The sequence below is a fragment of the Paraburkholderia sp. WC7.3g genome, from assembly GCF_050436345.1.
Lineage (GTDB): Bacteria > Pseudomonadota > Gammaproteobacteria > Burkholderiales > Burkholderiaceae > Paraburkholderia > Paraburkholderia podalyriae.
In genome coordinates this window covers 691,065-748,054 of sequence record NZ_JBNDMA010000004.1, presented here as the reverse complement: position 1 = coordinate 748,054, position 56,990 = coordinate 691,065, and the positions used below count along the sequence as shown (strand labels likewise).

The window sequence follows — 56,990 nt, the reverse complement described above, 5'->3', positions numbered from 1 at the left end:
ACCTGCGTCGCGAGTGCGAAGCAGTGACTGCACGCGGCAGGCGCTTCTGTACAGCCCCGAACTCTGGACGCCGAAGTGCCAGCAAACTATCTTGAAGGCGTCTTGGGTGGCTTGCTGCACCGGGAACATTGGTTTTTTCCCGAAGGATGAACTGCGTCAAGCTGTTTCTGTGCGGGGACGTGATGTTGGGACGCGGTATCGATCAGATACTGCCGCATCCGAACCGGCCCCATCTCTTCGAACCCTATATGCGTTCGGCGAGAGGCTATGTGCGCCTCGCTGAAGCGAAAACCGGCCCGTTACCGGAGTGTGTCCCGTTCGGCTACGTGTGGGGCGATGCGCTGCTCGAACTGGAGCGCATGAGTCCTGCCACGCGCATCATCAACCTCGAGACGGCCGTCACATCCAGCGAGGACGCATGGCCCAGAAAGGGCATCCACTACCGCATGCATCCCGCCAACGCGCCCGTCTTGAGCGCCGCGAAAATCGACTGCTGCGCGCTCGCGAATAATCATGTGCTCGACTGGGGCTATCGCGGGTTGAAGGAAACTCTGAATGCCTTGCGTTCAGCCGGCATTCATACGGCTGGCGCGGGGCAGGACGACGTCGAGGCGGCCGCGCCTGCCTTGATCGAACTGGCGGGCGGCGGCAGAGTGATGATCTTCGCCTTTGCCACGGAATGCAGCGGCGTGGGCGCGGACTGGGCCGCCGATCGGGGCCGCCCCGGCGTGAACCGGCTCTCTGATCTTTCGGCTGACACCGTATGCACGATCGCAGCGCAGGTGCGAGCGGTCAGGCAGGCAGCCGACATCGTCATCGTCTCGATCCATTGGGGCGAGAACTTCGATTTCGACATACCTGCTTCGCAGCGATACTTCGCGCACGAACTCATCGATTCGGCGGGCGTGAATCTCGTACACGGCCATTCATCGCACCACGTGAAGGGCATCGAGCTGTATCGAGGCAAACTCGTCCTGTACGGTGCCGGGGACTTCATCAACGACTATGAAGGTATCGGCGGTCAGGAAGCGTTTCGCAGCGACCTTGCGCTGATGTATTTTCCCACGCTCGACCTTGAAACGGGCACGCTGGCCGAACTGTCGATGACGCCGACGCAGACACGCCACTTCCAAATCAACCGGGCGCCTGAAGAAGGCATTCGATGGTTACACGAAACGCTGAATCGGGAGAGTCAGCCATTGGGCGCCACTATGGAGCGCCGCGCTAACGACACGCTCGTGCTGCGTGCGGGCGCTTAGGCGCCGAGATAACGCTCGAACCACTGCACCGCGTACCGCGCAACGGCTTCCAGTGTGCCGGGCTCTTCGAACAGGTGGGTCGCGCCGGGGACGATCACAAGATCCTTCGGACATTCGAGCAGAGCGAAAGCCTCCCGGTTGACTTCGATGACATTGGCGTCGAGCCCGCCTACCACGAGCGACGTAGGCGCCTGCGCCGCGGCGAGGACGTCGCGTCCGGCGAGATCGGGCCTGCCGCCTCGCGAAACAATCGCCTCAATCGGAAACGACGACACGTGCGCCGCGCGGATCGCCGCAGCCGCGCCCGTGCTCGCGCCGAAGTAGCCGAACGAGAGGCGTGTCGTCTGCTTCGCCGCGATCCAGGCCGTTGCTTGCGCGAGACGCACTGCCAGCAGTTCGATGTCGAAGCGGGCAGCGCGACCGGTGTCTTCCTGCTCGGAGAGCAAGTCCATCAGCAGCGTTCCGATGCTGGCCCGATTGAGTTCGGTGGCCACGTACTGGTTTCGAGGGCTGAACCGTGAACTGCCGCTGCCGTGCGCGAGCAGAACCAGTCATTGAGCGTCCTGTGGCAGCGCGAGCGTGCCCATCAGGGAGGCGTCCTCCACCGGAATGGTGACTTCCTGCATTTGGAGCCGAGGTTCCATGACATCCTCAAGCCGGGTACGACAGTATTCCGACCCGATACGCGACGCGCTCGCCGTCGTCCTCGCGGGCGCGCTGACGCTGAGCAAGACACTAGATTGCCCGGCAGGCTTCCGCGCATCTCCGGCACGCATCGCTGCATGTGCCGCAGTGCTCGGGGGCGTGCCGCGCACATTCATCGGCGCACTCGTCGCAGATCCGTGCGCAGAGTTCGCAAAACTCGGGTGCGAAATGGCTTTGTCGAGCCAAGGCCGCAGATGTGAGGCGGCATAGCGAAGAGCAATCGGCGTTGAGGCGAATACATTTGGCCATGTTCACCCTGCCCGGTTCATCGAGGCAGGCGGATGCGCAGCGATCGCAGGCAGCGGCACAAGCATCGCAGGCTTCAATAGACGGCTGATAGATTTCGGGGTTCATCGACGAAGCTCCAGACTTGAATAGAGTTGTTCGGCGTCCGCCGCGTGCTCTCCTCCAAGGCAAGGCGCAAGGTGTTGCGATAACTTCAGGGCCGACCAGCGCGGCTCTCATAGCAGCGTAGTCGCTCGTGTCGGTGCCGTAAAGCGAAGCTGCGAGCCGGATTCCTCGCGAATAGCTTCGTTAAACGTTTCGAGTTTGATTCGCTGTACCGGTTCGCCGCGGTTCCGGAAGATATTCTTCGAGACAAGGCGACAACAGAGGCACTAGTCTCGAAGGTTGACGCTATCCGCGATGGCCGCTCGGAGATCGACATCCGTCTCAACCGAAGCGTCCCAGTGCGGCCAACCTTGGCCTTGGACCAACGGCGATAGCAAATGAGTGCAACGACCGCAACGTTGCCGCCTGCTCCAGTGGAGCGGCGGCCGTTCTATCCTTGAAAGCTGCCGCTCAGTCTGCGCCTGCTCGAGGGGCGGCTCAGGGTCGCAAAAAGACCTTCAGTGGCCCTGCAAAGAGTCATTCACGCGCGTCCCGCGACGGCGCAAATCTATTCTTTACCCGCCCCCTCATCCAGATCACTCTTAAACTCTACCTTCCGATGCGACCCGTCGCAAAACGGCTTGTTATTCGAGTGCCCGCAACGGCAGAGCCAGACCTCATCTTTCTCGACTTGAATCTGCCTGCCCCCTTGCGTCGTGATCGTGAAATCACCTTTGATGTGATACGGACCGTTATTTCTCGGGGTGATGATTGCCGTTGCCATATCCACCTCCTACGAATCGACTGACCGTCGCAAGCCAATCAGAGCCTAACCCTTCACGCAAACCACCTGACGCAGCGTATGAACCACCACGACCAAGCTCCGCTGCGCGGCCATCACGGCGTCGATGTCCTTGTAGGCCATCGGAATTTCATCGACGACCCCCGCATCCTTTCGGCATTCGACGTGCGCCGTCGCCCTGATTTGATCTTGGACCGTGAAGCGCCGTTTGGCGTCCTTCCGGCTCATCGCGCGCCCGGCGCCGTGACTGCATGAGCAGAAGCTCTCTTCATTGCCGAGACCGCGCACGATGAAGCTCTTCGCGCCCATCGAACCCGGAATGATGCCGAGCTCGCCCACTCGTGCCGACACCGCCCCTTTACGCGTGACGAACACGTCGGCGCCGAAGTGCCGCCCCTTCTGCACGTAATTGTGGTGGCAGTTCACCGCGTGCTCGTCGATGGTGAAGGGTTTGCCAATAGTCATGCGCACCGCACCGATCACGGCACTCATCATGACCTCACGGTTGCGGCGCGCGTACTCCTGCGCCCAGCCGACCGCCTCAACATAGTCGTCGAAGTGCCGGCTACCTTCCTTGAAGTACGCGAGGTCTTTGTCCGGAAGATTCGCAAGGTGTTGACGCATGTCGGCCCGAGCCAGCTCGATGAACAGGCTCCCGATCGCATTGCCCACACCGCGCGATCCGCTGTGCAGCATGAACCAGACGTCGTCCTCCTCGTCGAGGCATACCTCGATGAAGTGATTGCCGGTGTCGAGCGTGCCGACGTGCGTGTGGTTGTTCGTGCGCGCGAGGGAAGGATACTTGCCGACGATGCGCTGAAAACCGGGCGCCAGCAGTTTCCAGGCCTCGTCGACGGCCGGCGGCGGACGCGACCATGCGCCCGGGTCGCGTCGCCCTTGCGCGCTGCCGTGCGGCACGGCGCGCTCGATCGCGCCGCGTACGCCCGAAAGCGAATGGGGCAGCTCCGCGGCCGTCAGCGTCGTGCGAACCGCCATCATTCCGCAGCCGATATCCGCGCCCACCGCCGCCGGGATGATCGCTCCTTGTGTCGGAATCACGCTGCCGATCGTCGACCCCTTGCCCACGTGCACGTCCGGCATTACGGCAAGGTGCCTAAACACGAACGGCATGCGGGCCGTGTTTCTCAGTTGCCGGCGAGCCGCCTCCTCAATCGCGACGCCCTGCGCCCACATCTTCACGGCCTTGCCGCTTGCCACTTCCATCAGTTGATAATCGACAAGGCTCATGTCTCTGTCCCTTCGTCAGCTTCGCTCATCGGCACGGGTGTCAGTGCGCGGCGTATGACCTTAGCGTGAGCCGGTTTTTCCGTTTCGACAACCGGCCCATCACGGGCGTCTTTATCAAGCCGGGTCAATTATTCACCTCCAGCGACCTGTGCCATCGGATCCGAACGAGTTGTCTTGCCGGCCGAAAAGGCCAGTTCATGTCGCTCAGCGCGGGATGTCGGATGACCGCTGTTCCCGAGTAAGCTGCCGTTGCGGTGACGGACCTTCGAACGACGGCCGTGGGTCGCGTGCTGCCGATCGCAGCCTCGCGAGGTTCAAGCAACATATGTCAATTGCATGAGGCGGCGCGCGGCCATCTACGGCCGTTCGTTCGTGCCCTCAGACTGGCACTCAAACGTCGGCTGCGCGCAATTATCGGACCTTCGCCCGCCAATCACACTCGTCGCGTCATCGGCGGCCGTAGTGGACCCGTGCGAATCCGACCATTACGTGCTTCATAGCGGCCGCTCACTGGCATCTCTGGCTCCTCAGCGCGCCAGGGGCGTGTTCACCTGTTCGCGACAGGCACCGCCTGACGCGGTGCGTCAAGCCCTCTGCAGGATGTCCATCGCCTGATTGGCATCCTCCAGCGAGTCGACCGCGAGATAGGCAATGAACTGGGAGCCGAGTACAGCAGCCGACACACCGCGGAGGTTGATTTCCCCGTCTGCCAGCTTCTGGGTCAATTCCGCGACGATCCCCAGCTGGTCCAGCCCCATCACACGGACGGAGTGAAGGCTCGGGGTGACGTTGAACCCCACCTGTGCGGCGGCACGGATCTCGCTGTCCCCCTGCAGCGGTGCGACAAACACGACCCCCTTGCCCGGTGCTTCCGGCGTGCGTCGCGCAACGACGAACTGCAAGTCCGCCCCAGCATCCCGCAGGGCGCTTAATACTGTCGCGAGCCCGCCCGGTTTGTCCTCGATGGTGGCTGCCCAGACATCAACCCGTTCCACAATCAGTTCCATGGCAGTTCCTCCCGCCTGTTACGTCTCAATCAAGAAAATCTACTTCACGAGCGACCGGCGGGCAAGGCCAGCGTGATCGACACGTGGATATTGCGTCCCGTCGATTAACCTGATTAACCGAACCTGCACGTAAAAAGCGGGCCGCGCGTAATCGGGTATGTTGACTCCGCGGACGGCGGAATACGCTGATGGTCGACGCAGGGTATGTTGATGCCGGTCCGCCGCGGAAGTCGATCGCTCACCCGCCTGACTTGGTAACACAGCCGGCCTGGACTTAAATGGGTTCATGCAGTACGTCATCTCAGCGGTTGCCCTGAATGGCAACAGAAAAACATGCTGTCGCGCCGTTTGGCAGTGTCGAGCCCGGAAGGGCCCCGGAATCAAGGAGGAGCTGTCATGTCGCGTAACAAGTCACCGCGCCACGCTACCACCGAGCAACAGACGGTCGACGTCTCCGAGGCGCAGATCGCCGTGCACTGGCCGGAGGAAGACTATTTCCCGCCGCCGACTCCATTCGTTGCCCAGGCCAATCTGGCAGATCCACGTGTGTTCGAACGCTTTTCCCTCGACAACTTCCCCGGGTACTTCAAGGAGTTCGCGGACCTTCTGGACTGGTACAAATACTGGGAGACGACGTTCGACGCCAGCCATCCCCCGTTCTGGCGCTGGTTCGTCGGCGGCAGGATCAACGCGTGTTACAACTGTGTGGATCGCCACCTCCCCAGCTACAGGAACAAGACGGCGATCCATTTCGTGCCCGAGCCGGAGAGTGAAGCGATACAGCACCTCACCTACCAGGAGCTTTTCGTACGCGTCAACGAGTTTGCGGCCCTGCTACGCGATTTCGGTGGCCTGAAGACGGGCGACCGGGTGACCCTGCATATGCCGATGGTCGCGGAGCTCCCCATCACCATGCTCGCCTGCGCCCGGCTCGGTGTGATTCACTCGCAGGTCTTCAGCGGATTCAGTGGAAAGGCGTGCGGCGATCGCGTCGCGGATTCCGGGAGCCGCCTGTTGATCACGATGGACGCCTATTACCGCGCCGGCGAGCTCCTTGATCACAAGGAGAAGGCTGATGCTGCAGTCACGGAGGCCGCCAGCACCGGTCATCCGGTCGACAAGGTTCTGATCTGGCAGCGCTACCCGGGCAGATACTCAAGTCCCACGAAGCTCGTGGATGGACGCGACGTCATCATCAACGAAGTCCTCGGGAAATTCCGTGGCAAACGGGTCGAGCCCGTGCAGATGCCGGCCGAGGCGCCGCTTTTCCTCATGTACACAAGCGGCACCACAGGGCGGCCCAAAGGCTGCCAGCACTCCACCGGTGGCTACCTTGCCTACGTCACGTGGACGTCAAAGTACATCCAGGACATCCATCCCGAAGACGTTTACTGGTGCATGGCCGACATCGGCTGGATCACCGGCCACTCCTACATCGTCTACGGTCCGCTCGCGCTCGCCGCTTCCTCGGTCATGTACGAAGGTGTGCCCGCGTATCCGGACGCGGGACGACCGTGGCGTATCGCTGAAAACCTTGGCGTCAACATCTTCCACACTTCGCCCACGGCAATCCGCGCGCTACGACGCAGCGGACCTGACGAACCCGCGAAATACAACTACCGTTTCAAACACATGACGACCGTTGGTGAACCTATCGAGCCTGAAGTGTGGAAGTGGTACCACGCTGTGGTCGGCAAGGGCGAGGCGGTCATCGTGGACACCTGGTGGCAGACCGAAAACGGCGGATTCCTTTGCAGCACGGTGCCGGCAATCCACAAGATGAAACCCGGCAGCACGGGCCCCGCTATTCCAGGCATTCATCCGGTGATCTACGACGACGAGGGAAAGGAGCTGCCAGGCGGTTCGGGGAAGGCCGGCAACATCTGCATCCGCAACCCCTGGCCCGGATCCTTCCAGACTATCTGGAAGGACCCGGATCGCTACGTCAGCCAGTACTACGCGCGCTATTGCAAGGATCCCGGGAGTAAGGACTGGCGCGACTGGCCGTATATGGCTGGTGATGGCGCGGTGCAGGCACTGGACGGTTACTATCGGATCCTCGGCCGCATTGACGACGTGATCAATGTCGCCGGCCATCGCCTCGGTACCAAGGAAATCGAGTCGGCAGCTCTTCTCGTGTCCGAGGTTGTCGAGGCAGCAGTGGTGCCGGTCGCCGACCCGATAAAAGGCAAGGTGCCTGACCTCTATGTTTCATTGAAACCGGGACTCGCGCCCTCCGTGAAGCTTGCGGATAAAGTCACGGCATCGGTGGTTTCCCAGATCGGCGCCATCGCGCGGCCGCGCCGTGTCGTCATCGTGCCCGATATGCCCAAGACGCGCTCGGGAAAAATCATGCGCCGTGTGCTCGCGGCGATTTCCAGTCATCAGGATCCCGGCGACGTGTCCACCCTCGCCAATCCGGAGATTGTTGAACAGATCAAGGAGCTCGCCAGGTAGCGCAAAGGCGCGCATCGAATGCGCGCCCCAATATATCAATCTGTCATCGGCGGCCCCGGCAAGGAGACGTTAATACCAGCCCGAATATGCCTCCAGCGGGCCAGCTCTTCTAGAGGGTGTTAGGCACTTTTTGTCGGACCTGGTATCCTGGCAGGATGAAAAAACGCAGGCCATACCCAACGGATGTGTCGGACGAAGAATGGTACTTCGCCGCTCCGTACCTGACCTTGATGAACAAGGACGCACCGCAACGCCGTTACGAACTGCGCGAGATGTTCAACGCGCTACGCTGGATCGTACGCGCGGGTGCACCATGGCGTTTGTTGCCAAATGACTTTCCGCCCTGGGAACTGGTCTACCAGCAGACGCAACGCTGGATTCAGGCCGGCTGTTTCGAGGCTATGGTCAATGACCTGCGTTCGATCATCCGGATCGCGCAGCAGCGTCGTGGCCAACCCAGCGCGGTCATTCTCGACGGACGGACGCTGCAGTCGACCTGCGAAAGTGGACCTCGCGCCGGTTATGACGGTTACAAGCGCAAACGCGGCAGCAAGGTCCACATGGCGGTTGATACTTTGGGGCAACTGCTTGCTGTGCATGTTACGCCGGCCAACGAACAGGAACGCGCGCAGGTCGGAGAACTGGCCCGTCAGGTTCAGCAGGCCACCGGCCAGACGGTCAAGGTGGCGTTCGCGGACCAGGGATACACCGGCGAAGAGCCTGCGCAGGCAGCACTCGACGAAGGAATAGAGCTTCAGGTAATCAAGCTGTCGGAGGCGAAAAAGGGCTTCGTGCTGTTGCCGCGCCGTTGGGTGGTCGAGCGCAGCTTCGGCTGGCTCAACCGCTTCCGCCGACTGGCCAGAGACTATGAGCGATTGCCTGAAACCTTGGCCGGTTTGCACTTCGTCGTATTCTCCGTGCTTATGCTTGTTCACTTTGCAGCCCTTAACAAAAGTGCCTAACACCCTCTAGCACACTGGCGCGCGCCCGCCCGGGTGTCACCGTCAGCCCGACCTGCCGCCATTCTCGCGCAGCGTCCCAGAACTGTTCTGCGCAATGAACCTCAACAATTGGAGTGATCGGCACCCGGTAGGTATTGTGCAGGAGCAGCAGGAACGTGAGACCGTAACCTCGTCGCCGGACCGGCTCTGGTACCACAAGCCGATAGATGTACAGATGATCTCGGAGTGGCGACAGACCGTAAGTCGCTTCCCCCACCTTTTCACCTGCGACGGGTTTCCCAAACCGGACTGGGCAACGTTGGCGATCCGGCGTCGTTCGTCGTGGTCCTGACGCTGATCGTGGGCAGATCGCGAATTTTTCGTCGCAAGGACAAAGTGCGCAGAAAGTCGATCATTTTCACGTGATGTCTGTGACGCACCGAGGGTAACAATTCGTGTTGCTGAATTTCAACCGAACACGATAGGTCCAAAGCCATCCAGCCATACGACTAGTATCGCAGGACACATTGCGTAAAAAAATCAGTACCGGATAAATCGTCGATAGGACAGGGATGACAACGTGTAGGGGATTTCCTACGGGAGGACTATTCAGAACGCGCTCCCACTGCCGAACTGGAGGTGCCAGGATCACGACGGATCCTGCTCGTGCGCTTCCGCGTCCATTGCGTTTTTGTTGTCTGGAGGCCGATTCAGCGTCCGAAGCTACCTTACTGCCCGTCCCCATCCGTCTGTCTGACCGTGCAAATCAGACCGGCCTCTGCCGCGACCACGCCATCCACTTCGGCGCGAGCCTTGAACTTCCAGATACCGCGCATATGCCGCTCGAACGTCGCGTTCAGGATCAGTTGGTCGCCGGGTTCCACCACGCGCCTGAAGCGCGCGTTGTCGATGCCGACGAACAGGTACAGCGTGCTGGCCGGATCATGCGGCTCTTCCGAGAACGTCAACAGCGCAGCCGTTTGCGCGAGCGCTTCCAGAATCAGCACGCCCGGCATCACAGGACAACTTTGGAAGTGGCCCATGAAGTACGGTTCGTTGATCGATACATTCTTCAGCGCCCTGATGCGCTTGTGCGGCTCGAGTTCGAGCACCCGATCGACCAGCAGGATCGGATAGCGATGCGGCAGCAGCGTGAGAATCCTGTGAATATCGAGATTGATTTTTTCAGTGCTCATGGTATTTCTGTTCACGCATTGACTGCGCGATGATGACTTCGGATGCCGGTGCGGGAGTTGGTAACGCGCGCTGCCGTCGCTTTTTGTGATCCGGAGGCTGACGCCACCCGGTTGCAGCTGACCGACGCCTCTTGCCTGATATTCGCCCGAACCTTGTCCGGTGCCTACGCCTTGTCGTCCGAGGCATCGGCAGCCGCCACGTCGAATGCCTTGATACGGTCGCGCAATCTGTCGAGATTTCACGTCAACGCAGCGCTCCGTTTCTCATCCGGTGTACCCGGCCCCGCAGCACCGCGTATCACCACAGGTTTCTACTGCTCGCCCAGGAACGACTTCAATCGCTCGGACCGGGCCGGATGCCTCAGCTTGCGCAGTGCCTTCGCTTCAATCTGGCGGATTCGCTCACGCGTTACCTCAAACTGCAGTCCGAGTTCCTCAAGTGTATGGTCCCTGCTGCTCTCGATACCGAAACGCAGGCGCAGAATCTTCGCCTCGCGTGGCGTCAACGTCGTGAGCGCCTCGCTGACGGCATCCCGCATGCTGGCCTGAAGCGCTGCATCGTCGGGCAAAATCGCCGCAGGGTCCTCGATCAGGTCGCCTACCGACGTATCGTCGTTTTCCCCGACGGACGCATCCAGGGAAACCGGCTCCCTGACGATCCGCAGCATTGCCCGAACCTTGTTTTCCTGCATCCCCATCCGCTCCGCCAGCGCGGCGGCGTCGGGTTCCCGTCCGGTTTCCTGCAGGATCTGGCGCGACATCCGTTTCAGTTTGTTGATCGACTCGATCATGTGGACAGGGACCCGGATGGTGCGCGCCTGATCGGCAACCGACCGGCTGATGGCCTGCCGGATCCACCAGGTCGCGTAGGTGGAGAACTTGTACCCACGACGGTATTCAAACTTGTCAACGGCGCGCATCAGACCGATATTGCCTTCCTGTATCAGATCGAGAAACAGCAGGCCGCGATTCACGTACCGCTTCGCGATCGAGATCACCAGCCGCAGATTCGCTTCGATCATTTCACCTTTCGCGCCCAGCATTTTCGCTTCACTGGCGGCCATCGCGCGGCAGACATCCCTGAAATCGTCGAGCGGCAGCACGACCCGCTTTTGCAGGGCGAGCAACTTTTCCTGCTCCAGCCAGATCGCGGGGAGGTTTCGCTCCAGCACGCCGCTGAACGGGCGCCCTGCCGCGATGAGTTGCTGTAGCCACGCCGGGCTGGTCTCGTTGCCCCGGAAATGCGCGATAAACGTGTCGCGAGGCACATCACACCGGTCAACGGCGATCCGGGCAATTTCGCGCTCGATGGTTCGTACCTCATTGGCGGATACCCGCAACGCGCCGCACAAACGGTCGATCGTGCGGGCCGTGAAGCGGATCGTCATCAGTTCGGCCTCGATCGCCGCCTGTGCCGTGCGATAACAGTCGGATCCGTAACCCTCCGTCTCGTATGCGTCGCGTAATTTCCCAAACCACCCGGCTACCGTCGCGAACCTCTCCAGCGCCTCACGCTTCAGAGTCTCGCTGTGCAGATTGGCCGACGCGGCTTCGGCACCATCATCATCTTCGTCGCCCTGATCCTCGCCGAGAACCTGATCGCCGTCGACGCTTTCCTCCGCGACGGCAACCATGTCATCCGTCTGCACCGCAGCCGGATCGATCATCCCATCGACAAACTCTTCGATCGGGGTTGCGCCGCTGGCAACAGCGTCAGCTATCGCCAGCAGGTCCGCGATCGTTGTCGGGCACGAAGATATGGCCCGGATCATGTCGTTGCGGCCCTCTTCGATGCGTCTCGCAAGTGCAATCTCACCCTGGCGGGTGAGGAGTTCAGTGGTACGCATCTCCCGCATGTACATGCGCACGGGATCGGTGGTGCGGCCGAACTCGGCGTCCACGCTTGAGATGGCTGCCACGGCCTCTTCCTCGACCTGCTCATCGGACGAACCCGCGACCGCATGATCGTGCATCACCATGGACTCGACGTCCGGTGCCTGCTCGACTACGGCGATGCCCATGTCGCTGAAAGCCTTGATCACGCTTTCGATCGCATCAGGTTGCGCCAGACGCTCAGGCAGGCAGTCGCTGATTTCCCCACGAATGACAAAACCGCGCTCATTTCCCAGCTTGATCAGCGCCCTCAGGTCCGCGCGGCTACTTTCATTTTCTCCGGTGGAGTCATCCGGTAGCGCTGCAGTGGCGTCATTGACACGTGCATTTGCTTTCGTCCGGCGTGGAGCGGTCCCCGGTGGAACTGCTCCAACCGCGGACCCGGTGTCCCGCGCGCCGTCCCGCGTCGAGGAGTCCATTGGTCGCGGTGTCACCGCGACCGCCGCGCGTGCGCGATCCGTAGCGCCTCTGCCAGCGTGTCCATTCTTCACGTTGAGGTCACCCGGCACCACGTCCAGTGTCTGCCTCTTCACAGCCTTTTTCGTCACGCGGTCGTTCCTTTGAATATGACGTCAGGGTTAGCGCGCTGCACGTGCGGCAGCCTTCGCGAGGTGAATAGCCATTTCAGAGGCGCGCACCATGCGCCCGGATCAGTTGGACCAGTTCAGATACCGAAATCTCATACCGGACCTCCTGTTCGGGACCCGTCGCGTGATGATCGCTGTATCGCTCCTCGATCTCGATGAGCACGACGGTTCTGCCGTCGGGTGATGCCTGCAGCATGACGTCGCGATGCGCCTGCACCTGATGCCCTTCGGGGCTGACCGGATCGTGATGCAGGCGCAGACGTCCAAGGTCGTTGCTGCGTGGAGCTGAATTCATCTGAGCTTTCCCCTAATCCATTTCTGCTGACGGTCTTGCCTTGCCGGGCCTCGACAGGCGCGCGCATGGTGCCGCGAAGTCTGGCGTCACAGCGCCTCTGTGCATGCCGTTGACGTGATAATATCATTATCATTGGCTGCAAATATTGATAACCAGGGGACATCATGCCTACCACAGTCCAAGGCAAACTCCGCGAAGCCGCCCTCGATTATCACGAGTTCCCGACGCCGGGCAAGATCGCGATCGCACCGACCAAGCAGATGATCAACCAGCGCGACCTCGCGCTGGCGTACTCGCCGGGCGTTGCGTTCGCGTGTGAGGAAATCGTCGAGAACCCGCTGAACGCCGCGCGTTTCACCGCGCGCAGCAACCTGGTCGGCGTCGTCACGAACGGCACCGCGGTGCTGGGTCTGGGCAACATCGGCCCGCTCGCGTCGAAGCCGGTCATGGAAGGCAAGGCCGTGCTCTTCAAGAAGTTCGCCGGCATCGACGTGTTCGATATCGAGCTGAACGAGTCCGATCCGCACAAGCTGGTCGACGTGATCGCCGCGCTCGAGCCGACCTTCGGCGGCATCAACCTCGAAGACATCAAGGCGCCGGACTGCTTCATTGTCGAACGCGAGTGCCGCAAGCGCATGAAGATTCCGGTCTTCCACGACGACCAGCACGGCACGGCGATCGTCGTCGCGGCAGCCATCACCAACGGTCTGAAGGTGGTCGGCAAGGACATCAGGAAGGTCAAGCTGGTGTCGTCCGGCGCGGGCGCGGCGGCGCTGGCCTGTCTGGACCTGTTGGTCGACATCGGCCTGCCTCTCGAGAACATCACCGTCACCGACCTGGCCGGCGTGGTCTACAAGGGCCGCACCGAACTGATGGACCCGGACACAAGGAGTGCTTCGCACGCGAAACCGACGCCCGCACGCTGGCTGATGCGATCGGCGGTGCAGACATTTTCCTCGGCCTGTCGGCCGGCGGCGTCCTCAAGGCTGACATGGTGGCGCAAATGGCGACGGCACCTCTGATCTTCGCACTTGCCAATCCGACGCCCGAAATCCTGCCAGAACTCGCGCTCGAAGTGCGTCCGGACGCGGTGATCGCCACCGGCCGCACGGATTATCCGAACCAGGTGAACAACGTGCTGGTGTTCCCGTTCCTGTTCCGCGGCGCGCTGGACGCGGGCGCGACGACAGTGACACGTGAAATGGAAATCGCGGCGGTCAATGCGATCGCGGAACTGGCGCGCCAGGAGCAGAGCGACATCGTCGCGACGGCGTACGGCATCCAGGACCTGTCGTTTGGTCCTGCCTACCTGATTCCGAAGCCTTTCGATCCGCGCCTGATCGTCAAGATCGCACCGGCGGTAGCGAAGGCCGCGATGGATTCGGGCGTCGCGACCCGTCCCATCAAAGACATGGACTCCTACGAGCAGCACCTGCAGCAATTCGTCTACCACAGCGGCACGACGATGAAGCCCATTTTCCAGCTGGCGCGCAGCGTCGAGGCGGAGAAGAAACGCATCGTATTCGCAGAGGGCGAAGAAGAGCGCGTGCTGCGCGCGATCCAGATCGTGGTCGACGAAAAGCTCGCGACGCCGATTCTGATCGGCCGGCCGGAGGTCATCAAGCACCGGATCGAGCGCTATGGCCTGCGTCTTACGCCGGGTGTCGACTTCACGATCGTCAACACCGACCACGACGAACGTTATCGCGACTTCTGGCAGGAGTATCACCGGCTGATGGCTCGCAAGGGCATCGATGAGCAGATGGCCAAGCTCGAAATGCGCCGCCGCACGACGCTGATCGGCGCGATGCTGGTGAAGAAGGGCGAGGCAGATGGCATGATCTGCGGCACGGTCAGCACGACACATCGGCACCTGCACTTCATCGATCAGGTGGTCGGCAAGAAGGAAGGCCGCAACGTCTATGCGGCGATGAATGGGCTGGTGCTGCCGAATCGCCAGATTTTCCTGGTCGATACGCACGTGAATGTGGATCCGACGCCCGAGCAGCTGGCCGAGATCACGATCATGGCAGCTGAAGAAGTGTGCCGTTTCGGTATCGAGCCGAAAGTCGCGCTGCTGTCGCACTCGAACTTCGGCACCAGCAACGCGCCGTCCGCGCAGAAGATGCGCGACACGCTGGAGATCCTGCGCGAGCGCGCGCCGGACCTGCAGGTGGACGGCGAAATGCACGGCGACGTCGCGCTCGACGCGAATCTGCGGCGCGAAGTGCTGTCCGACTCGACGCTCGAAGGCGACGCGAACCTGCTGATCCTGCCGAATATTGATGCGGCGAACATCGCGTACAGCCTGCTCAAGACGGCCGCAGGCAACAACATCACGATCGGTCCGATGCTGCTGGGTGCCGCGAAGCCGGTGCATGTGCTGACCGCGTCCGCCACGGTGCGTGCCATCGTCAACATGACTGCACTGGTCGTCGCCGATGCAGGTGCCGCATCCCCATCGTCCCGGGTGTGACGTTTCAACTGTCGGGGGCGAGCGCGGCCGGACAGCGCCTTTTCCGCGTTGACTTCGCCTTGCAAGTCCGGTGTTTTCTACGACATTCCGTGGAAGAGCGCCGCATGTCGCTATCGGCGGGATTCCTTTGCGTTTCGCCGCCGGTTACTGCATGAGATATTTTTCCTGGAGTATCAGACGATTGAGCGAGTGATGCTGGACGGGTCTGGGCGCGGCGCTCGTGCGCAACATCAGCGAGGCTGGCTAACAGAAAAAAAACATCAACCGGCTCGCCAAACAGTTTACGAATCGCCCGACGCGAATCTCTGACAGCGCGTCATCTTGCTGCAAGCTCCGCTACAGGTTTCGACAGGTAGCTGACGCGCGCTCCAGCCGTGAGCAAGTCACCGGATCGCGCTATACTTTTGCGCTTTTTTTTGCCTTCGTTAGGCACCAAGGATTACACATGAGCACGTTACCCTCCTGTCCGAAATGCAATTCCGAGTTCACCTATGAAGATGCGGGCGTCTACATTTGCCCGGAGTGCGCACATGAATGGTCGGCCCAGGCAGCCATGCCAACCGAAACGGTTGACAGGGTTTATCGCGATTCAACTGGAAACGTCTTGCAGGATGGAGATACCGTCACAGTCATTAAAGACTTGAAATTGAAAGGTTCGGCTGGCGTGATCAAGATGGGCACCAAGGTAAAGAATATCCGACTGGTGGACAGTGACCACGATATCGATTGCAAGATCGATGGTTTTGGCGCCATGAGCCTGAAATCGGAATTCGTCAGGAAGGTGTGACCAGCTGCGTGGCCGCACAGAGCCGCCGCTGGACGCGGCAGCGGCAAGAGGCCTGCCCGATCGGACGGGCCAAGGAGAATCCACGGGAAGCCCCCCGACCCGGCTTTGGCCGGCGACGCTTTCATTTGTGCGTCGTCCTTAGCCTTGCCCGGCGGGGCTCACGGAATTCGCGGACGCCACCTGGGCGCGAGTTGACACAATTACTTTCGCACCGTTGACAGATTTATTTTCCTCTACCCCTGCGTGCCGCGTTAACGTTGGAAGGGAAACCCGGACCAGCACGGAATGCATTCGTTTCGGAACAATGCCACTGGCTGGCCTGATACTCACAAGCGGCACCGCTAGGCCTGCATTGCCAGGGCACCCCAGGTTACGCCAGCACCGACCGCATGCATCAACACCTTGTCACCGCGACGGATACGACCGTCCCGATAGGCCTGATCCAGAGCGAGGGGGATGGAAGCGGCCGATGTGTTGCCATGCTCACGGACAGTGGCAATCAGGCGATCGACCGGGACGCCCAGTTTGCGCGCCGTGGCTTCCATGATGCGGATGTTCGCCTGATGAGGCACGACCCAGGCGAAGTCTGACATCGCCAGGCCACGCTGTGCCGCGACTTCCTCGCTTACCGCCTGGAGCGCACCGACCGCCAGCTTGAACACTGCGGGCCCGTCCATGCGCACAAACGGATCTCCCAGCACAGATCCACCGGCAATGCTGCCCGACACTTTGAGGATTTCCGAGTGGTGTCCGTCGGCATGCAAGGCTGCGCCAAGTATCCCTAGCTCACCGGATGATCTCAGAACCACAGCGCCTGCGCCGTCGCCAAACAGGACACAGGTACTGCGATCCTCGAAATCAAGGAGTCGCGAGAATGTCTCCGCCCCGATGACGAGTGCCGTCTTCACTGAAGTAGCCCGTATCAGCGCGTCTGCGACCGTGAGTGCATAGATGAACCCACCGCACACCGCCTGAATGTCGAACGCCGCACCACCGTTTCGTATTCCGAGTTTCCGCTGGACAATACAGGCTGTGCTCGGGAAGATTGCATCGGGTGTGGTGGTGGCAACTACGATCAGATCGATGGCATCCGCTTCGATTGCCGCCGCAGACAGGGCCTGAGACGCGGCCGCTACGGCAAGATCGCTCGTTTGCGACTGACGGTCGACGAACCGTCGGGACTGGATGCCGCTGCGTGAATAGATCCAGTCGTCGCTCGTTTCGATGCCCCTGCTGGCAAGCGGCGACACCAGGTCCGCGTTGGAAATGACGTTCGAAGGCAGGAAACTGCCTGTTCCGACAATCCGTGCAAATAACATGAATAACACCGGTCAGAATGTGGAAGGAATCTCGCCGCCGTCAGGATGGACGTCCCTGAGTGAGTCTCATATCAGCCCTGGCCACCGGCGATGAACAGCAGGTACACAGCCGCCACGTGCGCCGCCGGCATATCGCATGCTTTTCCTCCGATTGCCGCACCATCGCCCGCGGGCTTCCGGATTGGTCCCGCATCCGTCCCGGCATCACCTTCCTGCATGCCCGTGTCCGACTGCGAACGAGCCAGGCACCCGCATAACGGCATTAACGTGGATGCGTCTCGAAGGTCGCCTTGGTCGCTGGATCGATCAGCATCGTAACCCGGCCGAATCTGGATATCAGACAAACGAGGAGCGCATGCCATGATAATATCATTATCATTATCCACCGGCTGCCTGTGAGACAGGTTATTGCTCTCAGGGGCGAGTCGTCCCGTCTCGGGTAAATGGTCCCGGCGGCAAGGCGTTCATGTCTGCCCTGACTGGAACCGGAGGGCAGATGCGGGCCGCCATCCAGCCCGACGACGCAGCGGTCATCGTATGCGGTGGGCGGACCGAAGAATAGAACAGTAACCTCGTTTAGACCGCAGCATGGATCACTCTCACGCGTCGTTCGACGCCTATATGAAGTTTCTTGCCGGGCCATCCGCAGACGGTGTGCCCGTGGTGCTGGAAACTGAGCACGCGCTTTCGCTGCATTTCGATCTGCTGGCCACGCAGAGCTTCATGTCGCGGCGTGACCCCCACAAGCTGGTGCTCGGTTACACCCGGACCATGATGGGATTCCTGCTGCTGCAGCCAGCGCCCACCAGAATTTCCATGATCGGTTTGGGCGGAGGATCGCTGGCCAAGTACTGCTACCGGCATCTGCCGGATACAAGGATAGTGGCCATCGAAATCGATCCCAGGGTGATCGCGTTGCGCGACACATTTCATATTCCACCCGATGACGAGCGACTCGAAGTCATCTGCGCGGACGGGGCGGAGTACGTCAAGAGCCACGATGCGCGCCCGGACGTGATTCTGGTGGACGGCTTTCTGGCACACGGCATGCCCGCACAGCTGGGCAACGCCGCCTTCTACTCGGCCTGCCATGCGCGGCTTGCGGACGATGGGGTGCTGGTCGCCAATTTCGTCGACGACGATCCCCATATTCCATACTACCTGGAAGAGGTGCGTTCAGTGTTCGGTGAGTCACTTTCCATTTTCATGGCCGAGGACAGTTGTAACTACACGCTGTTTGCCTGGAAGGGCGCGCCGGGACTGCCCTCCCGGGATAAGCTCCTCGCGCGTGCACGCGCCCTGGCCGCGACACATCCCCTGAACCTGCGCAGGGCCGCACGCCGTTTGAAGCAGGGTGTGGGGCTCGCTTCCGACTGGACATTCGGGCAGAAGCTGACCGGCTGACGAAAAGGCTGACAAACGCCCGATCTGCGCGGCCGGATCGGAAGCGCCGCGCGATGTGCCCACTAACATGCAGGCATGCGCGACGATCGATACAGGCACCTCATGCGAGGGTCCCGGGAAGACATGACAGCCAGGGTGCTGGGACCCGGGATGGGTCCGGCAGCATCGGTGGAGCAGTGAATGCCATGACTATGCCGCACCGCCGCTAATGTCCCTGCTCAGGGTAGCCACACATCGGGCGTAGACGACGATCACCCGCGGTGATGCGAAGTTGATCTGCATGTCCCGGGTGAAGAACCAGGATGCGTCCGGCTGGCGACGCACGATGTCGCCGGCCTTCACGAGTTGCCGCGCGAGATCCGCGGCCATTCGACTCAATTCAACCCGCAGGCGCCAGTCGGCATGGTGATCGCGGCGACGCAGCCAGATCCTCGTGCTCTCAACCAGATGATCGGGCGGCAGCCACGCTCCGGTGGTGCGGAAGGCGAATATCCCGGATAACGTGAGAATGCGCAGCAACTCTGCGTTCGTCTCAAGTCGGTGCATCCTGCGACCTGTCCTATCGTTGCGGCCCGCGACGGCCGGACATCGTCACGTTACTCTCATCGTGCGATCTTTCCGATGTGCACGGAAGCAGGCTGCCGAAGAGGCCTGCGTTGCCGTGAAACCAAGGCCCAGCGTGATGCCTGCGTGGGATCACGTCGCTCACCTGGGGCAGGCGTACCTCAGGCCGTTTTTCGGCGTGGACGCGCGCCGATTGCGCTTTTGGTCCGGTAGCTGACGCCATGCTGATCGAGGTAGTCGCGGATCAGTTGCCGTACCACCTGTGAGGAAGTCAGGTCCTGCGCCGCGCAAAGTTTTTCGAACGCCTTCCTTCTTCACAGGATCGATCAGAATCGTGAGTCGAGCGCTTTTCGTTTCCATGACGGGGGCGAAGTCCAAGTATGTTAATTAAATTATAATACATCGTATGGCGCGAGTCATCTTCGTGGCGCCGGGCTCACACGATGGCCGTCGATTCCCGCATGCATCGCCGATGTCCACCAGCTCGGCGGCCAGGAAGCCAAAGACGTACAGCGCACGGCGACAGTGCGCTAGATCTCCGCCCTGGCACGCAGAAAATCCTGTCCGGCCCGGGTAATCGACACACCGCCCCGCCTATTCGCGGGGACGGATACCAACCCCGCGTTACGCAGTTCCTGCGCGACCGACCAGTTTAACGTGGGCGCGTCGCGGCCGTATCGCTGTTGGGCCAGACGCTCAAGCGCCCAGATGGCTGCATGGGTCAGGGGGCTGCTGTCGTTGTCACGTTCCGCGGTCATCTTCCATCCTCGAGCATGCACCTGCTCAAACAGGCCACGAGCGTGCAGGGGTTGCGATCCACCAGCGACCGATGCATCCGCTCAGCACGTCTGTTCATATCGTTGCCAGTTAAATTTCTTGCCGTACTCGATGCGCGTGGCCGTCGCATGGAGATTCACCGCATGTGTGGGTCCGAGTGCGCGCGCCCGGTCGAGCATCGTTGCGAAGGACGGAAGCTCATCCGCGCCCTTCCAGGCAAAAACCGTGACGTTGTGTTCACTGCCTTCCGACGGCGCCAGGGTCACCGCGTTCGCGAAGACCTCCCTGAGCGAGCGCAGGTAGCGATGGAAGTCCGGTTCGTCGGTCACCAGATTGGCCACCAGGACGCCGTCATCGCTCAACCTGCGACGGCACGCTTCGTAGAACGTCCTGCTGCCCAGCTCTGCGGGCAGACCATCGGCATTGAAACCGTCGACCAGCAGCACATCGGGCCGGTGATCCGGAACCGTGACGTACCGCGCGCCATCGGCACAAACCACCCTGAAGCGTTCACTGTCGCGCGGCACATGAAACCGGTCGCGCAGCGCGATCACCTGGGGATTGATTTCAACGACGGAAATCATCGTGTCAGGCAAATGGCGATAGCAGTATTTCGCCAGAGACCCGCCACCCAGACCGATCATCGAAATGCGGCGCGGGAATGGCTGGAAGAGCAGGAAGCCCATCATGGTGCGCGTGTAACCCAGCGCAAGGGCGTAGGGATCGTGCCGTAACATGGTGCTCTGCACGCCGCGCGCATCAAAGAACAGTGAAACGACCTGGTCATTCTCTATGACCACCGGCTTGCTCGCCTTCCTCTTTCTTTTCATGTGCGTGATTGAATAGTTCGAATGCAGGGAGGATCGACAGGCGTGAGCCAGACTCCTGCATCGGTCCGTCAGAAAGATTCCTGCACATGAAGAATGGCCGCAAGCGCGTCAAGCGCTGCAGTCTCGTCGGGACCGGCCGCGAGAATGCGCATCTGCGTGCCCGGCTTCGCGCGAAGCGACATGACCGACATGACATCCTTGGCATTGACGGACCGGCCGTTCGCGATACAGACGATGTCGCTCGCAAACCGGGCGGCGCTAACGGCAAGCCTCGCTGACTCACGCCCGTTGAACCCCATCGGCCACCAATCTGAATCAATGCCTCGACCAACCCCGCTCCCCTTTGTACGCAAACAGTGACCCAGCGCCCCATGTCCCGACGCGGTCGCGCTCAGTGCATCGCGCTTGCAATAACCTGAGCAAAGAAAGCACGCAGCAGCGCGTCCCACGTTTCATCCCGTACTGCAATTTCGGCCGTATCGAGCCTGCGCATGTCCCGATCCAGATACACGACGCGCAGCGATTTCGGATGCGGTGGACCGACAAAGAACTGACCGTCATCGTCCAGAAACAGACATGGCCTCTGCCTGTATCGCGCGCCGGACAGCGAGGTCGCGTCCTGGACGTGGCGAGCCGATTGCTTCTGATAGACGAAGATGACGTTCACCCCGCACGCTTCCAGGCGGTCACAGATATCAGAAAACCGGTACAGCATCTGGAATCCGCGTTCACCCGCCTTGCCCACGCCGATGACGATCAGTCCGCGACGACCCATTACGTCCCTCAGATACCGGTGCGTATAATCGTGGGACAGCAGCGGAACACTTGCATCAATCACGTCGACCTCCCTGTCGCGCCCGGACATTCGCCGAGTTTCGCGCATGCCCGCCCTCCAACATGATCAGCAGGATTCTGGCCCATAGCCACCATACCATTATCATAGCAGCATAAATTAATGATAATTATATTATCATGTTTTTGCACTACTCGCCCTGAAGGATCCGGCCGGCCGGTGTGCCGATTCTCCAATGCGCAGGTGCGTGACCTGAAGGGTGGTTGCGCCGCAGCAAGTCGAGTGACTCCGGATTGACGGCGCATGCCGGGTCCGAATGGTCGTCTGCCGTGCGGTTTGTGCCTGCAGCCTAACGATCAAGTCGATAGATCTGCGCGCGCAGGTCATCGACGAGAGGAACGATGGCCAGCACGATCAGCACGCCCGCAAGCGGCACCGTCGACGCGTAGGCAATATGCTTGAATCCCATTGCCCCCGTGACGCCACCGACGAAGAACATGACCAGCATCGTTCCGTGCACTTTCAGCCGCGTCCGGTTCGCCAGCACAAACGGCTCCGCGGGGTCGACGCTGGAGGAATTCCAGTAGAAAAGTTTCCCAAGCTCGATGCCGATATCCGTGACGATGCCGGTCATGTGGGTAGTACGGATTTCCGCGCCCGACAGCTTGGTGATCATCGCGTTCTGCAGTCCCATGATGAAGCACAGCAGCACGACGGTCGCGGGTACGAACAGGGTCTCCCACAGGGCGAGATGGCTGCCGAGCAGACCGAAACAGAGGAGCAGAAGCGCCTCGATCAGCAACGGCGACGCGTATTGGCTGTTCAGCCGCCGACGCCGGCCCCAATTGACAAGCACCGCGGAACAGGCGGCGCCCAGCAAAAACGAGATCAGCGATGCTGCGCCCGCCAGGACCAGTGAGAGGTCGCCCAGCGCAGTCTGGTCGGCAATTGCCGATACCACGCCGCTCATATGGGACGTGTATTGCCTCACCGCCAGAAAGCCGCCGGCATTGGTTGCGCCAGCCACGAACGCGAGCGAAAAGCCAAGCTGCCTGTCGGCCCCGGAACTGCGGTCCTTTCCGGTCAGCGCCCGGAAATAGTGTGCTGGCATCAGGTATCAACCCGTGTGTTCGTCAGTCCAGGTGCGCCTGGACAAAAGCCGGCACCGGCGCCGCAGGTGGGATTTTGAATTTCCACACGCAGGGTGAAATCCTGCATCCTCGGTACCCTGGGGCGAACGCGGCACGTTCTTCGGGCACGCCGGTGGATCATCGCGTATGGAATCAGATCAACAAAGCTGCTAGGATGATAACGCAATTATCATTAACTGGTAACTTGATGCTCCTGACGACGCCTCCAGACGGTCAATAACCGGCAGGGATGCCGCTATGGTGTCCGCGGTGACGACCACGCAGGGGCACTGTGGTTCGTAGCGGCGAGAGAACGAAGTCCGGCAACTGGCGGGATGCCTGTCCCGCCGGGTGCGTCGTATTAGGGAAAAGTGTCATGACGTTTGACGACTCTCTCGAAGAGCACCGTTTAGCTGACGTCTTGTTGGGCGATGGCATGCTCGAGCGCGTGCGGCTCGTCAGGTCCGCGTTCGCCAACGAGCGGCTCTGCGCACCCGGGCGCTGGATTCATGAAGATCAGGCGTGGTGGGGTGACCCTCCCGAGCTTCACCAGTTGATGCTGGCGCATGCGAGCTTTCGTGCCATTGCGCTGATAATCGAGATTTCCGTCGCGCAAGGGCGACTCGCTGACGCAGCCGTCATGCTTGAGCCCGACGGTCTGTTCGATAGCGCGACGCGCATGCTCGCGCACGCGCTGTCGTGTTTCGAGAAGTGCCAGGGCGTGGGCGCGGCGCCCGCATTCACGCCCGCATCGCACGGCCTTATACATTAAGGTTGTCGTGACAACCCGGGCGCTGCATGACGCCGGTTCGCGGCACCTGATCTGCGCAGTTTCAGGAGAACATTGACTTGTCGGCCGATCACAATCAGTTCAGGCAGGCCCTGGAGGAGCGGTGGGGAAAGGCGTATGGAAAACCAGTAGTACACGAGGGGCGGAGCACGCGGTCGCTGTGTTTCGATGCCTGCGGAATACAAAGCTCAATGCGCAGGCGTGATCCGTTCGAACTGGATCTGTCGTACACGCGGGCCATGATGTCGTTCCAGCTCTTTCACCCCCACCCCAGGGACATCCTGATCGTGGGTCTGGGCGGAGGATCACTGTCGAAATACTGCTTCCGCAAGTTTCCGTCGGCACGGGTAACCACGGTGGAAATCGACGAGCGAGTGATCTCACTACGCGAGTGGTTTTACATTCCGCCTGATTCGGAACGATTCCGGATCGTGCACGCCGACGCCGCCGAATATCTCCCGGACAGAACTGGCATCGCGGATGTAATCCTGCTCGACGGTTTTAACGCCTCTGGTCTGCCTGCCAGCCTGTCGAGCCAGCACTTTTACGACTGCTGCCATGCTGCGCTGCGTGAAGAAGGCGTGCTGGTTGCCAACCTGCTCAACAACGACTCGCAGCTACCCACCCACCTCGACCGGATACGCCGTGCGTGCGACGGAAAACTGTTCCGCACCATGGCGCAACGCGAAGGCAACACGATTGCCATCGGCGTCAGACAGGCGATCGTACCCGGATGGCAGGACCTCTATGTCCGCGCCGAAGCCATCACGAAATCGATGGGGCTTGACCTGTGCCGGTATGTCAAAAAAATGGAACGTCACCACCGGGTAGAACCGGTTTCGGGATACCCTTCGTCCGCCACACTGGCCGTTGAACAAGACATCTGACGGCACTGGAGACAACGCCGATGGCACATTTGCTGGTCGTCCATTACGTGCTGCTGGTCGTCGCGGGCTGGCTGGTCGTTGGAATGCTTGGGCTTGTCGCCCTTCGTCGGACCCGCGTGGTGGCGCATGGCCTGTTCCCAGTGGGTGCCGTGTTCGGCCTGTTCCTGTCCGGACTGGGCCTGACTGGCGTGTTCGCGGGCCCGCAGGAAGCCGTCCTGCCGCTCGGGTTGCCGGGCCTGCCGTTTCATCTGCGGCTTGACGGCCTGTCAGCCTATTTCCTCTCTGTCCTCGGCGTGGTGAGCACGGGGGTAAGCGCGTTCTCCGCCGGCTATTTCCGCAAGGGTGAGGGCACGCCTCCCGGACTCATCTGCTTCGAGTATCACGTGTGCCTCGCGAGCATGGCGGTGCTGCTGCTCGCAGACGATGCCTATTGCTTTATGGTCGCGTGGGAGACGATGACACTGTCGGCCACCTTCCTGGTCATGACCAATCACCGCATTGCGGAGATTCGCCGGGCCGCCTGGCTCTACTTCCTGATCTCCCACGTCGGCGCGCTGGCGCTCCTGCTGTGCTTCGGCCTGCTGCAGGCCAATACCGGCGACTATACGTTCGCCAGCATGCGTCAGCAGCATCTGGACGTGGTCTGGGCATCCATTGCGTTCCTGCTGGCGCTGTTCGGTTTCGGCACGAAGGCCGGCATCTTTCCGCTGCATGTCTGGTTGCCGGAAGCGCACCCGGCGGCACCCTCACCGGTATCGGCCCTCATGAGCGGCTTCGTCCTGAAAGCCGGCCTGTACGGCGTGCTGCGCACGGTGTTCGACCTGCTGCACGTGCAGATTGCCTGGTGGGGCGTGCTCATGCTGATGCTCGGGCTCTTTACCGCCCTGTTCGGGGTCGTGTTCAGCGCCATCCAGACGGACATGAAGCGGCTGCTCGCGTATTCATCAATCGACAACATCGGCCTGATGTTCGTCAGCATGGGACTGGCGATCCTGTTTCGCGCGTACGGCATGAACGCGCTGGCGGCGTTGTCCTTGACGGCGCTGCTCTACCAGATCGCCAGCCATGCCACATTCAAGAGCCTGCTTTTCCTCGGAACGGGTTCGGTACTGCATGCGACGGGAGAACGCAATCTCGGGCGCCTGGGCGGCCTGATCCGCTTCATGCCGTGGACCGCATGGGCGGCTCTCGTGGGCGCGCTGACCAGTGCAGGCCTGCCGCCCTTGAGCGGCTTTGTCTCCGAATGGCTGCTGCTGCAGAGCTTCCTGTTCACGCCGGGCTTGCCGGACCCATTCCTGAATATGGTGGTGCCGCTCGTCGCCGCCCTGATAGCGCTGGTAGCCGCGCTCGCGGGCTACACGATGGTCAAGTTTTTCGGCATCGTCTTTCTTGGCCAGCCTCGCGAGACAAAGCTTCGCGAAGCACGCGACGCGAGCCCGTGGGAACGCGCCGGGTTCGTGTGGCTGGCAGCGATATGCGTGCTGCTCGGTCTGTTGCCGGTGCAGTTTGTGGTCGTTCTGGATCGCGTCACGCAGTTGCTGGTGGGGGCAGGCATCGGACCCGCGGTGGCACGGCATGGCTGGCTGCTGCTCGCACCCATCAGCGTCGAGCGGGCCAGCTACATGCCAGCGGTTTTCCTGCTGTTCTTCTTCGCCTGTTGCGGGCTCGCGTGGCTGCTGGTCCGCCGCCTCTATCACGGGCGTCTGCGGCGAGCCGCGCCATGGGCCTGTGGCTATCCATTCGTCAACGCGCGCATGCAGGACACAGCCGAAGGGTTCGGGCAGCCGATTCGCGAGATCTTCGCGCCTCTTTTCAGCATCGAGCGGCAGCTTCCCTCTCCTTTCGACAAAAAACCCGTGTACAGCGTTGTCGTGACGGATCGTACGTGGAGCCTGATCTATCGGCCGCTGGAGCGGCTGGTCAGGCGCGTCGCGGCACTGGCCGGGCTACTGCAAACCGGCCGCATCGCCGTCTATCTGATGCATAGCTTTCTCGTGCTGATCGTGCTGCTGATGCTGGTGAGACGATGATCACACTCTCCGGATTGCTCTCGCAGGGACTTGAAATCCTGCTCGCGCTGGCCGCTGCGCCTTTGCTGACGGGTTGGGTCAACATGTGCCGTGCCCGGTTGCAGAACCGCCGCGCGCCGAGCATCTGGCAGCCTTACCGGATGCTTCACAAGCTGTTCAACAAGGAGTCGGTCGTCGCCGCTCATGCGAGCCCCGTGTTCCGCGGAGCGCCCTATGTCGTCTGGGCGTGCATGACGCTTGCCTGCGCGATCGTGCCGACGCTTTCCACCGACCTGCCGCTGTCGCCTGCCGCCGATGCGATCGCCCTGGTGGGCCTCTTCGCGCTGGCCCGCGTGGTGATTTCGCTGGCCGCGATGGACATCGGTACCGCATTCGGCACACTGGGCGCGCGCCGCGAAATGCTGGTGGGCTTCCTCGCGGAGCCCGCCTTGCTGATGGTGCTCTTTTCGGCGTCACTGATTACGCAATCCACCTTGCTGACCCGCATCGTCGCGACGCTCAGCCATCGCGAGCTGGCGATCTACCCGAGCCTCGCATTCGCGGGAATCGCGTTCACGATGGTGTCGCTCGCCGAGAACGCGCGCCTGCCGGTCGACAACCCCACCACGCACCTTGAACTGACGATGATTCACGAGGCGCTGATCCTCGAGTATTCCGGGCGGCATCTCGCGCTGATGGAGTGGGCCGCCAGTCTCAAGCTGTTCGCGTATTCCTGCATCGGCCTCGCGCTGTTCATCCCGTGGGGGATTGCCGAAGCCGGCAATCCGCTGGCGCTGCTGCTCGCGATACCGGCGCTGTTCGTCAAGCTGCTGGTGGGTGGCGCGGCGCTCGCGGTCGTCGAGACGGGCAACGCGAAGATGCGCATTTTCCGTGTGCCGGAGTTTCTCGCAACCGCGTTCCTGCTGGCCGTCATCGGGATGCTCGTCCACTTCCTGCTGGGGGCGTGAATGCACGGCTACGCGACGCAGATCATCAACTTGCTGGCCGCCATCCTGCTGCTGCTGTCGTTTGCCATGCTCAGCCAGCGCCGGATGATCTCCCTGATCCACCTCTACACCCTGCAAGGCATGACACTCGTGTCAGCCAATCTGATCCTCGGATTCGTCACAACCGACGCCCACCTCTATGTCTCCGCCGCACTCACCCTGGTGCTCAAGGTCGGGCTGATTCCCTGGATTCTTTACAGGCTGGTGCGGCGGCTCAACGTGAAAGCGGACGTCGAGCCGCTGCTCAATATCCCGGCGACCCTGCTGGTGGGCATCGTGCTCGTGATCGTCGCGTTCAATGTGGCGTCGCCGATCAGCCAGCTCGCCTCGTCGGTCGCGCGCGGCACGCTCGGCATCGCGCTCGCCTGCGTGCTGCTGTCGTTCATGATGATGATCACGCGCGCGAAAGCGATCCCTCAGGTGATCGGCTTCCTGTCGATGGAGAACGGGCTCTTCTTCGCCGCGGCGGCGGCGACGAACGGCATGCCGATGATCGTCGAACTCGGTATCGGGCTCGACGTGCTGGTGGGCATCCTGATCCTTGGCGTGTTCATGTTCCAGATCCGCGAGCAGTTCGACAGTCTGGACATTCACCACCTCGAAAAACTCAAAGATGACTGAAGCCTGGGTACTGCTGCTGGTTTTCGGCATTCCGCTTCTGGCCGGCGGGTGTCTTGCGCTTGCGGGCCACCACCATGTCGCGCCGGGCCTGAACGTCGGGTTCAGTTTCCTGACCTTTGTCGCGGCCATGCTGCTCGCCGCGCAAACCGTGGCGCACGGACCGGCCTTCGCACTGGGCAAGCTTTTTTTCGTCGATCCGCTCAATGTGTTTCTGGTCGCATTGACCGCCTTCGTCGGCTGGACCACCTCGATCTTTTCAAGACCCTACATGCGGATCGAGCGCGATCGCGGCAAGATGACCGGCCCTCGCATGCGCCTGTATCACAGCATGTACCAGCTGTTCATCTTCGCGATGCTGCTCGCGCTGCTCACCAACAACATGGGCATCCTCTGGGTCGCGATGGAAGCCGCCACACTCGCGACGGTATTGCTGGTCAGCGTCTATCGCACGGCGGCAAGCCTCGAAGCCGCGTGGAAGTATTTCATTCTCTGCGGCGTCGGCATCGCGCAGGCGCTATTCGGCACGATCCTGCTCTATCTCGCCGCGAGCCGGCAGCTCGGCGGCGGCGATGCGCTGCTCTGGACCAGTCTGAACGCGGTCAAGGGGAGTCTCGATCCGACCATCATGTCGCTCGCGTTCGTGTTCCTGCTGATCGGCTATGGCACCAAGGTCGGTCTCGTGCCGATGCACAACTGGCTGCCCGACGCGCATGCCGAAGGCCCGACGCCAATTTCGGCCGTACTGTCTGGCCTGCTGCTCAACGTCGCCCTCTATGCTGTGCTGCGATGCAAGGTGCTGGCCGACGGCGCGCTTCAGAATGGTTTGCCGGGGCACCTGCTGGTCGGGTTCGGGCTGATCTCGGTGCTGGTTGCAACCTTTTCGCTATTCCGGCAGAAAGACGTCAAACGGCTCTTTTCGTATTCGTCGATCGAGCACATGGGCTTGATGACCTTCGCTTTCGGTCTTGGCGGCCCCACCGCGACCTTTGCGGGTCTGCTGCACATGACCGTTCATTCGCTCGTCAAGTCGGCCATCTTCTTCACCGTCGGACACGCCGCGCAGAAGGCGGCCACCCAGGCAATCGACGACATCCGGGGATTGCTACGCGTGAGCCCAACCGTTGGGTGGGGCATGATGCTCGGGACGCTGGCGATCCTGGGTATGCCGCCATTCGGCGTGTTCGCGAGCGAGTTCCTGATCCTGACGACCGCGATGAGCAAACTGCCGTGGGCGACGCCCTTCCTGTTGTTCGCGCTTGCCGCGGCGTTTGCGGCCATCTTTGTGCGCGTGCAGGGCATGGTGTTCGGCGAGACGACGGCGAAAGTCCTTGAACACCCGCCAGCGTTGCTGCCGGTGTTCGTTCATCTCGGCTTCGGACTGATGCTGGGACTCTACATTCCGCCGTATCTTGCAACGTGGTATCGGCAGGCGGCGGCCATGATCGCGGGGTGAAACATGCATATCGAGGCATTCGGGTTTCCTGATCTGATCCGCCTGTCCGCATTTACCGGCAGGTCGTCAGCTTTTCTGGCGCGAACCGATTCCGCCACCTGGACCCGCGCCGCCGCGACGGTGCGCGAAGCCGGCGGCCGGCTGATCTCCCTGTGGGGCGCCGAAACCGCCGCGGGCGCATTCACGATCTCCGCAGCCTACGCGCTGGAAGACGGCCTCCTGTGGCTTCAGTTGCCGATCGAGACGGGGCAGGACGGCGGGGGCGGATACCCCGATCTGTCGACCATCTTTCCGTGTGCGACGCGTATGCAGCGGGCCGTCCATGATCTGCTTGGGCTGCGCGCCATCGGCGCCGAGGATACGCGGCCGTGGCTGAATCACGGCAACTGGCCCGCCGACTACCACCCGCTGAAGAAGCAGTCCTCCGGGACGGAACGGTTCGAGCCCCGGGAACATGACTATCCGTTTGTGCAGGTCGCAGGCGACGGTGTACACGAGATCGCCGTTGGGCCAATTCACGCCGGCGTGATCGAGCCGGGACACTTCCGCTTCTCGGTCGTCGGTGAAAAAGTATTGCGGCTCGAAGAGCGGCTGGGCTATGCGCACCGGGGCATCGAGAAGCTGTTCGAACAGACGCCGCTGCTGCTCGGGCATCGTCTGGCGGGACGGATCGCCGGGGACACGACCGTCGCTTTCTCGTGGGCATACTGCATGGCGGTCGAACGGGCGCTGGACGCGCGTATTCCGCCACGCGCGCAGTGGCTGCGTGCGCTGCTGCTCGAGCGCGAGCGCATCGCCAACCATCTGGGCGATCTTGGGGCACTGGGTAACGATGCCGGATTTGCGTACGGCCTCGCGCAATTTTCCCGCCTCAAGGAAGACTGGCTTCGACTGAACGACCGGGTTTTCGGGCACCGCTATCTGATGGACCGCATTGTGCCCGGTGGCCTTGCAACGGACGTCGATGCGCGCCTCGTCGCCGCGATGCTGACGCAGTGCGATCAGGTTGGCGCTCAGGTTCGTGTGATGCAAGGCATTTACGACGATCACTCGGGGCTGCAGGATCGCTTTGCGGGTGCGGGCGTACTCTCCGTGAAGGTGGCTGAGCACTTTGGTGTCTGCGGGCTGCTCGGGCGAGCCAGCGGCCGGAAAATCGATGTGCGCGTTGACCATCCCTATGCGCCCTACCACGAGGTTCAGGTGCAGATGGTCAGCGATGACCGGGGTGACGTGGCGGCCCGGGTCGCTGTCCGCTTCAATGAGATCTACGAGTCCATCCGGCTGATCCGGGCTCTCTTGAACGACCTGCCCGGTGGTGACATTGTCACGCGGATCGGACGCGACAGTTCGCCCTCCCATGGGGTGGGCTGGATCGAAGGCTGGCGCGGCGACGTATTGATCGCTCTCGAGACCGGCGCCAACGGTACCATTTCGCGCTGCCACTGCCATGACCCGTCATGGCATGACTGGCCAGCCCTGGAGCACGCGATCATCGGCAATATCGTTCCTGATTTCCCACTGATCAACAAGTCATTCAATCTGAACTACGCCGGACACGACCTGTAATGTGGCAACTTCTCACACAGATCGCCAGAACCGATGCGCCGACTCAGCGCCTGCCCGAGGGCGATGACGCATGGCGCGCCGAAGGGCAGCGAATCCAGCAGGAAATCCTCGACGTGCTCGGGCGGGCGCTGTGCATTCGCGAGATCGACGCGGGCTCCTGCAACGGATGCGAACTGGAAATCCATGCGCTCAACAATCCGTACTACAACATCGAAGGTCTGGGTATCAGGTTTGTCGCGAGCCCCCGGCATGCGGACATGCTGCTGGTCACAGGCCCGCTCACGCTGAACATGAAGGAAGCGGTACGGCAAGCGTATGAAGCGACGCCACATCCCAAACTGGTGGTCGCAGTCGGCGAGTGCGCGTGCACGGGTGGCATCTTCAAGGACAGCTATGCCGTGTGTGGACCGCTGTCGAACCTCCTGCCTGTCGACGTCACGATACCAGGTTGTCCTCCACCTCCCGCCGATATCCTGACAGGTATTCTCACCGCGCTTCGTGTGAAACGTACGACCTTCCCGCCCTGAACTTCCCCGTCGGCATGCGCCGCTAACGGAACTCGTGGCGCGCGCCGGCTACCGGGCTTCGACGATCACGCCGTCAGCATGTACGCGCGACCTCCAACTGCCGCAAGTAACCATCGTGCAGTCGAAAAGCGCATCACAAGCCTAGTTGGGAGGCGCCCCGGCAGAGGCGAACGCGCTCAAAGAAAAGCGGGACGGGTCCCGCCAGGCCCCGAACCGGGAAGTTGCGACTCGCCCCACCCACCGTCAACTGTGCGACTTGGTACGCATGCCGCCCACGCCGACCTTGCCGCGCCCGACACGACCGGTTTTGCCATGCGCCGAACCGCCCGCGCGCGGCTTCTTCCTGGAGACGGCCGTGAACGTCACGTGATCTGCCGGGTAGTAAGTCGCTCTGCGCACCGCTGTGTGATAGGTCGGGCGGTCAGGGTTGAGCGCGAGCCTGGCGGTCTTCACACCGCAAAATTTTCCACTGCCCTTCATTTCGTCCCGTAGCGGAATCGACATCGATTTGCCCCACGGCGCAGCAGCGTTCCCCGACCTGGTCTGGTCGGACCAGGCGTCGGCGCGCGGAATCGCATACCGGACGCCGTTGACGGTGACATATGCCGCCTTCTCGCCGAACTCATAGTAGAAACGCCTGACGCCGATTGCCACGATGGACCTCTCCCCGGACGATACCGACGCTAGAGGAATCCATCGCGCGCCCTATGCGGGTGTGTTGTCGCACCACTGGATCGCCCAACGCTGCGCCGCATCGATAGCGTCCGCGTCGGAGGGATAATCGCCGAGGTCACCCGAATACTTCACTTCTATGGCATCTATACCCGCCGAGGCGCGGCGATAAATTTTCGCGCGCGCGTAGTATCGGCCGCCTTCATCGAGAGGCGACGCGTCGATGTGAAACTCTCTGTAGTCGAACTGCATGGCTGCCTCCGCAAAGGCGTCCTGGTCGTCACGCTGGATAAGTCAGTGCATACGCGCAAGGTTACGAAGAAGCGAACTTCCTTCCTGCGTAATGCGAGGCCGTACACCCCCGCCGACAAGCTTCTCCATGGCGACGAGCTGGCGTTCAAGCAACGTATCAAGTTCTTCCCGCTCGGCAATGTGGTCGGCCGAGTCCCTTACCAGCATCAATGTCGCAAATTCATGGGCGCTGAGCATGCTTGCCTCCTGATAGCTCGAGTAGGTGCTGTATGGATTGCGTGGGCAAAGGCGCTCGCTTTTGACGGCGCATTGCCGGTGGCGCACTCGCTGAAAATGGCGCGGGGAGTTGATGGTAAGCGGGAGCTCCGGGGCGCCGCAATCCGGGTCGTCCCGCATATTGGGCAGATTGGGTCGTGCCGCACTGCGACAGATGGGGCAGCAACGCCACGACCCTCGCGGGCGCCCGCCGCGCCAGCTGCGAGCAGCGGCCACGCCGCATCCAGTCCACCCGTCCGGGAGTGCGCCGTGGTCGGCCGGTACGCGCCACCAGGACTCAATGGCTTCGACCGCTTCAATCCGACGATGCCGGGTGTCTTGCCGTTCACTCGCGTACCCAGCATCTCAGTCATGCCGAACGATTTGCCCCATCCGCTGCGCATGATCCGTTCGTATTCCGACGCGCGGCGGCAGGCCGCCAGCACGAGCAGCATGGAGAAATCGGCTGTGCATTCGGTCAACGCATCGGATGCATTCGTGACGACAATTCACTCATCGCCTTATCCGCCCGTCCATTCGCCTGCCCCCTTCTTGTCCCTGTGGTGCCGCCGATTCAGATTACCTTCTGCGATTGCCGACGGATGTCGAGGGTGGGCGATCGCCAACCATGCAAGAGAGCGTGCAAAAGTTCGGGCGGCTCACAACGAGGGCCGCTTGTCCTTCGGGTAGCCGCACCGGTTTCGTGTGGAGTCGGCTGATCGGCCTCGCAACGGTGGGAGCAAACCATGCGGTTGATCGTCGAAAAGTACCACTACCCCGACATACGTTGAGTCGTTTTCACAACGGGTGCGGAAGGCCACACAGATGCTGCCCCAATGTTGGTAGTCTTTCCTGCACCAGACGCCGGAGGCATCTTGGTGAAGGTGCCCGGAATGTCGCTGACCTGAGACCAGTCGAAGAGCATCCAAAAAAACAGGAGGGCTTCATCATGCTGAGGTGGATCACAAACTGGGCTTCACATCACGCTCCTACCCCCGAGAAGCGGTCCGAACGGGCGTTAAGCGAGTTGCGTGTGGAGCTGTTCCAGGCTGAACAGCGTGTCCTCGATGCGCAGATGCATGCGGACTATTACCGCTCACGCATCGCGTTTTGCGAAGCGGTTTTTAAACAAGGCATCGAACAGGTATCCGATCAGCGCAAGCGCCAGGAAGACGTTGTTCATGAACTGCGCCCGGGACTCAGGCTCACCGCAGCGCAATAGCGGGTGTGCAGTCAAAGTTCATTGCATCCACCGGTTATCAGATGTTGGAAGCCGTCGGTACGTCGCGTATCCAATGAGTCTGCGTCCTCTGGAGGCGATGATGGCCGAACGCGGAATCGAGGTCGACCATTCAACGGTACACCGCTGGGCCATCAAGATTTTGCCGGCGAGCCGGGACAAGGTTGCAGCGCAACGCTATTTCGAAAAATCTATCAACCAGCATGGATTGCCGCAGACGGTGACGATCGACGCAAGCAGCGCTAGTCTGGCCGCGCTCGAAGCGCGCCAACGCCAGACACGAGAAACCCGTCAAGGTCCGCCGAACGAAGTATCTGAATCACATCGTGGAGCAGGACCATCGCGCCATCAAATGCATCGTCAAACCGATGATGGGCTTCGGGGGTTTCCGTTGCGCCTGCATCATCCTCTCGGGTGTCGAATTAGCGCACATGATCCGGAAAGACCAGACGAGCGACAACCGAATTCGGCGCACTGCAACCGATCAGTTCTATTACTCCCTAAATGCATCACCGGCTCCTTGAAGGCATTGGTGTTGCCAGTGCCCCCGACGAAGGGGTGTCAAGGCGTAGTAATGCGCGCCGCGGAGAAACTCTCCACCTGTTCTCATTGAGTCCAATCCCTTCCACACCTATATAGGTGTATGATCCACCTGTCTTCTCCAAATTCACTTTGACACCGGCAGTCGGCAGACTCACTGGCAAGCTCATGAAGTCAGCGAGATCGCTATTGTCCGGTTCTAGCGCAGCCGTCGAAACATGACAAAGCTCTCCAGCGTCGCTGACGCGATCATCCGTCACATCGAATCCGGGTCACTGCGCGAAGGTGACCGCCTTCCCTCCGAGGGCGAACTCGCGGTGAGTCACGGCGTAAGCGTAGGCACCATTCAGAAGGCTCTCGCGCGTCTAGTGCACTCGGGACTGATTACCCGCGAGCAAGGCCGCGGCACGTTTGTGTCGGGTACCCGTGTCGCCCCCGCGGACGTTCGCTACCTGCGCTTTCGCGACGCCGAGGGTAACGAATTGCCGTCCTATGTCCACGGACGCTCGGTAAGGCGTATGAAACGCAAGGGACCGTGGTCAGAATTTCTTGGTGGTGACGGTTTCGTTCGCATAGAGAGAATCATCAGCGTCGGTGGACACTTTGACCTCTATAGTGAGTTCTGGCTACGCGAGGAGCACTTCGTTGGACTGGGCGGTCTCGACAATGAGGCTCTCGATAAGAACCTGCGCGAACTGATCGGCCAGCGGCTGTCACTACCCACGTTACGAGTCGACCAGTGGATCCGCTTCGGGCCACTTCCACCAACGGCCGCTCGAGAGCTTGGGGTTGAGGCCGACGCGCCCGGCTTCATCATGGAGATGCGTGGCTACACGCTGCGCGATCAGGCTCTTTACTATCAAAGCGTCTATTCCGGGCCGTTTTCGGAACGCCTTGTGGTCGTGCGCGAGAACGCGGCATAAGTCTGACGGCTTCATCGTCCTCGTACCAGGAGGCGGCCTCGGGTGTCTCCTGTTTTTGCAACTGCTGTTGCCTTCTAGCGGGGGCCTCAGAACTGGTCTGCCGACAAACCCAGCACGCTCTCCCCGCCATTTGCACTGACAATCGACGCCTCAAGCGCCGACGCCAGCGACAGCACATGCTGCGTGTCGCATTTGAATGATTGAGGAAAATGTTGCGGAAGTTCTAGTACCGGTTAAGAGAGAGCAACAATCACTGATAGCGGTACACACCGTGACCGGATTTACGTCCGAATCGTCCCGCCTGTACCAGTTCGCGCAATAGCGGGCACGCGCGGTACTTCGGATCGCCAAAGTCCTTCAGCAGGACATCCATAACCGACAGACAAACGTCGAGCCCGACAAGATCTGCGAGCGCCAGAGGGCCGATCGTGTGATTGGCGCCAAGCCGCATTGCGGCGTCGATTTCCTCGGCTTTGGCCACACCCTCCGCGAGCACGAAAAACGCTTCGTTTATCATGGGTACCAGAACGCGGTTGACAACGAACGCCGGCGAGTTCTTCACGCCGATTGGCGACTTCCCCAACCGCGCGGTTAATTCACGAACGGCTTCAACGGTGGCGTCGCTGGTTTGCAGACCGCGAATGATCTCCACGAGCGACATCAGCGGAACTGGGTTAAAGAAGTGCATGCCGATGAAGCGCGACGGATCGGTGAGCGATGCAGCGAGCGTCGTGATTGAAATCGACGAGGTGTTTGATGCAACTATCGCATCGTGTTTCACCACCGACTCGATCTGCTTCACGATACGCAGCTTGAGGTCGGCGCTTTCGGTGGCTGCCTCGATTACCAGATCGACGGCAGCCAGTCGCTGATAATCAGTCGAAGTTTCGATGCGCGCAAGCGCCGCATCACGCGCGGGACGATCGAGCTTCTCTTTCGCGACAAGCCGGTCCATGCTCGCGCTCAGCGCGGCCATGCCTTTCGCGAGCGCCTCATCGGTCACGTCGATCATCACGACCTTCATGCCAGCGATGGCCGCCGTCTGCGCAATTCCATTGCCCATCGTGCCGGCGCCGACGACACCTATCGTTTCGATTGCCATGCTTGTCTCTCTGTATGCTATCGCGCGCACTAAACGCGACGAACGTTTTCGAATGTGGCCGCGATGCCTTGGTTTCCGCCAATGCACATCGTGAAGAGTTGGAGACGAACGTGCTCGTCGGTATCGAACACGGTCGACTGCCCATTGACCCTGCGCGTCAGCGGGACGCGATCACGTTGCCGAACCCCACGTGGCCGACTTCGCCTCCCGACACGCTGGCTCGCGAAAGCGCTTCGCGCACCACCAGTGCCCCGAGCTCGGTCGGTGGCAGGTGTTTGAGACTGCCACCGAACTTGCCGATTGCGGTGCGCACACCGCTCACAACGACGACTTCCCTTTGCATTACTGCTCCTTCAGCCAGCGAATGCGTGCAGCTTGCGCTAGCGACGCTCGTGATGCGGACAGGCATCGCTATCAAGCGGATCGTGTGCGCCGGTAGCGGGCCAGTTCCAGCCTGGCGATCGCGTTGCGGTGAACTTCGTCCGGTCCATCGGCAAGCCGCAGCGTGCGCTGGTTCGCCCATGCATAAGCAAGTGGAAAATCGTCCGAAACGCCGGCCGCTCCGTGTAGCTGGATTGCCCAGTCGATCACCTTCAAGGCCATGTTGGGCGCGACCACCTTGATCATGGCGATCTCAGCCCTGGCCGCCTTGTTCCCAACCGTATCCATCATGTATGCGGCCTTGAGCGTCAACAGACGCGTCATTTCGATTTCACACCGTGCCTGTGCGATGCGTTCCTGCGTGACGCCATGCTCACCGAGCGGCTTGCCGAAAGCGACGCGTTCCAGGCTGCGCGTGCACATCAATTCGAGTGCACGCTCGGCGGCGCCGATACTGCGCATGCAGTGATGAATACGCCCAGGGCCCAACCGCCCTTGCGCGATCTCGAAGCCACGTCCCTCTCCAAGTAACAGGTTGGAAGCCGGCACGCGCACATCGCGCAACTCGATCTCCATATGACCGTGCGGGGCATCGTCGTAGCCGTACACCGGCAGGAAGCGCTTTACCGTGATGCCCGGCGTATCCGCCGGTACGACGATCATCGACTGCTGTGCGTGGCGCGGCGCGTCGGGACCGGTCTTACCCATGACGATATAGACTTTGCATCTCGGGTCGCCGGCACCGGACGACCACCACTTCGTGCCATTGACCACGTAATGGTCGCCGTCGCGCTCGATGCGGCAGGCAATATTCGTTGCGTCCGATGATGCGACCGCTGGCTCCGTCATCAGGAACGCAGAGCGGATCTCCCCGTGCAGAAGCGGCTCCAGCCAGCGGTCCTTCAGTGCTTCGGTCGCATAGCGTTCGAGCGTTTCCATGTTGCCCGTGTCGGGCGCCGAACAGTTGAATACTTCCGGCGACCAGGGCACCCGGCCCATGATTTCGCACAGCGGCGCATACTCGAGATTGGTCAATCCCTCAGGCGCACGCGTCGAGCGCGGCAGGAACAGATTCCACAAGCCCGCCTTTCGCGCAAGCGGCTTCAGTTCTTCTATGACGCGAGTCGGCACCCAGGCATTGCCGGCCTGCCGGTTCGTCCGTATCTCCTCGAGGTAGCGCGCTTCGTTTGGGTAGATGTGTTCGTCAAAGAACGCCAGCAACCGCTGCTGCATGAGTCTGACGTTCGGCGTGTAGTCGAATTGCATGATGTCTCCGTTATTGCGGGCGTCAGAGGGTCAATCCACCGTCGACGACGATGCATTCGCCGTTCGTGTAACTCGCGGCGTCGGACACGAGGTAGAGCACGGTGCCCGCCATCTCGCGCGGTTCAGCGTGGCGACGCAAAGGAATGCGCCCCATCCATTCGTCGTAAATCGATTTCGTTTCGAACAGTGCGCCGGCGAACTTCGTTCTGGTCAAACCTGGAAGGAGCGCATTCACGCGTATGCCGAAGGGTCCGCATTCTTTCGCGAATGCTTTCGTCATGTTGACGACGGCCGCCTTGCTGACCGAATAAATGCCCTGCATGTCCCCCGGCTGCAATGCGTTGATCGACGCCGTGTTGACGATCGCGCCGCCGCCCTGTTCCCGCATCATCCGTCCAGCTTCTACCGACATGAAGAAGTAGCCGCGAATATTGACCTCCACGGTCTTGTCGAATGCCGCGAGATCCGTGTCGAGTATGTGGCCGAAATAGGGGTTCGCCGCCGCGTTGTTGACCAGAATGTCCAGCCGCGGGTGGACTGCCCGGATATGAGCGAAGGTCTTTGCGATGTCGTCCATGCGCCCGACGTGGCAGGCTATTGCCTCCGCACTTCCACCGTCTTCGCGAATGCGCCTGCATACGGCTTCGCAGTCTTCCAGCTTGCGGCTCGTCACGATGACATGCGCGCCCTGTTGAGCAAGCAGGCTGGCTATCTCTTCACCGATTCCCCTACTTGCACCGGTGACGAGTGCGACCTTGCCGGTCAGATTGAAGAGATTAGTGCTCATGTTGATGGTTACTCTTTAAATGAATAGATCCGGCGGTCCGTCAACGAGCTGACGGATCAGTCTTGTTCCTCGAGGACGTCTAGCGCCATACGCGCCAGCGTCTGCGCCATCGCCCCGACTTCTTGCGCGTTTGCATGCGACGCATTGCCGTCCATCGCACGCTTTTTGACCCCTTGCACGATGGCGGCTAGCCGGAAGAAACTCATCGCGACATAGAAGGACCAGCCGTAAATCACCGGGATGCCACGCAGTTCGCAATATCGGGCAACGATTTCCTTTTCACCCGGCAGGCCCAGCGCGGCTCTGTTCTTGCCTTGAAGCCCGACGATCGGGCCGTTCGCGGGAAGCCGGAGGCACATGCAAAAATAGGCGAGGTCGGCCAGCGGGTGGCCCAACGTCGACAGCTCCCAGTCGAGCAATGCCTTGATACGGCATTCGTGCGGATCAAAGATGAGGTTGTCGATGCGAAAATCGCCATGCACGAGAGAAGGCGCACCCTGTTGCACGGGGCAATGAACAGGCAACCACTTGATCAGGGCCTCCATCGCGTCTATGCGTTCTGTCTCGGCGGCGCGGTACTGCCGTGTCCAGAGCCCGATCTGTCGCTCGAAGTAATTGCCCGCGCGGCCGTAATCGGTCAGACCCACGACGTCGATATCCACGTCGTGAAGCGTCGCCATCGCGCGAACGATCGCGTCGTAGTAGTCCCGCCGCTGTTCGCGAGCGATCTCGGGCAACGCCGGATTCCAGAAAATACGTCCCTCTTCGAAGCTCATCACATAGAACATCGTGCCGATCACGTCCTTGTCTTCGCACAGGTGATACGCGCGAGCGACCGGCACGTCCGTCGCGGCGAGCGCGTCCAGCACGCGAAACTCGCGATCCACCGCGTGAGCCGACTTCAGGAGTGGTCCCGACGGTTGTCTACGCAATACATAGTTGCCACTTGCGGCCTTGAGCAGAAAGGTCGGGTTCGATTGACCGCCGGTGAATTTGTGCGCGGACGCAGGCCCGCTAAAGCCCCGAATCGACCGCTCCAGATACGGCGCGAGTGCGCCGATATCGATATCAGTGGTATCCGTAGTTGTCATTCAATCATCTCCTGTCGTTACGCGTACGTCTGATAGCGTCGGCGGTCGACGCGATCGAGATGCGGATCGCAATTGAAGCTGCCAAGCTGCCATGCACGTTCGTTAAAGAAGAAACGGCAAAAGCTGCTGTTGCTAATCTGCATGTTCAGCGCGATGGCCGTGTCGGCCGGCGACCTCAACACCTGCTGCGCCATGACGGCCATCACGCCGCCCGAGGTCACCGCCAGCACGCGCTTTCCGGGACCGTCCTGAATAGCGCGCCTTGCCTCCGACACGCGACGCTGAAAGCTCGCCCATGCTTCAGGAATGGGTCCGTCGATGCCGTCTTCCGACCACAGCTGAAGCACCTGCCGCAGTCCCTTGAAGAAGTCGTCTTTCGACCCATGCCGCAAGGCCTTCAGCGCCCCGTGCTGCGGGCCCAGTGCTTCGAACAGTGCATGAAAGTCGTACTCGTCCAGTCCGGCATGCTGCTCGATATGCGTCACGGTGCGGCCAAGGCCCTGAATGATCGCGTCGAGGGTCTGTCTGTGCCGACGCATCGTGCCCGTGATCACGCGGTCGAAAATCGCGTCCTGTTGCGAAAAATATTCGCCGAGCCACACGGCCTGGCGCTCGCCGACTTCGGAAAGCTGGTCGTAGTTGCCACTACCGAACGACGCCTGCCCGTGCCGGACCAGATAGAGTTCCGCCATACATCCTCTCGTCTGAGTTCTGCGGTGACCGCGCGCTCTTACGCAGCTGCCTTCACCATGTCCTCGATGACCTTCTTCGCATCGCCGAACACCATCATCGTCTTGTCCATGTAGAACAGGTCGTTGTCGAGCCCCGCATAGCCCGCCGCCATCGAACGCTTGTTGACGATCACCGTGCGCGCCTTGTACGCCTCGATAATCGGCATGCCGGCGATCGGCGACTGCGGATCGTTCTTCGCGGCCGGATTCACCACGTCGTTCGCGCCAAGCACCAGCACCACGTCGACCTGGCCGAACTCCCCGTTGATGTCCTCCATTTCGAACACCATGTCGTACGGCACTTCCGCCTCGGCGAGCAACACGTTCATGTGACCCGGCATGCGGCCCGCCACCGGGTGAATCGCGTACTTCACTTCGATGCCCTTCTCGATCAGCTTGTCAGTCAGTTCCTTCAACGCATGCTGCGCACGCGCCACCGCCAGCCCGTAGCCCGGCACGATCACCACGGTCTCGGCGTTGCCGAGCATGAACGACGCATCGTCCGCCGAACCGGATTTCACCGGACGCTGTTCCGCCGTGCCACCAGCCGCCGCCGCGCCAGGTGTATTGCCGAAGCCGCCCAGCAACACGTTGAAGAACGAGCGGTTCATCGCCCGGCACATGATGTACGACAGGATCGCACCCGACGAACCGACCAGCGAGCCGGCGATGATCAGCATCGGATTGTTCAGCGAGAAGCCGATACCCGCCGCCGCCCAGCCTGAGTACGAGTTCAGCATCGACACGACGACCGGCATGTCCGCGCCGCCGATCGGGATGATGATCAGCACGCCGAGCACGAACGCGATGGTCGTCATGATGATGAACGGCAGCCACGACTGCGTGAGGAAGAACAGGATGCCGAAGCCGAACATCGCGAGCGCGAGCATCAGGTTGATCAGATGCTGGCCGCCGTAGACGACCGGCGCGCCCTGAAACAACCGGAACTTGTACTTGCCCGACAGCTTGCCGAACGCGATCACTGAACCGGAGAACGTGATCGCGCCGACGAACGTGCCGATGAACAGCTCGATGCGATTGCCGTAAGGCAGGAAGCCGGGCATGCCCTCTTCAGCGCCAAGCCCGAACGCGGCCGGCTCCGACACCACCGCATAGGCGATGCAGACAGCGGCGAGACCAATCAGCGAGTGCATCGCCGCGACCAGTTCGGGCATCTTCGTCATCTCGACGCGCGCCGCGACGAATGAACCGATCGCGCCGCCGACAATCAGTGCGACAGACACCAGCGACAGGCCGAGCGCAAGGTTCCATTTCAGCGCCGCCGCCTGCTGCGCGATCAACGCGATCGTCGTGAGAATCGCGATGGTCATGCCGGCCATGCCGAACACGTTACCGGCGCGCGCACTCTTCGGATTGGACAGCCCTTTGAGCGCCTGGATGAAGCACACCGACGCAATGAGATACAGCAGCGTAACGACGTTCGTGCTCATTTACACACCCTCCTTTGCGGCGATTCGATGACCGGCCATCTTCTTCGGCTCTTTCTTCCTGAACATCTCCAGCATTCGCCTCGTGACGAGAAAGCCGCCGAATACGTTGACGGCAGCGAGCGCGACGGCGACGGTGCCGAACAGCTTGCCCGCGCTGCCGACGGTCAGTCCCGCCGCCAGCATCGCGCCGACAATGACGATCGCCGAAATCGCATTGGTCACGGCCATTAGCGGCGTATGCAGCGCCGGCGTGACGTTCCAGACAACGTGGTAGCCGACGTAAATCGCCAGCACGAAAATGATCAGATTGATCACGGTGTGGTTGATGACTTCCATCACCCGTCTCCTCTTAAGCCTTGCGCGTAACTTCACCGTCGCGGGCCAGCAGCGTGGCCGCGACGATGTCGTCCGCGAGATCGATATTGAGCGCGCCTTCCTTCGTGATGATCAGCTTCAGGAAGTCGAGCAGGTTGCGCGCGTAGAGCGCCGACGCGTCGGACGGCACCATCGACGCGAGGTTCGTGTAGCCGACGATCTGCACGCCGTTCTCCGTGACGATGACCTTGTCCCGTTCGGTGAGTGGGCAGTTGCCGCCACGGTGCCCATTGACGACGGGACCACGTCCCGCTGCGAGATCGACGATCACCGAGCCCGCCTTCATCGCCTGCACCGTTTCGGCGGAGATCAGCGTCGGCGCGGCCCGGCCCGGAATCAGCGCGGTCGTGATGATCACGTCCGCCTGCTTCGCGCGCTCGTGAACGAGCGCCGCCTGGCGTTGCAGCCAGCTCGCCGGCATTGGCCGCGCATAGCCGCCGACACCCTGCGCAGCTTCGCGCTCTTCGTCGGTCTCGTAAGCGACGTTGAGGAACTTCGCACCGAGCGATTCGATCTGCTCCTTGACAGCGGGACGCACGTCGGATGCCTCGATCACGGCGCCCAGGCGCTTGGCGGTCGCGATCGCCTGCAGGCCCGCGACGCCCGCGCCAAGCACCAGCACGCGCGCCGCCTTGACGGTGCCCGCCGCCGTCATCAGCATCGGCATAAACCGCGGATAGTGATGCGCCGCAATCAGCACAGCCTTGTAGCCCGCGATGTTGGCCTGCGACGAAAGCACGTCGAGACTCTGTGCGCGCGTCGAGCGCGGCGCGGCTTCCAGCGCGAACGCGGTCACACCGGCAGCGGCAAGGCGCTGCGCGTTCTCAGCGTTGAAGGGATCGAGCATGCCGGCCAGCACGGCACCGCGTTTCATCAGCGGCAACTCGTCGGCAGTTGGCGAGGCGACCTTCAGGACGATCTGCGCGCCGAAGGCCGCTGCCGCATCGCCAATCTGTGCGCCAGCGTTTCGATACGCGTCGTCGGTGTAGTGAGCACACTCGCCGGCTCCCGCCTCGACAGTGACCCCGTGCCCCTGGGCGACGAGCGTCTTGACCGTCTCGGGCGTCGCGGCGACCAGTGCCTTCCGGCCTTTCGCCTCTGCGGGTATTCCAATCTCCATTTACAACCTCACATTACGCATGTCTGCGCGATAGCGTTTTTCAATCTGGTGGACGAACCGGACGGCCGCCGCCTTCGCGACCGTCGCTCGCCCGTATCCGCGATGTTTGTCGAAACGCGACCGATCACCGTTCGCTGCACGCACTCGCGCTGTGCGACGTGACCGCGCCGACGCTTCGATCAGAAAAGATGACGAATGCCGATCTCCGCGCCCAGCTGATTCGAACCGGGGTGCGGAGCCGCCGGCACCGCACTGGAAGCCGACACCGAATAGATGCCCTGTTTGCCGCTGTTCTTCATGTAGGCGAATACACCGTAAAGCGCGGTGCGCTTGCTCAAGTTGTAGTTCGCCCGCAATGTGCCCATCGTGCCGTTGGCGTCGAAGTCGCCGTTATTGATATGTGCGACCTGCGCATCGAAGATCCATGCGCCGTACGGCACCGATGCACCGAGGTACCCGATATCGACTTTGGCCGACCGTACGTCGCCCTCCACCACCCTGTGCAGCCATCCCGCGCCTACCCGCACCGACTTGATGTCGACGTGCGCGGCCAGTTGATAACGTCGGTCGGTATCGCCGGACTTCGTGAAGGCAACACCCGGCGCACCCGGGACGACGGTGACGGGCGTCGCGCCTGCACCGCCGCGCTGTTCGTCATAGGTGGCGGCCACGCCCCAGGCATTACCTTCATACTTGAGCATGCCGGTGACGGCGCGACAGGCGAGGAAGTCGTTACCGGACTGGCCTGGGCAATTTGCCGCCGCACTCGAATCGCGGCCGAACGAGTAGCTTGCTCCGACCGTCACGCCGTAAAACGTGCCCATGTACACCACGTCGTTATCGAAGCGCGCAGCGAGCAGAAAAGGATCGAACGACGCAAGGCCTCCGAATCCCCCCGAGCCGATGATGTTCGATTCAACCATCCCCCAGTTCGTCATGCTGTACTGCCGGCCAAACGTGAGTTGCCCCCAAGGGCCGCTCAAGCCGACATAAGCCTGCCGGCCGAACAGACGTCCGCCTTGCTGGAGCGCACCGTTCGACGCGGAAAACCCGCTTTCCAGTGTAAAGACCGTTTTCAGTCCGCCACCCAGGTCCTCCGTGCCCCGGATCCCCCAGCGCGACGGCACGTCCCCTCCGCCGATCACTGGCATGCGCGCAACGGAGCCGCCCGTCGGTGTGGCATGCGTGAAAAACTCGATGCCTGTATCCACGATCCCGTACAGCGTGACCGAACTTTGCGCAAATACAGGCGCCGATGCGATCGCGGCCGCCGCCATCATTGCGATTTTTGTCTTTTTCATCTGATCCCCTCTTTCCGCCCAATATGCTTTTGCTTCGCAATTGGTTCGTTGAACCAATCAATAAAAAGACACAGCCAGCAGCTATTCGCCGCGACGCCCTACCATGTGTTGACTGAAGCGAGGCGCGTCAGGCCGGCACTTCCCCTTCGAGCGTGATCCGGTTCAACACGCGCTCTGCCTCGCCGTAGTCATGCACGGCATAGTGCATCGTGCAACGGTTGTCCCACATCACCACGTCGCCCGCTTGCCACATGTGGCGGTAGACGTTGTCGGGGGGCGTCGAATGTTCGTACAGGAAGTCGAGCAGCGGCCGGCTCTCGGCGACCGTCATGCCCTCGATCTGCTGGGCGGTCTCGGGGTGGCCGACATATAGGGCCTGACGGTGCGTTTCCGGATGGGTGCGCACGATCGGATGAACGGCCGTGGGAATTTTGTCGATCCCTCTCATGCGGGCGAGACGCAGCCCTGTGAACCGTGCACGCAGACCCTCGAGCATGCGCTGCATGGTCGGCGACAGGCGGTCGTACGACACGTACTGGTTGCACCACATCGTGTCGCCGCCGTGCGGCACCACAACCGCTGAAAGAATCGAGATTTTTGGCGGAACGGCGGTGTAGATCGAATCCGAATGCCAGGCTTCCGTCGACGCGGTCTCTTTCGGGATTTTTGTGACCTGGATCAGGCCGGGGTAGCCCGGCACGGCCGGATCCAACGGATTGCTCTGGGCCGGGTTGCCCCAAAGCCTCGCGAATTCGACGTGCGCCGCCGGCTGCAGATTCTGGCCGCGGAACACGAGGACGCAGTGTTCGAGGAATGCCCGATGCAGGACCTCGAACGTATCGCGGCTGACGGATTCGTTCAGATTGATGCCTTCGACCAGGGCTCCAACCGAGCCAGTCAGCGGAGTAATGCGGATGCTCATTTGCGTCTCCTGTTTAGCGATGCTGTTCATGTGAGGTTCTCATGCCACCGTCAGCACGATCTTGCCGACGTGCTGATCGAGTTGCATGTATGCGTGCGCGTCGGCAATCGCGTCAATCGAAAATGTCCGGTCGATCGGCAATCCAAGGCGTCCCGCCTCGAGAAACGGCAGCAGGTCGCGCGCGCACGCCTGGATGCATTCGAGCCGTTCCTGCTCGGTACGGGTGCGGAACGTGACGCCAATCAGCTTCAGACGCTTGAGCCACAGCTTGGTCAGATCGATCTGGGCGGTGGCGGACCCAAGCCGCGCGATATTGACGAGACGTCCCTTGACCGCGAGGCATTCCATATTCGCTTCGAAGACCGGGCCACCCACCGTGTCGATGATGACGTCGACGCCGCGCTTGTCGGTCGCGGCCATCACGGCGTCGACCTGCGACTCGCGCGACGAATCGATACCGACGTCAACGCCGAACCGCGCGAGCTTGTCGAGCTTGGCAGCCGAGCGCGACATCGCGATTACAGGTTTCGCCCCGAGCACCGACGCGATCTGGATCGCAGCCATCGCTACGCCGCCTGATGCGCCATTGATCAGGATCGACTCGCCTTTGCGCAATTGACCGTTGGTCACGACCGCATCATGTGCCGTGACGAAAACATTCGCGAATGCTGCCGCGTCGATCCACGACAGGTTCTGCGGAATGGGCATCAGCGCAAGCGGGTCAGAGATCACGTATTCCGCCTGACAACTGCGGCCATGACCCATCACGCGGTCGCCTTTGCGCCAGCCGTTCACGCCGTCGCCGACCTCGGCCACTTCCCCGGCGAATTCCACGCCCGCGGTGATGACGTTGCCCGAGCGGAGCTCGCGAGCCTGGTTGATCTCGCCACGATTCAGGCCGGCCGCCCGCACTTTGACCAGCACCTGTCCAGCACCGACCTGCGGAACGGGAATGTCCTGGATCTCGATCTTGCCGCCGTCCGGCGTCGGTACTACGCGTACTGCTTTCACTGTTGTCTCCTCCGTTGAATATGGGGCGCTTCTGATCCCGATCAGCCGGCGCCCGCCATCACCCTTGTGCGAATCACCGCTAGCAGCGCGAGCGCACGGTCCGCTGCCGCCTGCGCGCCCGGCCAGTTGCCGCGCACGAATGGCGCACGCAAATCTTCGATCTCCGACAGTGCGCGAACCATCTCGCCGTCCGCGACGCACAGCCGTCGATATTCGTTGACCGTCAGAAGGTAGGTATGCATAACGTCACTCACTGGCAGCGTCACGCCCGAACGATGCAGCTCGGCGTTGAGCCAATGCGTGCCGGCCAGCATCGCCCCTTCAATCTTCATCTCGCAGTCTTGCGGAAGGCACTTTTCGAGCGAGTGCTCGATGCGCGCTGCCGCTTCCATGTGGTGCTCGGCATTCATGAGGCGCCTTCCTCCATTCGCTTGTTCAACAACCGAAGACACTCGCCCAGCGCAGCAGCGCATTCATCCACGATCGCCACACTGGGCGCGACGCCATCCCGCACGCACGGGTCGCGATGCCGTTCGATGATCTCCATCTGGCGCATCATCGCCGCGACGTCTTCGGGCACCGCCGCCTCCACCTTCGGGCGGCCAACGTGCAGCACATCTGCCAGCGGATGAAAAGCTGGCTTGAGCGATCCGTCTGGCTGCGCAACCAGATAGACGCCAGGCTGAGTCGGAAACACATCGTCGTCACGCGTCACCGCTGCATGGTGGAGTGCGGCATTCACGGCGTGCGTCCCGGCTGTCATGCCTGCCCAGAACCACAGCTCGAAGTCATCCAACGGTTCGAGCCGGGCGCGCAGCCCCTCCAGACTCCGAATCTTCTCGAGGTGTGAAGCCACCTTCATGTCTGCGTCTCCTGTTGATCCCGGCAGAACTGCACCGTCATTGGTATCGAATATAGGCGTCCCTGTGCGTCATCGTCAAGAACTTCTATATAGGTGTTATTTCCGATGCGGCCGGCTAGTGCAAGTACCTAGGCGAATTGTCCTTGACTGTGCGCCGCACGCTCGCTACATTTCAATCACACTTCTATATAGGACTTTGATCATGTCTCGCGCCATCGTACTTAACCGGTCCGACAATGTGGCTACGCTGATCGACTCCGGACGCGCCGGAGAAGCCTGCACCCTGCAGGGAGAGGCGTCTGGCCATGTCACGCTGCTCCAGGATGTGCCATTCGGTCACAAGGTCTGTGTCGCCGACACCCCGCAAGGCGCAAATGTGCTCAAGTACGGCCAAATCATCGGCAAGGCCAGCTGTGCGCTCGAGGTGGGTGAGCACACCCACGTTCATAACATTGAGTCCGCCCGCGGGCGCGGCGACCTGAATAAGGGGTAAGCAGATGATGCAAACATTTCTTGGCTACCGGCGTGAAAATGGCGCCGTCGGCGTACGCAACTGGGTGGCGGTGATTTCCGTCATGGACAACTGCAACCCGGCCACGCGGGCAATTGCCCAGGCAGTGAACGGTTGCGTTCCTATCACCACGCTTTTCGTGCGCGGACAGTTCGGCGCCGACCTGGATTTCACCTTCGATTCACTGGCCGGGCTCGGGCGCAATCCCAATATCGCAGCCGTGCTGCTGGTTGGACTGGAACCGTCGTCGACCGAGGAAGTGGCGCGCCGCATCCGGTCCACCGGCAAGCCGGTCGAAGCGGTGCACCTGCAGCCCGATGGCACCATCAACTGCATCGCCGACGGCACCCGGCGGGCCGCGCGGCTCGCGCTGGGCGCATCCAGGGCCAGACGGGAGCCGTGCCCCGTTTCCGAACTGATCATCGGCGTGGAATGCGGCGGATCGGACACAACCTCGGGGCTCAGCTGCAATCCGACTATCGGTCGCATGGCCGATCATCTGATCGAAGCGGGCGCCACGGTCATCATTTCGGAAACGTCGGAGTTCATTGGCGCGGACCACCTGTTTGCCGCACGCGCCGCCGACGATTCGGTCAGAAAGGCCTTCGTGGACGCCGTGCGCAACATGGAGAACGTCGCGATCAGCCGCGGCGTCGACATGCGCGACGCACAACCGTCGCCTGACAACAAGCGCGGCGGCCTGACGACCGTCGAAGAAAAGGCGCTTGGCGCGATGGCGAAGGCCGGTTCGAGCCCGCTGGTCGGCGTTCTTGGCTATGGCGAAGCGCCGAAGCGCAAGGGCCTGCACTTTATGGACGCGCCGGCAGCTGCCGTCGAAAACCTGACCGCGATGGCCGCAAGCGGTTGCCAGCTGATCTTCTTTGGCACCGGCGTCGGCAATCCCATCGGCAATACCATCGCGCCGACAGTCAAGGTCTGCGGCAACCTGAATACGGTTCGCACGATGGCGGACAATATCGATTTCGATGTCAGCGGGATTCTCGAAGCCGGAATGAAAATTTCCGCGCTCGGTGATCAGCTCTTCGAGTACGCAGTGGACGTCGCCTCCGGTACGCAACTCACGAGCGAAGTGCTGAACGTCCGGGAGATTGCGATCAGCCGGTTCGAACGCAGCCTTTGAGGATACCGAAGTGACCAAGCTTGCCAGCGTGGCCGACGCCATCATCCGTCACATCGAATCCGGGTCGCTCCGCGAGGGGGACAAGTTGCCCTCCGAGGGAGAACTCGCGGCGAGTCACGGCGTGAGCGTAGGCACCATTCAGAAGGCTCTCGCCCGGCTGGTGCACTCTGGACTGATCACCCGCGAGCAAGGCCGGGGAACGTTTGTCTCGGGCACCCAGGTGGCGCCCGCTGACGTGCGCTACCTGCGCTTTCGCGACGCGGAGAACAAAGAGCTGGCGTCCTACGTGCATGCACGCTCCGTCAAGCGGCTGAAGCGCAACGGACCGTGGTCAACGTTCCTCGGTGGCGAGGAGTTCGTCCGCATCGAGCGGTCCATCAGCATCGGCGGACGCGTTGATCTCTACAGCGAGTTCTGGTTGCGGGAGGACCACTTCGCGCAACTGGGCGATCTCGACCGCGTTTCGCTCGAGAAGAACCTGCGTGAACTGCTCGGCCAGCGGCTCTCGCTGCCCACGCTGCGAGTCGACCAGTGGATCCGCTTCGCGGCGCTTCCCGCCACGGCCGCTCGCGAGCTCGAGTCGAGGACGGACGCGCCCGGCTTCATCATGGAATTGCGTGGTTACACGTTGCGCGACCAGCCCCTATATTACCAATGCGTGTATTCCGGGCCGTTTTCAGAACGTCTCGTGGTCATGAGTTAGGAACAGCGATGGCGAATAACCAATGGAATTGTCAGGCACTCGAGGACTGGACAGCGCGGATCTTCGAAGCCTGCAGCATGCCAGCTGACCAGGCGGTCGAAGCCGCCGCCGTGCTGGTGCGCAGCGAACTGCGAGGCTATAAGACACACGGCATGACGCGCATGGCCTCTTATACCGAGCGTCTGCGAGCAGGCGACTTCAACCCGCGCCCAACCATGCGCCACCGCACGTTCCCAGGCGGGATCGTGCTCGATGCAGACGGCGCGATGGGACAACTCGCCGGCCCCTACGCGGTACGACTCGGGATCGAGGCCCTCGCAACCAGCGCATCGGTGCTGATTGCGGTGCAATCGAGCGGCCACCTCGGCGCGCTCGGCATCCACGCCTTGCTCGGCGCCGAGGCGGGTGCATTCAGCATGATCGGCCAACGTACGCCGCCGATCCTCGCGATGGAAGGCTTCCAGCACGCAGCCATCGGCCACAACCCGATTGCCTTCGGTTGTCCTGTGCCTGGCCAGGCTCCGCTCGTTTTCGACATCGCGTGCAGCGTCGCCGCGCGCGGACATATTCTGCTCGCCGCACGCGAAGGTAAGCCGATCCCCGCTGGCTGGGCGCTGGACGCGTCGGGTACGCCGACCACCGACGCGGATCGCGCGCTAGGTGGCTCGCTGCTGCCTATGGGCGGACACAAGGGAATCGGCATTGCGATGATGGTGGAATGCCTCGCTGGTGCACTGACCGCCACCGCAGATTCGCTCGGCACCGCAAGAGACGATGTTCAGAAGGCGGGCGCCGCAGGACGACAGGGTGGCTTCCTCTGGATGGTGAAACCCGGCGCATTTGCCACGCAGGGAGTCTTTGACGAATACATGTCGCAATGGACCGGGACCTACCTGAACTCGGGCGGCGACGACGCGAGGCTGCCTGGCCACCGTGGCGACGCAATGGAACGCGAGCGCCGGCAGCGCGGCATCATGCTGCCCCCCGAGATCGCGCAGGAGCTTCGCGCGCTGGGTGAGCAGTTCGGCATCAGCTTCCCGGCATCAACGACACAACCTACTGACACCCGTCGGGATCAATGAATCGCGACGTAAGCGGCCCGGGCACTCTCGCCTGCCGCCCGCTCACCACTTCGGAGTAACCGCTACATGAATGCCCCGCTTTCCGATGCCACCCGCAAGGCTCTCGAAGTCGTCACACTCGACGACAAATACACGCTGGAGACGGGCCACGCGTTCATGAACGGCGTCCAGGCGCTCGTGCGCCTGCCGATGCTGCAGCGCGAACGCGATGCACGCGCGGGACACAATACCGCGGCCTTCATTTCTGGCTACCGGGGCTCGCCGCTCGGCACTTATGACCAGGCACTGTGGCAAGCGAAAAAACATCTCGCTGCTCACCACGTCGTGTTCCAGCCCGGCCTCAACGAGGAACTGGCCGCTACGGCCGTCTGGGGATCGCAGCAGCTTGATTTCGATCCCGCCACCAGGAAGTACGATGGCGTGTTCGGGATCTGGTACGCGAAGGGACCGGGCGTGGACCGCAGCGCAGACGCACTGAAGCATGCCAACCTGGCTGGCACCGCGCCGCTGGGCGGCGTGCTCGCGGTGGCCGGTGACGATCATCTGTCCAAGAGCAGCACCCTTGCGCATCAAAGCGACCCGACCCTGATCGCTTGCGGGATGCCGGTCTTCTTTCCGGCGAGTGTTCAGGAGATTCTCGATCTCGGACTTCATGCGTTGGCGATGAGCCGTTATTCCGGTCTATGGGCTGGCATGAAAACGGTTCAGGAGGTGATCGAGGCGGCGTCGTCAGTTGTCGTCGATGCTGGCCGCGTTCCGATTCTGCTGCCCGAAGACTTCCAGATGCCGCCAGGCGGCGTTCATGCCCGTTGGCCGGACGAACCGCTGGTTCAGGAAGCGCGGCTGATGGAGGTCAAGTGGCCGGCCGCGCTGGCCTACATCCGCGCCAACCGCCTCAATCGCAACGTGATCGAGGGGCCGCGGGATCGCTTCGGCATCATCGCGAGCGGCAAGGCCTTCAGTGATACGAGGCAAGCGCTGGCCGACCTCGGCCTGGATGACGCTCTGTGCCGCACCCTCGGCATCCGTTTGCACAAAGTCAGCGTGATCTGGCCGCTGGAGCCAACCGGCGTGCGCGAATTCGCACACGGTCTGCGAGAAATACTTGTTGTCGAGGAAAAGCGCCCGCTGATCGAGCAGCAACTCAAGGACGAGCTCTATCACTGTGCGCCCAACGCTCGGCCTCATGTAATTGGCAAGTACAACGAACGCGATGGCGAACACTTTGGCGGAGAGTGGAGTCACAGCAACCCTGGCGCGAATTGGCTGCTGCGCGCCAACGCAGACCTCACGCCTGCGCTCATCGCCAAGGCTATTGCCCGTCGCCTGAAGATGCTGGGTGTGCCTGAAGACGTCGCCGCGCGGATGGATGCGCGCATCGCAATCATCGAGGCCAAGGAACGCGAACTCGTCGCCAACGACGGCAGTGATGGCAATCGCCTGCCGTGGTTCTGCCCCGGTTGCCCGCACAACACGAGCACCCAGGTGCCTGACGGCTCGATCGCGATGGCCGGCATCGGCTGTCATGGAATGGCGGTCTGGATGGACCGTTCGACGACCTCCTGGAGCCAGATGGGCGGCGAAGGCGTGCCATGGGTCGGTCAGGCGCCGTTCAGCACGCGCTCGCACATGTTCGCCAATCTCGGCGACGGCACGTACAACCATTCCGGGTCGCTCGCTGTCCGGCAAGCGATCGCTGCGGACATCAACGTCACCTATAAGATCCTGTTTAACAGCGCAGTGGCCATGACCGGCGGGCAGCCGGTCGGTGGGCAACTCGACGTGCCGGCCATGACGCGCGAGCTCGCGGCAGAAGGCACGAAGCGGATCGTCGTTGTCACCGATGAGCCGGACAGGTACGACGGGACGGCCAACCTCGCGCCCGGCGTCACCGTCCGTCACCGCGACGATCTCGATGCCGTGCAACGTGAGCTTCGCGACGTATCGGGCGTCACCGTCATCGTCTACGACCAGGCCTGTGCGACCAAGAAGCGACGCGAGCGCAAGCGCGGCACCATGGCGGATCCGGCGAAGCGTGTGATCATCAACGAACTCGTGTGCGAGGGCTGCGGGGACTGTTCCGTGCAAAGCAACTGTCTCGCGGTTCAACCCGTGGAAACCGAGTTCGGCCGCAAACGGCGCATCAATCAGGACACCTGCAACAAGGACTTTTCCTGCGTCAAAGGTTTCTGTCCGAGCTTCGTCACGGTCGAGGGCGGGCAGCTCAGAAAGCCTGCGGCGGCAGGCAAGGCGAAGCACACCGACTTCCCGTCGATTCCGGAGCCGGTGTTGCCGGCGGCGGATCTGGCATGGGGCATCGTCGTGGCGGGCGTGGGCGGTACCGGCGTCGTCACCATCGGCCAGGTGCTCGGCATGGCTGCCCACCTGGAAGGCAAGGGCGTAATCACGCAGGATGCCACTGGCATGGCGCAAATGGGCGGCGCCACCTGGAGCCATATCCAGATCGCCCGCGACCCGGAGGCGCTTCACGCAACCAAGGTCGCCGTCGCCATGGCCGATCTGGTGATCGCATGCGATGCGATCGTGGGCGCCAACAAGACGACGCTTGCGACGATGCGTCAAGGTCACACTTTCGTCGCCTTGAACACCCACGGCGTGCCGACGGCGGAAGCGATCCGCAATCCAGACTGGCAGTCTCCGGTCGACCGTTGCATGACCTCCATCTCCGCGGCGGTCGGCGCTGACCACGTTGGCATGTTCGATGCCGAGCAGGTCGCGACCGCGCTACTCGGGCAGTCGATCTACACCAACCTGCTGATGCTCGGCTACGCATGGCAGAAAGGCCGCGTGCCGCTGTCGCGTGACGCGCTGATGCGAGCCATCGAATTGAACGCGGTGCAAGTCGAAAACAACAAGGCGGCATTCGAGTGGGGCCGTCGTTGCGCCCACGATCTGCAGGCTGTGCAAGCGAGCTTTGCGGTCCCGAAGGTGATCGAGTTCGTCAGAAAGCCATCGATCGCCGATATGTTTGCCAAGCGCGTTGAGTTCCTCACTGCTTACCAGAATCGTGCCTACGCCAGTCGGTATAGTTCGTTCGTCGAGAAGGTGCGCGCTGCCGAAGCTCCGCTTGCCAGCACCCAACTCACCGAGGCGGTCGCGCGTTATCTGTTCAAACTGATGGCTTACAAGGACGAATACGAAGTCGCGCGGCTGCAAACCGCGCCAGAATTTACCGCCAAAATTGCGGCGATGTTTGAAGGGGATTACAAACTTGTTCATCATCTGGCGCCGCCTTTGCTGGCCAAACACAACGAGAAGGGCGAACTCGTCAAGCAGGCCTTTGGCCCGTGGATGCGCCGCGCTTTTCGCGGACTCGCCAAGCTCAAGGGCCTGCGCGGTACGGGGCTGGATCCGTTCGGCTACACCGACGAACGCAGGACGGAGCGTGCATTGATTGGCGAATACCGCGCCTGTATCGAAGAACTTCTCATGACGCTCTCGACCCACAACCTCACGTTGGCGCTTGAGATCGCGCGCCTGCCTGAAGAGATTCGCGGCTACGGCCATGTCAAGGCACGTAACCTGGCCGCGGTGCGGACAAAGTGGGATCGCTTGATGGCGCGCTGGCATGTTGGCGAAACCGCCGGCGCTGAGCTTGAGCGAACGCTCAATCTGAGCGCGACGTAGGCGGGCAAGATGTGACGTGCCCCTCCAATCGGCTGGAGGGGCATCGCGTGAGATCGCGGAGGCAGCCGCCAGGCGATCAAACTTCCGATCATGAATTTGATGGCCGCCGTTACCGAGTCCGAGCTTTGCACCGCACACTACCGTGCGAATCATGCTTCAACAGTCAGAACGAGTATCGAGCTCGTCACAATGGAGACATCATGTACAACGATTCAGCCAAAAGCGCACCGCTTCACACCGTCGCCAGCGACGCGAGACCACGCAAGGCATTGTCCAACTCATGGGCCATTACGGCGATCACCATCGGCAGCGGCCTGGAGTTGTACGACTCTGTGGTCTACAACTTCTTCGCGACCCTGATTGGCCCACTCTTTTTCCCGATCGGCAATGCATTCGGACAGACGCTTCTATCGTTCGCCACCTTCGGCATCGGCTATGTGATGCGGCCCCTCGGCGGCCTGGTATTTGGCCGCTATGCCGACCGAGTCGGCCGCAAGCCAGCGGTGATACTCACGCTGTGGCTGATGGGGTTGAGCGCGTTGATCCTCGTGCTGGCGCCTACGTATGCGCAGATCGGCCTGATGGCACCGGTGTTGGTCGTGCTCGCCAGGCTGCTTCAGGGCTTCGCGATCGGCGGCGAAATGGGACCTGCCAGCGCCATGCTGCTGGAGTATGCCGACGAGCACTCGCGCGGCTTCTACACCAGTTGGCAACCGTTCAGTCAGGGCCTCGCCGCGGTGCTCGCTGCGCTGGTCGCGCTGACGCTGAGCAATCTGCTGGACCCGAGCGCCCTAAGCGGCTGGGGCTGGCGCGTCGCCTTCGTCATCGGCATCATGGTGATTCCGGTCAGCATGGTGGTCCGGCGGCGTCTGGAAGAGACCTTGACGCCTGCGCATGCGAAAGCGGCGACGGCGGGCGGAGCCGGGCAGCTGCTGAAAGAGCACTGGCCCAAACTGGTGGCCAGCGTTCTGGTCATGATCGGTCTTGCATCGGCCGTGCACATCGTGGTCTTCTACCTTCCGAACTACGCGGTCATCCAGCTGCATATGCCCCTCTCGCAGACGATCTGGGCCGGCTTCGTCGGGTCACTGATCCTCGCCGCGTTGTCACCCTTCTCCGGCTGGCTCAGCGATCGGATCGGCCGACGCAAGGTCGTGTTCTGGTCGCGCGTCGCACTGCTGGCCATGATCTACCCCGCATTCGTGCTGCTCAACGGGCAACCGACCCTCGTGCGTCTGCTCATCGTGGCCGCCTGCCTCGCAGTGCCAATGGCGATGACTTCGGCCGCTACGCTCGTGTTGGTCAGCGAAGTGTTGCCACAGAGGCTGCGCGCCACAGGCGTGGCTGTCAGCTACTACGGGGCGATCGTGATCTTCGGCAGTTTTTCGCAGTTCTTTTCGACCATCCTTATCCATCTGACCGCCAATGCCAACGCACCTGCCTTCTACGTGATCGGTTGCGGCCTGGTCTCACTTCTCGGGCTGGCGATGGTGCCGGAAACGATGGGCAAACGCCTATCGTGACCCAGAGCAAGATCATCGGTCGTGCGGCGCACGGATCCTTTCAGTTGCGCCCGCTTGAGATCTGGGCAGTGCGCGTCGCGGGATCGATGCCGACGATCGTCGCGGTCACCTTCGCGACGCGCTCCAGAGAACCCGGCTTTGCCTCTACCCGAGCTTCACCTCGTTCTGCAAAGGCCGATTTTGTTCAAACGCCGAGACGCTTTCGAGCGTGGTCTCGCAGATGGTCGTCAATGCCTCATGCGTCAGGTAGGCCTGATGTCCAGTGACGATGACATTGGGAAACGAGACGAGGCGTTGAAACACATCATCGGTGATGATCTCGCTGGAGAGATCGCGAAAGAAGAGATTCCCCTCCTGTTCGTACACGTCGATACCAAGGCCGCCAAGCTGCCCGGTCTTCAACGCGTCGATGGCGGCCTCCGTGTCGATCAGCCCACCGC

General features: G+C 61.6%; 51 protein-coding genes and 7 pseudogenes (1 of these 58 only partly in view). 23 read left to right on the top strand and 35 right to left on the bottom strand.

The genetic code is table 11. The features are described 5' to 3' along the window. Positions 1-146: 146 nt before the first annotated feature. Complete coding sequence (locus OKW43_RS36770) at positions 147-1,259, top strand: CapA family protein (RefSeq protein WP_429453441.1); 1,113 nt, start codon at positions 147-149, stop codon at positions 1,257-1,259. Here OKW43_RS36770 and OKW43_RS36765 read toward each other — a convergent pair. The 5 genes and pseudogenes from OKW43_RS36765 to OKW43_RS36745 all read right to left on the bottom strand — a co-directional run bounded on the left by OKW43_RS36765 (position 1,256) and on the right by OKW43_RS36745 (position 5,351). After that, positions 1,256-1,903, bottom strand: a pseudogene (locus OKW43_RS36765) (dienelactone hydrolase family protein). The gene OKW43_RS36770 and the pseudogene OKW43_RS36765 overlap by 4 nt on opposite strands. A gap of 91 nt (positions 1,904-1,994) precedes the next feature. After that, the gene (locus tag OKW43_RS36760; RefSeq protein WP_376776537.1) at positions 1,995-2,213 is read right to left on the bottom strand and encodes a four-helix bundle copper-binding protein; all 219 of its coding nucleotides are present in this window, start codon (positions 2,211-2,213) and stop codon (positions 1,995-1,997) included. 649 nt (positions 2,214-2,862) lie between these two features. After that, positions 2,863-3,078, bottom strand: a complete 216-nt coding sequence (locus tag OKW43_RS36755) for a CDGSH iron-sulfur domain-containing protein (protein ID WP_121315150.1) — start codon at positions 3,076-3,078, stop codon at positions 2,863-2,865. A 45-nt stretch (positions 3,079-3,123) separates the two neighbouring features. Continuing rightward, on the bottom strand, positions 3,124-4,344 hold the full coding sequence (locus OKW43_RS36750) for an RtcB family protein (RefSeq protein WP_429453438.1): 1,221 nt from the start codon (positions 4,342-4,344) through the stop codon (positions 3,124-3,126). 584 nt (positions 4,345-4,928) lie between these two features. Then, positions 4,929-5,351 carry an amino acid-binding protein gene (locus OKW43_RS36745; protein WP_187639629.1) on the bottom strand — a complete coding sequence of 141 codons (423 nt, stop codon included), beginning with the start codon at positions 5,349-5,351 and terminating at the stop codon, positions 4,929-4,931. A gap of 396 nt (positions 5,352-5,747) precedes the next feature. Between OKW43_RS36745 and acs the strand changes: the two genes are divergently transcribed. After that, positions 5,748-7,808, top strand: a complete 2,061-nt coding sequence (acs, locus tag OKW43_RS36740) for an acetate--CoA ligase (RefSeq protein ID WP_187639628.1) — start codon at positions 5,748-5,750, stop codon at positions 7,806-7,808. A gap of 155 nt (positions 7,809-7,963) precedes the next feature. Beyond that, complete coding sequence (locus OKW43_RS36735) at positions 7,964-8,770, top strand: IS5 family transposase (RefSeq protein WP_429453436.1); 807 nt, start codon at positions 7,964-7,966, stop codon at positions 8,768-8,770. 707 nt (positions 8,771-9,477) lie between these two features. Here the strand turns inward: OKW43_RS36735 and fabZ are convergent. The 3 genes from fabZ to OKW43_RS36720 form a co-directional block, all read right to left on the bottom strand. Continuing rightward, positions 9,478-9,945: a 3-hydroxyacyl-ACP dehydratase FabZ gene (fabZ, locus tag OKW43_RS36730; RefSeq protein ID WP_429453434.1), complete on the bottom strand. Its 468-nt coding sequence runs from the start codon at positions 9,943-9,945 to the stop codon at positions 9,478-9,480. A gap of 311 nt (positions 9,946-10,256) precedes the next feature. Then, positions 10,257-12,386, bottom strand: coding sequence for an RNA polymerase sigma factor RpoD (rpoD, locus tag OKW43_RS36725; protein WP_429453432.1), 2,130 nt, complete (start codon positions 12,384-12,386; stop codon positions 10,257-10,259). 76 nt (positions 12,387-12,462) lie between these two features. Next, entirely contained in the window at positions 12,463-12,720 is a 258-nt protein-coding gene (locus OKW43_RS36720; protein WP_429453430.1) for a hypothetical protein, read from the bottom strand. A gap of 164 nt (positions 12,721-12,884) precedes the next feature. Between OKW43_RS36720 and OKW43_RS36715 the strand changes: the two are divergent. Then, a pseudogene (locus OKW43_RS36715) lies at positions 12,885-15,196 on the top strand (NADP-dependent malic enzyme). A gap of 445 nt (positions 15,197-15,641) precedes the next feature. Next, positions 15,642-15,983: a zinc ribbon domain-containing protein YjdM gene (locus OKW43_RS36710; protein ID WP_429453428.1), complete on the top strand. Its 342-nt coding sequence runs from the start codon at positions 15,642-15,644 to the stop codon at positions 15,981-15,983. 341 nt (positions 15,984-16,324) lie between these two features. On the opposite strand, the gene OKW43_RS36705 is transcribed toward OKW43_RS36710, so the two are convergent. Beyond that, positions 16,325-17,302, bottom strand: a complete 978-nt coding sequence (locus OKW43_RS36705) for a beta-ketoacyl-ACP synthase III (protein WP_429453426.1) — start codon at positions 17,300-17,302, stop codon at positions 16,325-16,327. A gap of 588 nt (positions 17,303-17,890) precedes the next feature. On the opposite strand from OKW43_RS36705, the gene OKW43_RS36700 reads away from it, so the two are divergent. Continuing rightward, the gene (locus OKW43_RS36700) at positions 17,891-18,706 is read left to right on the top strand and encodes a fused MFS/spermidine synthase (protein WP_187639339.1); all 816 of its coding nucleotides are present in this window, start codon (positions 17,891-17,893) and stop codon (positions 18,704-18,706) included. A gap of 189 nt (positions 18,707-18,895) precedes the next feature. On the opposite strand, the gene OKW43_RS36695 is transcribed toward OKW43_RS36700, so the two are convergent. From OKW43_RS36695 to OKW43_RS36665, 7 genes and pseudogenes are all read right to left on the bottom strand, one after another. Next, on the bottom strand, positions 18,896-19,225 hold the full coding sequence (locus tag OKW43_RS36695; protein ID WP_187639340.1) for a hypothetical protein: 330 nt from the start codon (positions 19,223-19,225) through the stop codon (positions 18,896-18,898). A gap of 206 nt (positions 19,226-19,431) precedes the next feature. Continuing rightward, positions 19,432-19,630: pseudogene (locus tag OKW43_RS36690) on the bottom strand (ribbon-helix-helix protein, CopG family). A 170-nt stretch (positions 19,631-19,800) separates the two neighbouring features. After that, complete coding sequence (locus OKW43_RS36685; RefSeq protein WP_429453423.1) at positions 19,801-20,028, bottom strand: hypothetical protein; 228 nt, start codon at positions 20,026-20,028, stop codon at positions 19,801-19,803. 81 nt (positions 20,029-20,109) lie between these two features. Beyond that, complete coding sequence (locus OKW43_RS36680; RefSeq protein ID WP_429453421.1) at positions 20,110-20,877, bottom strand: fused MFS/spermidine synthase; 768 nt, start codon at positions 20,875-20,877, stop codon at positions 20,110-20,112. Positions 20,878-20,945: 68 nt separating this feature from the next. Beyond that, a pseudogene (locus OKW43_RS36675) lies at positions 20,946-21,208 on the bottom strand (HPr family phosphocarrier protein). A gap of 60 nt (positions 21,209-21,268) precedes the next feature. Further along, positions 21,269-21,715, bottom strand: coding sequence for a hypothetical protein (locus OKW43_RS36670; protein ID WP_429454739.1), 447 nt, complete (start codon positions 21,713-21,715; stop codon positions 21,269-21,271). Between the two features lie 304 nt (positions 21,716-22,019). After that, positions 22,020-22,781, bottom strand: coding sequence for a YoaK family protein (locus OKW43_RS36665; RefSeq protein ID WP_429453418.1), 762 nt, complete (start codon positions 22,779-22,781; stop codon positions 22,020-22,022). A 395-nt stretch (positions 22,782-23,176) separates the two neighbouring features. On the opposite strand from OKW43_RS36665, the gene OKW43_RS36660 reads away from it, so the two are divergent. The 8 genes from OKW43_RS36660 to OKW43_RS36625 all read left to right on the top strand — a co-directional run bounded on the left by OKW43_RS36660 (position 23,177) and on the right by OKW43_RS36625 (position 31,660). Further along, the gene (locus OKW43_RS36660; protein WP_429453416.1) at positions 23,177-23,572 is read left to right on the top strand and encodes a hypothetical protein; all 396 of its coding nucleotides are present in this window, start codon (positions 23,177-23,179) and stop codon (positions 23,570-23,572) included. A 77-nt stretch (positions 23,573-23,649) separates the two neighbouring features. Further along, positions 23,650-24,477, top strand: coding sequence for a fused MFS/spermidine synthase (locus OKW43_RS36655; RefSeq protein WP_429453414.1), 828 nt, complete (start codon positions 23,650-23,652; stop codon positions 24,475-24,477). A 20-nt stretch (positions 24,478-24,497) separates the two neighbouring features. Beyond that, positions 24,498-26,507 carry a hydrogenase 4 subunit B gene (hyfB, locus tag OKW43_RS36650; RefSeq protein WP_429453412.1) on the top strand — a complete coding sequence of 670 codons (2,010 nt, stop codon included), beginning with the start codon at positions 24,498-24,500 and terminating at the stop codon, positions 26,505-26,507. Continuing rightward, positions 26,504-27,454: a respiratory chain complex I subunit 1 family protein gene (locus tag OKW43_RS36645; RefSeq protein WP_187639440.1), complete on the top strand. Its 951-nt coding sequence runs from the start codon at positions 26,504-26,506 to the stop codon at positions 27,452-27,454. The genes hyfB and OKW43_RS36645 overlap by 4 nt, the downstream gene beginning before the upstream one ends. Next, complete coding sequence (locus OKW43_RS36640) at positions 27,455-28,114, top strand: formate hydrogenlyase (protein ID WP_187639439.1); 660 nt, start codon at positions 27,455-27,457, stop codon at positions 28,112-28,114. It abuts the gene before it with no gap. Next, positions 28,107-29,567, top strand: a complete 1,461-nt coding sequence (locus tag OKW43_RS36635; RefSeq protein WP_429453408.1) for a hydrogenase 4 subunit F — start codon at positions 28,107-28,109, stop codon at positions 29,565-29,567. The genes OKW43_RS36640 and OKW43_RS36635 overlap by 8 nt, the downstream gene beginning before the upstream one ends. 3 nt (positions 29,568-29,570) lie before the next feature. Next, positions 29,571-31,133: an NADH-quinone oxidoreductase subunit C gene (locus tag OKW43_RS36630; protein WP_429453406.1), complete on the top strand. Its 1,563-nt coding sequence runs from the start codon at positions 29,571-29,573 to the stop codon at positions 31,131-31,133. Continuing rightward, positions 31,133-31,660 carry an NADH-quinone oxidoreductase subunit B family protein gene (locus OKW43_RS36625; RefSeq protein ID WP_429453404.1) on the top strand — a complete coding sequence of 176 codons (528 nt, stop codon included), beginning with the start codon at positions 31,133-31,135 and terminating at the stop codon, positions 31,658-31,660. The genes OKW43_RS36630 and OKW43_RS36625 overlap by 1 nt, the downstream gene beginning before the upstream one ends. Before the next feature lie 243 nt (positions 31,661-31,903). Here OKW43_RS36625 and OKW43_RS36620 read toward each other — a convergent pair whose 3' ends face one another. From OKW43_RS36620 to OKW43_RS36605, 4 genes and pseudogenes are all read right to left on the bottom strand, one after another. Beyond that, entirely contained in the window at positions 31,904-32,314 is a 411-nt protein-coding gene (locus OKW43_RS36620; protein WP_187638151.1) for a hypothetical protein, read from the bottom strand. Between the two features lie 51 nt (positions 32,315-32,365). Next, on the bottom strand, positions 32,366-32,584 hold the full coding sequence (locus tag OKW43_RS36615) for a hypothetical protein (RefSeq protein WP_187638147.1): 219 nt from the start codon (positions 32,582-32,584) through the stop codon (positions 32,366-32,368). 42 nt (positions 32,585-32,626) lie between these two features. Next, positions 32,627-32,821, bottom strand: a complete 195-nt coding sequence (locus tag OKW43_RS36610) for a hypothetical protein (RefSeq protein WP_429453402.1) — start codon at positions 32,819-32,821, stop codon at positions 32,627-32,629. A gap of 329 nt (positions 32,822-33,150) precedes the next feature. Then, positions 33,151-33,348: pseudogene (locus tag OKW43_RS36605) on the bottom strand (D-glycerate dehydrogenase); the annotation flags it as partial. 440 nt (positions 33,349-33,788) lie between these two features. On the opposite strand from OKW43_RS36605, the gene OKW43_RS36600 reads away from it, so the two are divergent. The 3 genes and pseudogenes from OKW43_RS36600 (at position 33,789) to OKW43_RS36590 (ending at position 35,542) form a co-directional block, all read left to right on the top strand. Beyond that, positions 33,789-34,061, top strand: coding sequence for a hypothetical protein (locus OKW43_RS36600; protein ID WP_187638145.1), 273 nt, complete (start codon positions 33,789-33,791; stop codon positions 34,059-34,061). Positions 34,062-34,113: 52 nt separating this feature from the next. Next, positions 34,114-34,603 (top strand): annotated as a pseudogene (locus tag OKW43_RS36595) (DDE-type integrase/transposase/recombinase); the annotation flags it as partial. 234 nt (positions 34,604-34,837) lie between these two features. Further along, positions 34,838-35,542, top strand: a complete 705-nt coding sequence (locus OKW43_RS36590) for a GntR family transcriptional regulator (protein WP_187638144.1) — start codon at positions 34,838-34,840, stop codon at positions 35,540-35,542. A gap of 250 nt (positions 35,543-35,792) precedes the next feature. Here OKW43_RS36590 and OKW43_RS36585 read toward each other — a convergent pair whose 3' ends face one another. The 14 genes and pseudogenes from OKW43_RS36585 to OKW43_RS36520 all read right to left on the bottom strand — a co-directional run bounded on the left by OKW43_RS36585 (position 35,793) and on the right by OKW43_RS36520 (position 47,942). After that, positions 35,793-36,698, bottom strand: coding sequence for a 3-hydroxybutyryl-CoA dehydrogenase (locus OKW43_RS36585; RefSeq protein ID WP_429454738.1), 906 nt, complete (start codon positions 36,696-36,698; stop codon positions 35,793-35,795). A 115-nt stretch (positions 36,699-36,813) separates the two neighbouring features. Beyond that, a pseudogene (locus OKW43_RS36580) lies at positions 36,814-36,987 on the bottom strand (acetyl-CoA C-acyltransferase); the annotation flags it as partial. Between the two features lie 71 nt (positions 36,988-37,058). Then, the gene (locus OKW43_RS36575; protein WP_429453399.1) at positions 37,059-38,291 is read right to left on the bottom strand and encodes an acyl-CoA dehydrogenase family protein; all 1,233 of its coding nucleotides are present in this window, start codon (positions 38,289-38,291) and stop codon (positions 37,059-37,061) included. Positions 38,292-38,313: 22 nt separating this feature from the next. Next, positions 38,314-39,078, bottom strand: coding sequence for an SDR family oxidoreductase (locus OKW43_RS36570; protein WP_187638141.1), 765 nt, complete (start codon positions 39,076-39,078; stop codon positions 38,314-38,316). A 56-nt stretch (positions 39,079-39,134) separates the two neighbouring features. Next, a complete protein-coding gene (locus OKW43_RS36565; RefSeq protein ID WP_429453397.1) occupies positions 39,135-40,169 on the bottom strand; it encodes a phosphotransferase family protein in 1,035 nt (344 codons plus the stop codon). Positions 40,170-40,186: 17 nt separating this feature from the next. Then, positions 40,187-40,861 (bottom strand): histidine phosphatase family protein, encoded by a 675-nt coding sequence (locus OKW43_RS36560; RefSeq protein WP_187638139.1) that lies wholly within the window; start codon positions 40,859-40,861, stop codon positions 40,187-40,189. Positions 40,862-40,899: 38 nt separating this feature from the next. Then, entirely contained in the window at positions 40,900-42,351 is a 1,452-nt protein-coding gene (locus OKW43_RS36555; RefSeq protein ID WP_187638138.1) for an NAD(P)(+) transhydrogenase (Re/Si-specific) subunit beta, read from the bottom strand. Continuing rightward, positions 42,352-42,687, bottom strand: coding sequence for an NAD(P) transhydrogenase subunit alpha (locus tag OKW43_RS36550; protein WP_187638137.1), 336 nt, complete (start codon positions 42,685-42,687; stop codon positions 42,352-42,354). Positions 42,688-42,700: 13 nt separating this feature from the next. Further along, entirely contained in the window at positions 42,701-43,846 is a 1,146-nt protein-coding gene (locus OKW43_RS36545; protein ID WP_429453394.1) for a Re/Si-specific NAD(P)(+) transhydrogenase subunit alpha, read from the bottom strand. Positions 43,847-44,025: 179 nt separating this feature from the next. Next, positions 44,026-45,147: a porin gene (locus OKW43_RS36540; protein WP_429453392.1), complete on the bottom strand. Its 1,122-nt coding sequence runs from the start codon at positions 45,145-45,147 to the stop codon at positions 44,026-44,028. Positions 45,148-45,274: 127 nt separating this feature from the next. Then, on the bottom strand, positions 45,275-46,069 hold the full coding sequence (locus OKW43_RS36535) for a TauD/TfdA dioxygenase family protein (protein ID WP_429454737.1): 795 nt from the start codon (positions 46,067-46,069) through the stop codon (positions 45,275-45,277). 39 nt (positions 46,070-46,108) lie between these two features. Next, positions 46,109-47,080 carry a zinc-binding dehydrogenase gene (locus OKW43_RS36530; RefSeq protein ID WP_187638134.1) on the bottom strand — a complete coding sequence of 324 codons (972 nt, stop codon included), beginning with the start codon at positions 47,078-47,080 and terminating at the stop codon, positions 46,109-46,111. A 41-nt stretch (positions 47,081-47,121) separates the two neighbouring features. Further along, positions 47,122-47,490, bottom strand: a complete 369-nt coding sequence (locus OKW43_RS36525; protein WP_429453390.1) for a hypothetical protein — start codon at positions 47,488-47,490, stop codon at positions 47,122-47,124. Further along, on the bottom strand, positions 47,487-47,942 hold the full coding sequence (locus OKW43_RS36520) for a hypothetical protein (RefSeq protein ID WP_429453388.1): 456 nt from the start codon (positions 47,940-47,942) through the stop codon (positions 47,487-47,489). The genes OKW43_RS36525 and OKW43_RS36520 overlap by 4 nt, the downstream gene beginning before the upstream one ends. A gap of 202 nt (positions 47,943-48,144) precedes the next feature. Between OKW43_RS36520 and OKW43_RS36515 the strand changes: the two genes are divergently transcribed. The 6 genes from OKW43_RS36515 to OKW43_RS36490 all read left to right on the top strand — a co-directional run bounded on the left by OKW43_RS36515 (position 48,145) and on the right by OKW43_RS36490 (position 56,550). After that, positions 48,145-48,435, top strand: coding sequence for a UxaA family hydrolase (locus tag OKW43_RS36515; RefSeq protein ID WP_429453386.1), 291 nt, complete (start codon positions 48,145-48,147; stop codon positions 48,433-48,435). A gap of 4 nt (positions 48,436-48,439) precedes the next feature. After that, the gene (locus tag OKW43_RS36510) at positions 48,440-49,594 is read left to right on the top strand and encodes a UxaA family hydrolase (protein ID WP_187638131.1); all 1,155 of its coding nucleotides are present in this window, start codon (positions 48,440-48,442) and stop codon (positions 49,592-49,594) included. A 10-nt stretch (positions 49,595-49,604) separates the two neighbouring features. Next, entirely contained in the window at positions 49,605-50,297 is a 693-nt protein-coding gene (locus OKW43_RS36505; RefSeq protein ID WP_187638130.1) for a GntR family transcriptional regulator, read from the top strand. Between the two features lie 8 nt (positions 50,298-50,305). Continuing rightward, positions 50,306-51,379 carry an Ldh family oxidoreductase gene (locus OKW43_RS36500; protein WP_187638129.1) on the top strand — a complete coding sequence of 358 codons (1,074 nt, stop codon included), beginning with the start codon at positions 50,306-50,308 and terminating at the stop codon, positions 51,377-51,379. Positions 51,380-51,445: 66 nt separating this feature from the next. Then, a complete protein-coding gene (locus OKW43_RS36495) occupies positions 51,446-55,027 on the top strand; it encodes an indolepyruvate ferredoxin oxidoreductase family protein (RefSeq protein WP_429453383.1) in 3,582 nt (1,193 codons plus the stop codon). 200 nt (positions 55,028-55,227) lie between these two features. Then, entirely contained in the window at positions 55,228-56,550 is a 1,323-nt protein-coding gene (locus tag OKW43_RS36490; RefSeq protein WP_429454736.1) for an MFS transporter, read from the top strand. A gap of 144 nt (positions 56,551-56,694) precedes the next feature. On the opposite strand, the gene OKW43_RS36485 is transcribed toward OKW43_RS36490, so the two are convergent. After that, positions 56,695-56,990, bottom strand: partial view of a 2-hydroxyacid dehydrogenase gene (locus OKW43_RS36485; protein WP_429453381.1) — the final stretch only. The gene runs 700 nt beyond the window's last position; only the last 296 of its 996 coding nucleotides appear in the window; its start codon lies beyond the right edge, outside the window; the stop codon is at positions 56,695-56,697.

What these genes read in the sequence shown, in the direction of transcription:
- OKW43_RS36770 (WP_429453441.1), top strand. Translation starts at nt 147, where the DNA reads ATGAACTGCGTCAAGCTGTTTCTGTGCGGGGACGTGATGTTGGGACGC.
- OKW43_RS36760 (WP_376776537.1), bottom strand. Translation starts at nt 2,213, where the DNA reads ATGGCCAAATGTATTCGCCTCAACGCCGATTGCTCTTCGCTATGCCGC.
- OKW43_RS36755 (WP_121315150.1), bottom strand. Translation starts at nt 3,078, where the DNA reads ATGGCAACGGCAATCATCACCCCGAGAAATAACGGTCCGTATCACATC.
- OKW43_RS36750 (WP_429453438.1), bottom strand. Translation starts at nt 4,344, where the DNA reads ATGAGCCTTGTCGATTATCAACTGATGGAAGTGGCAAGCGGCAAGGCC.
- OKW43_RS36745 (WP_187639629.1), bottom strand. Translation starts at nt 5,351, where the DNA reads ATGGAACTGATTGTGGAACGGGTTGATGTCTGGGCAGCCACCATCGAG.
- acs (WP_187639628.1), top strand. Translation starts at nt 5,748, where the DNA reads ATGTCGCGTAACAAGTCACCGCGCCACGCTACCACCGAGCAACAGACG.
- OKW43_RS36735 (WP_429453436.1), top strand. Translation starts at nt 7,964, where the DNA reads ATGAAAAAACGCAGGCCATACCCAACGGATGTGTCGGACGAAGAATGG.
- fabZ (WP_429453434.1), bottom strand. Translation starts at nt 9,945, where the DNA reads ATGAGCACTGAAAAAATCAATCTCGATATTCACAGGATTCTCACGCTG.
- OKW43_RS36720 (WP_429453430.1), bottom strand. Translation starts at nt 12,720, where the DNA reads ATGAATTCAGCTCCACGCAGCAACGACCTTGGACGTCTGCGCCTGCAT.
- OKW43_RS36710 (WP_429453428.1), top strand. Translation starts at nt 15,642, where the DNA reads ATGAGCACGTTACCCTCCTGTCCGAAATGCAATTCCGAGTTCACCTAT.
- OKW43_RS36705 (WP_429453426.1), bottom strand. Translation starts at nt 17,302, where the DNA reads ATGTTATTTGCACGGATTGTCGGAACAGGCAGTTTCCTGCCTTCGAAC.
- OKW43_RS36700 (WP_187639339.1), top strand. Translation starts at nt 17,891, where the DNA reads ATGGATCACTCTCACGCGTCGTTCGACGCCTATATGAAGTTTCTTGCC.
- OKW43_RS36685 (WP_429453423.1), bottom strand. Translation starts at nt 20,028, where the DNA reads ATGACCGCGGAACGTGACAACGACAGCAGCCCCCTGACCCATGCAGCC.
- OKW43_RS36680 (WP_429453421.1), bottom strand. Translation starts at nt 20,877, where the DNA reads ATGAAAAGAAAGAGGAAGGCGAGCAAGCCGGTGGTCATAGAGAATGAC.
- OKW43_RS36665 (WP_429453418.1), bottom strand. Translation starts at nt 22,781, where the DNA reads ATGCCAGCACACTATTTCCGGGCGCTGACCGGAAAGGACCGCAGTTCC.
- OKW43_RS36660 (WP_429453416.1), top strand. Translation starts at nt 23,177, where the DNA reads ATGACGTTTGACGACTCTCTCGAAGAGCACCGTTTAGCTGACGTCTTG.
- hyfB (WP_429453412.1), top strand. Translation starts at nt 24,498, where the DNA reads ATGGCACATTTGCTGGTCGTCCATTACGTGCTGCTGGTCGTCGCGGGC.
- OKW43_RS36645 (WP_187639440.1), top strand. Translation starts at nt 26,504, where the DNA reads ATGATCACACTCTCCGGATTGCTCTCGCAGGGACTTGAAATCCTGCTC.
- OKW43_RS36640 (WP_187639439.1), top strand. Translation starts at nt 27,455, where the DNA reads ATGCACGGCTACGCGACGCAGATCATCAACTTGCTGGCCGCCATCCTG.
- OKW43_RS36635 (WP_429453408.1), top strand. Translation starts at nt 28,107, where the DNA reads ATGACTGAAGCCTGGGTACTGCTGCTGGTTTTCGGCATTCCGCTTCTG.
- OKW43_RS36630 (WP_429453406.1), top strand. Translation starts at nt 29,571, where the DNA reads ATGCATATCGAGGCATTCGGGTTTCCTGATCTGATCCGCCTGTCCGCA.
- OKW43_RS36625 (WP_429453404.1), top strand. Translation starts at nt 31,133, where the DNA reads ATGTGGCAACTTCTCACACAGATCGCCAGAACCGATGCGCCGACTCAG.
- OKW43_RS36615 (WP_187638147.1), bottom strand. Translation starts at nt 32,584, where the DNA reads ATGCAGTTCGACTACAGAGAGTTTCACATCGACGCGTCGCCTCTCGAT.
- OKW43_RS36610 (WP_429453402.1), bottom strand. Translation starts at nt 32,821, where the DNA reads ATGCTCAGCGCCCATGAATTTGCGACATTGATGCTGGTAAGGGACTCG.
- OKW43_RS36600 (WP_187638145.1), top strand. Translation starts at nt 33,789, where the DNA reads ATGCTGAGGTGGATCACAAACTGGGCTTCACATCACGCTCCTACCCCC.
- OKW43_RS36590 (WP_187638144.1), top strand. Translation starts at nt 34,838, where the DNA reads ATGACAAAGCTCTCCAGCGTCGCTGACGCGATCATCCGTCACATCGAA.
- OKW43_RS36575 (WP_429453399.1), bottom strand. Translation starts at nt 38,291, where the DNA reads ATGCAATTCGACTACACGCCGAACGTCAGACTCATGCAGCAGCGGTTG.
- OKW43_RS36570 (WP_187638141.1), bottom strand. Translation starts at nt 39,078, where the DNA reads ATGAGCACTAATCTCTTCAATCTGACCGGCAAGGTCGCACTCGTCACC.
- OKW43_RS36565 (WP_429453397.1), bottom strand. Translation starts at nt 40,169, where the DNA reads ATGACAACTACGGATACCACTGATATCGATATCGGCGCACTCGCGCCG.
- OKW43_RS36560 (WP_187638139.1), bottom strand. Translation starts at nt 40,861, where the DNA reads ATGGCGGAACTCTATCTGGTCCGGCACGGGCAGGCGTCGTTCGGTAGT.
- OKW43_RS36555 (WP_187638138.1), bottom strand. Translation starts at nt 42,351, where the DNA reads ATGAGCACGAACGTCGTTACGCTGCTGTATCTCATTGCGTCGGTGTGC.
- OKW43_RS36550 (WP_187638137.1), bottom strand. Translation starts at nt 42,687, where the DNA reads ATGGAAGTCATCAACCACACCGTGATCAATCTGATCATTTTCGTGCTG.
- OKW43_RS36545 (WP_429453394.1), bottom strand. Translation starts at nt 43,846, where the DNA reads ATGGAGATTGGAATACCCGCAGAGGCGAAAGGCCGGAAGGCACTGGTC.
- OKW43_RS36540 (WP_429453392.1), bottom strand. Translation starts at nt 45,147, where the DNA reads ATGAAAAAGACAAAAATCGCAATGATGGCGGCGGCCGCGATCGCATCG.
- OKW43_RS36535 (WP_429454737.1), bottom strand. Translation starts at nt 46,069, where the DNA reads ATGAGCATCCGCATTACTCCGCTGACTGGCTCGGTTGGAGCCCTGGTC.
- OKW43_RS36525 (WP_429453390.1), bottom strand. Translation starts at nt 47,490, where the DNA reads ATGAATGCCGAGCACCACATGGAAGCGGCAGCGCGCATCGAGCACTCG.
- OKW43_RS36520 (WP_429453388.1), bottom strand. Translation starts at nt 47,942, where the DNA reads ATGAAGGTGGCTTCACACCTCGAGAAGATTCGGAGTCTGGAGGGGCTG.
- OKW43_RS36515 (WP_429453386.1), top strand. Translation starts at nt 48,145, where the DNA reads ATGTCTCGCGCCATCGTACTTAACCGGTCCGACAATGTGGCTACGCTG.
- OKW43_RS36510 (WP_187638131.1), top strand. Translation starts at nt 48,440, where the DNA reads ATGATGCAAACATTTCTTGGCTACCGGCGTGAAAATGGCGCCGTCGGC.
- OKW43_RS36500 (WP_187638129.1), top strand. Translation starts at nt 50,306, where the DNA reads ATGGCGAATAACCAATGGAATTGTCAGGCACTCGAGGACTGGACAGCG.
- OKW43_RS36495 (WP_429453383.1), top strand. Translation starts at nt 51,446, where the DNA reads ATGAATGCCCCGCTTTCCGATGCCACCCGCAAGGCTCTCGAAGTCGTC.
- OKW43_RS36490 (WP_429454736.1), top strand. Translation starts at nt 55,228, where the DNA reads ATGTACAACGATTCAGCCAAAAGCGCACCGCTTCACACCGTCGCCAGC.